The 56914-nt window shown below is 65.0% G+C and carries 56 protein-coding genes and 2 pseudogenes (2 of these 58 cut by a window edge); 38 read left to right on the forward strand and 20 right to left on the reverse strand.

The genetic code is table 11. The features are described from left to right. The 3 genes from prs to HUTA_RS07535 form a co-directional block, all read left to right on the forward strand. On the forward strand, nucleotides 1-163 hold the final stretch of the coding sequence (gene prs, locus HUTA_RS07525) for a ribose-phosphate diphosphokinase (protein ID WP_015789293.1). The gene continues 677 nt to the left of window position 1, outside the view; 163 of the gene's 840 nt are visible here — the last part of the coding sequence; the start codon falls outside the window, past its left edge; its stop codon occupies nucleotides 161-163. A gap of 83 nt (nucleotides 164-246) precedes the next feature. After that, nucleotides 247-849 (forward strand): hypothetical protein, encoded by a 603-nt coding sequence (locus HUTA_RS07530; RefSeq protein WP_015789294.1) that lies wholly within the window; start codon nucleotides 247-249, stop codon nucleotides 847-849. A 48-nt stretch (nucleotides 850-897) separates the two neighbouring features. Beyond that, on the forward strand, nucleotides 898-1548 hold the full coding sequence (locus tag HUTA_RS07535; RefSeq protein ID WP_015789295.1) for a CRISPR-associated protein Cas4: 651 nt from the start codon (nucleotides 898-900) through the stop codon (nucleotides 1546-1548). 16 nt (nucleotides 1549-1564) lie between these two features. Here HUTA_RS07535 and HUTA_RS07540 read toward each other — a convergent pair whose 3' ends face one another. After that, entirely contained in the window at nucleotides 1565-2161 is a 597-nt protein-coding gene (locus HUTA_RS07540) for an L-threonylcarbamoyladenylate synthase (RefSeq protein WP_015789296.1), read from the reverse strand. Nucleotides 2162-2340: 179 nt separating this feature from the next. On the opposite strand from HUTA_RS07540, the gene HUTA_RS07545 reads away from it, so the two are divergent. After that, nucleotides 2341-3747 (forward strand): hemolysin family protein, encoded by a 1407-nt coding sequence (locus HUTA_RS07545; protein WP_015789297.1) that lies wholly within the window; start codon nucleotides 2341-2343, stop codon nucleotides 3745-3747. Between the two features lies 1 nt (nucleotide 3748). Here HUTA_RS07545 and HUTA_RS07550 read toward each other — a convergent pair whose 3' ends face one another. Together HUTA_RS07550 and HUTA_RS07555 are read right to left on the reverse strand one after the other, a co-directional pair. Further along, nucleotides 3749-4933 (reverse strand): inorganic phosphate transporter, encoded by a 1185-nt coding sequence (locus HUTA_RS07550; protein ID WP_015789298.1) that lies wholly within the window; start codon nucleotides 4931-4933, stop codon nucleotides 3749-3751. Nucleotides 4934-5008: 75 nt separating this feature from the next. Next, entirely contained in the window at nucleotides 5009-5698 is a 690-nt protein-coding gene (locus HUTA_RS07555) for a DUF5828 family protein (protein WP_015789299.1), read from the reverse strand. Nucleotides 5699-5873: 175 nt separating this feature from the next. Here HUTA_RS07555 and upp point away from each other — a divergent pair, with 175 nt between their 5' ends. Further along, entirely contained in the window at nucleotides 5874-6548 is a 675-nt protein-coding gene (gene upp / locus HUTA_RS07560) for a uracil phosphoribosyltransferase (protein WP_015789300.1), read from the forward strand. A gap of 128 nt (nucleotides 6549-6676) precedes the next feature. Here the strand turns inward: upp and HUTA_RS07565 are convergent, their stop codons facing one another. The 5 genes and pseudogenes from HUTA_RS07565 to HUTA_RS16105 all read right to left on the reverse strand — a co-directional run. Next, nucleotides 6677-7132 (reverse strand): type II toxin-antitoxin system VapC family toxin, encoded by a 456-nt coding sequence (locus HUTA_RS07565; protein ID WP_015789301.1) that lies wholly within the window; start codon nucleotides 7130-7132, stop codon nucleotides 6677-6679. Further along, nucleotides 7129-7482, reverse strand: coding sequence for a helix-turn-helix domain-containing protein (locus HUTA_RS07570; protein WP_015789302.1), 354 nt, complete (start codon nucleotides 7480-7482; stop codon nucleotides 7129-7131). The genes HUTA_RS07565 and HUTA_RS07570 overlap by 4 nt, the downstream gene beginning before the upstream one ends. Before the next feature lie 103 nt (nucleotides 7483-7585). Continuing rightward, nucleotides 7586-8221, reverse strand: coding sequence for an IMPACT family protein (locus HUTA_RS07575; protein WP_015789303.1), 636 nt, complete (start codon nucleotides 8219-8221; stop codon nucleotides 7586-7588). After that, nucleotides 8218-8586, reverse strand: coding sequence for a DUF2127 domain-containing protein (locus HUTA_RS15855; RefSeq protein ID WP_245529149.1), 369 nt, complete (start codon nucleotides 8584-8586; stop codon nucleotides 8218-8220). Before HUTA_RS15855 ends, HUTA_RS07575 begins: the two co-directional genes overlap by 4 nt. 312 nt (nucleotides 8587-8898) lie before the next feature. Beyond that, nucleotides 8899-8967: pseudogene (locus tag HUTA_RS16105) on the reverse strand (zinc-ribbon domain-containing protein); the annotation flags it as partial. A gap of 188 nt (nucleotides 8968-9155) precedes the next feature. Here HUTA_RS16105 and HUTA_RS07585 point away from each other — a divergent pair. Then, on the forward strand, nucleotides 9156-9755 hold the full coding sequence (locus tag HUTA_RS07585; RefSeq protein ID WP_015789305.1) for a PH domain-containing protein: 600 nt from the start codon (nucleotides 9156-9158) through the stop codon (nucleotides 9753-9755). Between the two features lie 137 nt (nucleotides 9756-9892). Here the strand turns inward: HUTA_RS07585 and HUTA_RS07590 are convergent, their stop codons facing one another. Together HUTA_RS07590 and HUTA_RS07595 are read right to left on the reverse strand one after the other, a co-directional pair. After that, nucleotides 9893-10123 (reverse strand): hypothetical protein, encoded by a 231-nt coding sequence (locus HUTA_RS07590; RefSeq protein WP_015789306.1) that lies wholly within the window; start codon nucleotides 10121-10123, stop codon nucleotides 9893-9895. A gap of 163 nt (nucleotides 10124-10286) precedes the next feature. After that, the gene (locus HUTA_RS07595; RefSeq protein WP_015789307.1) at nucleotides 10287-10898 is read right to left on the reverse strand and encodes an IMPACT family protein; all 612 of its coding nucleotides are present in this window, start codon (nucleotides 10896-10898) and stop codon (nucleotides 10287-10289) included. Between the two features lie 183 nt (nucleotides 10899-11081). On the opposite strand from HUTA_RS07595, the gene HUTA_RS15575 reads away from it, so the two are divergent. The 4 genes from HUTA_RS15575 (at nucleotide 11082) to HUTA_RS07610 (ending at nucleotide 14930) form a co-directional block, all read left to right on the forward strand. Continuing rightward, a complete protein-coding gene (locus HUTA_RS15575) occupies nucleotides 11082-11252 on the forward strand; it encodes a DUF7837 family putative zinc-binding protein (protein ID WP_015789308.1) in 171 nt (56 codons plus the stop codon). Between the two features lie 89 nt (nucleotides 11253-11341). Continuing rightward, complete coding sequence (locus tag HUTA_RS07600; RefSeq protein ID WP_015789309.1) at nucleotides 11342-12412, forward strand: DUF7350 domain-containing protein; 1071 nt, start codon at nucleotides 11342-11344, stop codon at nucleotides 12410-12412. A 75-nt stretch (nucleotides 12413-12487) separates the two neighbouring features. Then, a complete protein-coding gene (locus tag HUTA_RS07605) occupies nucleotides 12488-13768 on the forward strand; it encodes a DUF7405 family protein (protein WP_015789310.1) in 1281 nt (426 codons plus the stop codon). A 97-nt stretch (nucleotides 13769-13865) separates the two neighbouring features. After that, nucleotides 13866-14930, forward strand: coding sequence for a hypothetical protein (locus HUTA_RS07610; protein ID WP_015789311.1), 1065 nt, complete (start codon nucleotides 13866-13868; stop codon nucleotides 14928-14930). A gap of 29 nt (nucleotides 14931-14959) precedes the next feature. On the opposite strand, the gene HUTA_RS07615 is transcribed toward HUTA_RS07610, so the two are convergent. Together HUTA_RS07615 and HUTA_RS07620 are read right to left on the reverse strand one after the other, a co-directional pair. Next, complete coding sequence (locus HUTA_RS07615; protein ID WP_015789312.1) at nucleotides 14960-15169, reverse strand: hypothetical protein; 210 nt, start codon at nucleotides 15167-15169, stop codon at nucleotides 14960-14962. A gap of 80 nt (nucleotides 15170-15249) precedes the next feature. Next, nucleotides 15250-15780 (reverse strand): DUF1349 domain-containing protein, encoded by a 531-nt coding sequence (locus tag HUTA_RS07620; RefSeq protein ID WP_015789313.1) that lies wholly within the window; start codon nucleotides 15778-15780, stop codon nucleotides 15250-15252. Between the two features lie 99 nt (nucleotides 15781-15879). Here HUTA_RS07620 and HUTA_RS07625 point away from each other — a divergent pair, with 99 nt between their 5' ends. Continuing rightward, nucleotides 15880-16509: a class I SAM-dependent methyltransferase gene (locus HUTA_RS07625; protein WP_015789314.1), complete on the forward strand. Its 630-nt coding sequence runs from the start codon at nucleotides 15880-15882 to the stop codon at nucleotides 16507-16509. Nucleotides 16510-16546: 37 nt separating this feature from the next. On the opposite strand, the gene HUTA_RS07630 is transcribed toward HUTA_RS07625, so the two are convergent. Next, on the reverse strand, nucleotides 16547-18709 hold the full coding sequence (locus HUTA_RS07630) for a hypothetical protein (RefSeq protein WP_049941237.1): 2163 nt from the start codon (nucleotides 18707-18709) through the stop codon (nucleotides 16547-16549). A gap of 100 nt (nucleotides 18710-18809) precedes the next feature. On the opposite strand from HUTA_RS07630, the gene HUTA_RS07635 reads away from it, so the two are divergent. From HUTA_RS07635 to HUTA_RS07675, 9 genes and pseudogenes are all read left to right on the forward strand, one after another. Continuing rightward, nucleotides 18810-19184, forward strand: a complete 375-nt coding sequence (locus HUTA_RS07635) for a response regulator transcription factor (protein ID WP_015789316.1) — start codon at nucleotides 18810-18812, stop codon at nucleotides 19182-19184. Between the two features lie 31 nt (nucleotides 19185-19215). Then, entirely contained in the window at nucleotides 19216-20340 is a 1125-nt protein-coding gene (locus HUTA_RS07640) for a HEAT repeat domain-containing protein (protein ID WP_015789317.1), read from the forward strand. A 1-nt stretch (nucleotide 20341) separates the two neighbouring features. Further along, nucleotides 20342-21766 (forward strand): annotated as a pseudogene (locus tag HUTA_RS07645) (glycosyltransferase family 2 protein); the annotation flags it as partial. A gap of 98 nt (nucleotides 21767-21864) precedes the next feature. Further along, entirely contained in the window at nucleotides 21865-23016 is a 1152-nt protein-coding gene (locus HUTA_RS07650; RefSeq protein WP_015789319.1) for a sensor histidine kinase, read from the forward strand. Between the two features lie 142 nt (nucleotides 23017-23158). After that, nucleotides 23159-25780 carry a PAS domain-containing protein gene (locus HUTA_RS07655; protein ID WP_015789320.1) on the forward strand — a complete coding sequence of 874 codons (2622 nt, stop codon included), beginning with the start codon at nucleotides 23159-23161 and terminating at the stop codon, nucleotides 25778-25780. Between the two features lie 794 nt (nucleotides 25781-26574). Next, the gene (locus tag HUTA_RS07660; protein ID WP_015789321.1) at nucleotides 26575-26757 is read left to right on the forward strand and encodes a hypothetical protein; all 183 of its coding nucleotides are present in this window, start codon (nucleotides 26575-26577) and stop codon (nucleotides 26755-26757) included. Then, complete coding sequence (locus HUTA_RS07665) at nucleotides 26754-27485, forward strand: FAD-binding protein (RefSeq protein ID WP_015789322.1); 732 nt, start codon at nucleotides 26754-26756, stop codon at nucleotides 27483-27485. Before HUTA_RS07660 ends, HUTA_RS07665 begins: the two co-directional genes overlap by 4 nt. 29 nt (nucleotides 27486-27514) lie before the next feature. Next, nucleotides 27515-28492, forward strand: coding sequence for a DUF7551 domain-containing protein (locus HUTA_RS07670; protein ID WP_015789323.1), 978 nt, complete (start codon nucleotides 27515-27517; stop codon nucleotides 28490-28492). Between the two features lies 1 nt (nucleotide 28493). Beyond that, complete coding sequence (locus HUTA_RS07675; protein WP_015789324.1) at nucleotides 28494-29279, forward strand: DUF7260 family protein; 786 nt, start codon at nucleotides 28494-28496, stop codon at nucleotides 29277-29279. 274 nt (nucleotides 29280-29553) lie between these two features. Here HUTA_RS07675 and HUTA_RS07685 read toward each other — a convergent pair whose 3' ends face one another. Continuing rightward, nucleotides 29554-30270 (reverse strand): universal stress protein, encoded by a 717-nt coding sequence (locus HUTA_RS07685; protein WP_015789325.1) that lies wholly within the window; start codon nucleotides 30268-30270, stop codon nucleotides 29554-29556. Between the two features lies 1 nt (nucleotide 30271). Further along, on the reverse strand, nucleotides 30272-31711 hold the full coding sequence (locus HUTA_RS07690; protein WP_015789326.1) for an APC family permease: 1440 nt from the start codon (nucleotides 31709-31711) through the stop codon (nucleotides 30272-30274). Nucleotides 31712-31937: 226 nt separating this feature from the next. Between HUTA_RS07690 and HUTA_RS07695 the strand changes: the two genes are divergently transcribed. From HUTA_RS07695 to nadC, 4 genes are all read left to right on the forward strand, one after another. After that, entirely contained in the window at nucleotides 31938-33071 is a 1134-nt protein-coding gene (locus HUTA_RS07695; RefSeq protein ID WP_049941239.1) for an inorganic phosphate transporter, read from the forward strand. Between the two features lie 154 nt (nucleotides 33072-33225). Then, nucleotides 33226-34344, forward strand: coding sequence for a quinolinate synthase NadA (gene nadA, locus HUTA_RS07700; RefSeq protein WP_015789328.1), 1119 nt, complete (start codon nucleotides 33226-33228; stop codon nucleotides 34342-34344). 345 nt (nucleotides 34345-34689) lie between these two features. Further along, a complete protein-coding gene (locus tag HUTA_RS07705) occupies nucleotides 34690-36219 on the forward strand; it encodes an L-aspartate oxidase (RefSeq protein WP_143920421.1) in 1530 nt (509 codons plus the stop codon). Beyond that, complete coding sequence (gene nadC, locus HUTA_RS07710) at nucleotides 36216-37043, forward strand: carboxylating nicotinate-nucleotide diphosphorylase (protein ID WP_015789330.1); 828 nt, start codon at nucleotides 36216-36218, stop codon at nucleotides 37041-37043. The genes HUTA_RS07705 and nadC overlap by 4 nt, the downstream gene beginning before the upstream one ends. Here nadC and HUTA_RS07715 read toward each other — a convergent pair. After that, nucleotides 37040-37243, reverse strand: coding sequence for a hypothetical protein (locus HUTA_RS07715; RefSeq protein WP_049941240.1), 204 nt, complete (start codon nucleotides 37241-37243; stop codon nucleotides 37040-37042). The two genes, nadC and HUTA_RS07715, sit on opposite strands and share 4 nt — an antisense overlap. 247 nt (nucleotides 37244-37490) lie before the next feature. Between HUTA_RS07715 and HUTA_RS07720 the strand changes: the two genes are divergently transcribed. From HUTA_RS07720 to HUTA_RS07730, 3 genes are all read left to right on the forward strand, one after another. Next, nucleotides 37491-38414 (forward strand): sulfite exporter TauE/SafE family protein, encoded by a 924-nt coding sequence (locus tag HUTA_RS07720; RefSeq protein WP_015789332.1) that lies wholly within the window; start codon nucleotides 37491-37493, stop codon nucleotides 38412-38414. A 78-nt stretch (nucleotides 38415-38492) separates the two neighbouring features. Further along, the gene (locus HUTA_RS07725; RefSeq protein ID WP_015789333.1) at nucleotides 38493-38807 is read left to right on the forward strand and encodes a YbjQ family protein; all 315 of its coding nucleotides are present in this window, start codon (nucleotides 38493-38495) and stop codon (nucleotides 38805-38807) included. Between the two features lie 28 nt (nucleotides 38808-38835). Then, nucleotides 38836-39315: a hypothetical protein gene (locus HUTA_RS07730; RefSeq protein ID WP_015789334.1), complete on the forward strand. Its 480-nt coding sequence runs from the start codon at nucleotides 38836-38838 to the stop codon at nucleotides 39313-39315. Here the strand turns inward: HUTA_RS07730 and HUTA_RS07735 are convergent. Then, nucleotides 39312-40118, reverse strand: coding sequence for a M48 family metallopeptidase (locus HUTA_RS07735; RefSeq protein WP_015789335.1), 807 nt, complete (start codon nucleotides 40116-40118; stop codon nucleotides 39312-39314). The genes HUTA_RS07730 and HUTA_RS07735 overlap by 4 nt on opposite strands. Before the next feature lie 140 nt (nucleotides 40119-40258). Beyond that, nucleotides 40259-41827 (reverse strand): 2,3-bisphosphoglycerate-independent phosphoglycerate mutase, encoded by a 1569-nt coding sequence (gene gpmI / locus HUTA_RS07740; RefSeq protein WP_015789336.1) that lies wholly within the window; start codon nucleotides 41825-41827, stop codon nucleotides 40259-40261. 310 nt (nucleotides 41828-42137) lie between these two features. Here gpmI and HUTA_RS07745 point away from each other — a divergent pair, with 310 nt between their 5' ends. The 11 genes from HUTA_RS07745 (at nucleotide 42138) to HUTA_RS07790 (ending at nucleotide 55525) form a co-directional block, all read left to right on the forward strand. After that, the gene (locus HUTA_RS07745) at nucleotides 42138-43337 is read left to right on the forward strand and encodes an MFS transporter (RefSeq protein WP_015789337.1); all 1200 of its coding nucleotides are present in this window, start codon (nucleotides 42138-42140) and stop codon (nucleotides 43335-43337) included. Between the two features lie 72 nt (nucleotides 43338-43409). Further along, nucleotides 43410-44669 (forward strand): DNA double-strand break repair nuclease NurA, encoded by a 1260-nt coding sequence (locus HUTA_RS07750; RefSeq protein WP_015789338.1) that lies wholly within the window; start codon nucleotides 43410-43412, stop codon nucleotides 44667-44669. 122 nt (nucleotides 44670-44791) lie between these two features. Next, nucleotides 44792-44956 carry a hypothetical protein gene (locus HUTA_RS15580; protein WP_015789339.1) on the forward strand — a complete coding sequence of 55 codons (165 nt, stop codon included), beginning with the start codon at nucleotides 44792-44794 and terminating at the stop codon, nucleotides 44954-44956. Between the two features lie 147 nt (nucleotides 44957-45103). Then, complete coding sequence (locus tag HUTA_RS07755) at nucleotides 45104-47104, forward strand: sensor histidine kinase (protein WP_015789340.1); 2001 nt, start codon at nucleotides 45104-45106, stop codon at nucleotides 47102-47104. Nucleotides 47105-47329: 225 nt separating this feature from the next. Next, nucleotides 47330-48451, forward strand: coding sequence for a PstS family phosphate ABC transporter substrate-binding protein (locus HUTA_RS07760; RefSeq protein WP_015789341.1), 1122 nt, complete (start codon nucleotides 47330-47332; stop codon nucleotides 48449-48451). 64 nt (nucleotides 48452-48515) lie between these two features. Next, nucleotides 48516-49634 carry a phosphate ABC transporter permease subunit PstC gene (gene pstC / locus HUTA_RS07765; protein ID WP_015789342.1) on the forward strand — a complete coding sequence of 373 codons (1119 nt, stop codon included), beginning with the start codon at nucleotides 48516-48518 and terminating at the stop codon, nucleotides 49632-49634. Continuing rightward, nucleotides 49631-51805, forward strand: a complete 2175-nt coding sequence (gene pstA, locus HUTA_RS07770; RefSeq protein ID WP_015789343.1) for a phosphate ABC transporter permease PstA — start codon at nucleotides 49631-49633, stop codon at nucleotides 51803-51805. The genes pstC and pstA overlap by 4 nt, the downstream gene beginning before the upstream one ends. Next, on the forward strand, nucleotides 51798-52703 hold the full coding sequence (gene pstB, locus HUTA_RS07775) for a phosphate ABC transporter ATP-binding protein PstB (RefSeq protein WP_015789344.1): 906 nt from the start codon (nucleotides 51798-51800) through the stop codon (nucleotides 52701-52703). Before pstA ends, pstB begins: the two co-directional genes overlap by 8 nt. A gap of 4 nt (nucleotides 52704-52707) precedes the next feature. Then, nucleotides 52708-53382 (forward strand): phosphate signaling complex protein PhoU, encoded by a 675-nt coding sequence (gene phoU, locus HUTA_RS07780; RefSeq protein ID WP_015789345.1) that lies wholly within the window; start codon nucleotides 52708-52710, stop codon nucleotides 53380-53382. An 86-nt stretch (nucleotides 53383-53468) separates the two neighbouring features. After that, a complete protein-coding gene (locus HUTA_RS07785) occupies nucleotides 53469-54452 on the forward strand; it encodes an AbrB/MazE/SpoVT family DNA-binding domain-containing protein (protein WP_015789346.1) in 984 nt (327 codons plus the stop codon). 113 nt (nucleotides 54453-54565) lie between these two features. Next, a complete protein-coding gene (locus HUTA_RS07790; RefSeq protein WP_079891725.1) occupies nucleotides 54566-55525 on the forward strand; it encodes a 2-phosphosulfolactate phosphatase in 960 nt (319 codons plus the stop codon). Here the strand turns inward: HUTA_RS07790 and HUTA_RS07795 are convergent. Next, entirely contained in the window at nucleotides 55451-56536 is a 1086-nt protein-coding gene (locus HUTA_RS07795; protein ID WP_015789347.1) for a hemolysin family protein, read from the reverse strand. The two genes, HUTA_RS07790 and HUTA_RS07795, sit on opposite strands and share 75 nt — an antisense overlap. Before the next feature lie 68 nt (nucleotides 56537-56604). Then, nucleotides 56605-56914 carry the 3' end of an anaerobic ribonucleoside-triphosphate reductase activating protein gene (locus HUTA_RS07800; protein ID WP_015789348.1) on the reverse strand. Its footprint extends 377 nt past the window's final position, so only the last 310 of its 687 coding nucleotides appear in the window; the start codon falls outside the window, past its right edge; the stop codon is at nucleotides 56605-56607.

The raw sequence follows: 56914 nt of genomic DNA on the forward strand, positions 1-56914 counted from the left end.
CGACGCCGAGCGAATCTTCGCGACCTGCGTCCATCCGGTGTTCGCGACGGGGGCACTCAGCAAGATCGCCCGCGTCGGTGCCGAGTCCATCTACGGCACGGACACGCTCGAACGCGTCATCAGCGACGTGAGTGTCGCCTCGACGATCGCCGACGCGCTGTGAGCCACCGGCCCGGGTTCGTCGACGGCTCGTCGTCACCCTGACCGACACCTACATTGGGCGGGACGCCCAATTTTCGGGTCCGAATGGACGAGAAGACCGACGAACTCCGCGAACTCTTCGAGGAGGTTGCCGGGACGGACACCGTCACCGAAAGCCAGCAAGAGGGACGGGGAACGCTCTCGGAGATCGACGAGGAGCGCGTCGATCGGCGGCTCCGGGAGATCGTCGAACAGATGCGCGAGGCGTTTCCCTTCGAGACGGAACTGTCAGATGACCAGCGGGTCAGGCTGGTGCGTGGCTTCTATGGGGGCGAGAGCGACGCCGACCTGGCCGCGGCCATCGACGTCGACGCGGAGATGGTCATCGCCGCCAGGCTGGAACTGCATCTCTTCCGCGAATCGGACACTGACACGCCGGTCCCGTGGGACGAGGTTCGCCGCCATCTGCGGGAGAGTGAGGACGACGAGGAAGTCGCGGCTGCACTCGATCTAGATCCCGAAACTGTCGAACAGTATCGGGCGGTCGCCGACGCCCGGGACGAAGCCAGAAACGTGAGCCACCGCTTCCGGAGCGCCTACCGGGATGCGATACCCGATGCCGACCTGGCCGAACCGCTGCTCGACGACGTTACCGAGGACGGCCTCGAAGAGGCTGCCGCGGACATCGAAACGGACGTCTCCTTTTGAGCGGGGCGGGTGTTGCGGGCACGTTTATATAACAGACCGCAGCCAGCGGTGGACGTGCCCACGTTCCGCGAACTCGCGACCGCAGCCTACTGCCCACGCAAGTACTACTACCGCCAGCGGGAGTCAACCGACCTCAAGGTTCCGGCCGAGGTCGAGACGAAGCGGGAACTCGCGTTCGAATATCCGAGACTACTGGACGGTGGCCTCTCGGGGGCACCCATCGCCGTCACACCGACCCAATTTCGCTCGCGGTTGAGCCGGGTGAAAGCCAGCCTCGATGCCTGGGACAGTCTCGTCGAGGACCCCGACCGGGACGTGCTTCTGGAGGGACGGGACTGTCGCGGGATCGCCCACAAAGTGCTGGCGGATCCGGTCGCGCCATCGCTGGTGTTCACCGGCGCGCCACCCGAAAACGGCGTCTGGGAGCCCCAATCCGTGCGACTGGTCGCCGCCGCGCTCGCGCTGGCCTACGAACGGGAGCGACAGGTGGCCGTCGCCTTCGCCGAGTACCCGACCCACGGAATCGTCCGGCGCGTTCCGCTGTCCGCCCATCGGCGGGCGACCTATCGCGCGGCGCTCCGAACTGTCGAATCCATCGACGGCCCGCCGCCACGAGCAGACAACCGGACCAAGTGCGAGCCCTGCGAGTATCGCGAGAAGTGTGGCGTCAAAACGCGGTCGCTCCGGTCACTCCTGTGAATGGTGCCCAAAGCTGTTACGCCGAATGGGTTTCGAGCCAGTCCTCGACGGCGTCTGCGTTCGCACCACGGCGGTGGATCGTCCCCCGGCTCACGTCGACGACGGTGCTCGCCGTCCCGGGCGTCTCCCCGCCGTCGAGGATCACGCCGGCAGCGGTCCGGATCTCGGCATCCAGGTCAGCGGGATCGGTGACGCTCGGCTGGCCACTGACGTTCGCGCTGGTCGCCGTCAGCGGGCCGCTGCGTTCAAGCAGTTCGCGAGCGAGGTCGTGGTCCGGGATGCGAACGCCGACACGGTCGCGGCCGCCGGTGAGTGCGTCCGGGACGGGGTCGCGCCCCTCGACGACGACCGTCACCGGGCCGGGCAGAAACTCCTGCATGAACCGCTGCTCGGTCACCGACGGGCTGACGTAGTCAAGTGCGGCCTCGACGGACGCGACGCCGAGCGAGAGCGGATTGTCCCGATCGCGTCGCTTGGTTTCGAAGACGGCTTCGATCGCAGCTGTGTCGAGCGCGTCCGCGCCGAGTCCGTAGACCGTTTCGGTCGGATAGACCACCAGCCCACCGGACTTGACGACCTCGGCCGCCGCCGTGAGGTCAGAGTCGCGCGTCATGTCAGGGCGACCTGCGCTTCCAAGCGCGCCCGGGAAAACGTGTTCTCGAGTGGTCGGTATCCGACATGCTCCGCCGTTAGGAGCGGATCCAGCTAAGTCTGTCGGGAGTGCCTTGATGTCCAGCCCATGACAGAGCGTCACCAAAGGGTTAATTTCCCGGCAGACACCAAGGTGTGTTGATGGGGATATCTGTGCTTACAGCAGTGGCAGAGGCCAGTGCGTACCTGTATACCGTACCGATCGTCGGCATCGAGCTTTCAAAAACAGGTGTCACGGCGATCGGCATCCTCATGATCCTGTTTCTCATCGTCGGATCGGGCTTTTTCTCCTCCTCCGAGATCGCGATGTTCTCGCTGGGGACCCACCGGATCGACCCGATGGTCGAACAGGGGCTCCGTGGGGCGAAAGCGATCAAGTCACTCAAGGAGGACCCCCACCGGTTGCTCGTGACGATCCTGGTCGGGAACAACATGGTCAACATCACGATGTCCTCGATCTCGACGACCATCGTGGGTTTCTACTTCGATCCGGGGACGGCAGTCCTCGTCTCGTCGTTCGGGATCACGTCACTGGTGTTGATATTCGGTGAGACGGCACCCAAATCCTACGCCGTCGACAACACCGAGTTACATGCACGCCGCGTGGCTCCAGTACTGCAGTTCGTCGAGAAACTGCTGTGGCCGCTGATCACCCTCTTTCACTACGTGACCCAGTTCGTCAACAAACTCACGGGCGGCGGGCCGGCCATCGAGTCGTCGTACCTCAGCCGGTCGGAGATCCGGGAGATGATCCAGACCGGCGAGCGCGAGGGAGTCCTCGACGAGGAAGAGCGACAGATGCTCCAGCGGACCCTCCGGTTCAACCGGACGATCGCCAAGGAGGTCATGACGCCGCGCCTGGACATGGACGCCATCTCGGCCGACTCGTCGGTCGAAGAGGCGATCGCGGAGTGTGTCCACAGCGGCCACACCCGGCTGCCGGTCTACGAGGGTGGTCTCGACAACGTCATCGGGGTCGTCAACATCCGTGATCTCGTCCGTGACGCCCAGTACGGCGGGACAGACGATGTCGAGCTTCAAGACCTCATCGAGCCGACGCTGCACGTCCCCGAAAGCAAGAACGTCGACGATCTCCTGACGGAGATGCGGAGCGAACGCCTCCACATGGTGATCGTCATCGACGAGTTCGGCACCACAGAGGGACTCGTCACCATGGAGGACCTCACCGAGGAGATCGTCGGCGAGATCCTCGAAGGCGAAGAGGAACACCCGATCGAATTCGTCAACGACGACACCGTGACGGTCAAAGGGGAAGTCAACATCGAGGAAGTCAACGAAGCGCTGTCGATCGACCTCCCGGAGGGCGAGGAGTTCGAGACCATCGCCGGGTTCATCTTCAACCGAGCGGGTCGGCTCGTCGAGGAAGGCGAATCCATCGAGTACGAGGGGATTCAGATCCGTGTCGAGCAAGTCGAGAACACCCGGATCATGAAAGCCCGGATCACACGACCGGAAGAGGGAGCGACACTCGAATCGGAAGCCGAAGGCGGGGACGACGACCACGAGAGTGACACGAACGACGCCTGAATCACACCATCGAAAGTATCGTGTACCCGGCGTAGCCGGCACCGAGCGCGATACCGAGTGAACCGACCCACGCCAGGACGGTATACCCCATTTTTGCGCGACCGATGCCGGCCTCGCCGGCGGCAAAGCCGCTGCCGACGATCGCACTCACCATGATCTCGTTGAACGAGACCGGAATCCCGAAGAAGACGGCCGTCTGGGCGATCGCAAACGCGGGGATCAGCGCCGCTATCGACCGCCGTGGGGACAGCGAGGAGTAATCCTGGCTGAGCGCCTTGATCATCCGCGGCGCGCCGGTCCAGGAACCCGCGAGCAGCCCGATCCCGCCGCCGAACAGGACGGCGAGCAGCGGGACATCGTAGGGGTCGACGACCGGCAGGACGGGGCCGACGGCGAGACCAACCTGACTCCCGCCCGCCGAGAAGGCGACGAGGCCGCCCAACACCAGCAGGAACTGCCGCTGGGCGGCCGCCCGGTCGATCCTGAGGGAGCGATAAAGGCTACCCGCAGCCAGGGCGGCCAGAGCGACCGTCACCAGCACGGGGCCCAACGGCGGGCCACCCAGCGCCCGCGAGACGGCGACCGCGATCGAGGCCCCCTCGCCGGCTCCGCCGAGGACACTGAACTCGATGTTTGCAAGAATGACGCCGATGAGGCCGGCGAGGGCGGCGACGATCCGATCCTCGCCGCCGATCCCGCTCTGAAGCCACCGCGCAGTCACGTAGGCGATCCCGCCGCCGAGAAACGGCGTGGCGACCCACAGCGCGACGATCTCCTGGTAGGTAGCCCAGGCCGGTTGACCGCCCAGCGCCAGCCCGACGCCGACGACTGCGCCGGTCACGGTAAAGGCCGTCGCGATGGGGTAACCGGTGAACACGCCGATAGCGACCAGCCCCCCCGCGATGAGGAGCAGCAGGATCGAGGCGGCCGGGGTCAGTCCGCCGCCGTCGGGGAACAACACGAGCCCGGAGCCGACCGTCTCGGAGACGTTTGCGCCCTGGAGTACGGCACCCGCCAGCCCGAGCAGCCCGACGACGAACGCCGCCTGCATCACCGAAATCGCGTTGGCACCGACCGCGGGCGCAAAGGGGGTCGATCCCGACGAGCCCGCACCGATCGCCCACGCCATAAACAGACTCGCCAGCGCGGCGACGACGAGGGTAGCGACCGTAACGAATAGTCCCATTAGTGGGAGTTGAGTCTCGGCGAGGTAATAGTCTGCGGAAACGCGGGCACGCAAGCGAGCGACTCCGGACGGCGTTCACGTCGTGTCCGAGTCGGTCCACTCGTGATCTTCCGGGGGGACGTCGACGCCTTCGGCGGCCGCGCTGGCATCAGTTTCCTTGGGCGCATCGATGTGCCACCTGTCGACTTGCTGCTCGAAGTCGGCAAGTTTGTTCGAGACACGGATCTTGAGGTCATCGTCGTTGACGTTGACCTCGAAAACGTACTCGGGATCCTCGTCTTCGACCCGCCGGAGGTTCGCACTGATCAGGTCGTTGTCGAAGTAGTATGGCGCGACCTGCGTCATGACGTTCCGGTAGACCTTGTCCTCGACCGCACGGATCGCCTTCCGGCCGGCCGAGTCCGCTGCGCGCGCGACGTAATCGATCGATTCGCCCCACGCGTCGACGGCCTCGTCGGGTTCGTCTAAATTTTCGTATGAATCAGCGAGTTTCTCGCCGGCCGTCCGGAGGTCGTCGTCGGGGTCTTTGCCCTTCTTTTCGCCCTTTCCCTCGTCAAGACGGGCCTGCTGGGCAGTCTTTTCGTTGACGTCCTCGTCGAGTCGCTCGTGGCTCTTGGGTCGCCACTCGTCGAACTCTTCGAGAGCGTCCGTATCGACGTCGTGATCCGCGGCAAGTTCTCGAAGGGCGCGGGTAATTCGCTCTCCGTGCTCGACCACGTCGACCCAACCGCCGTGAACTTTGAATCCGGAGACGCTTTCGTCCATGATATCTCGGGAGCGAAGGATGAGGAGTCGCTCCCAGTGATAGCATTCGTAGGTGTCGATATGTATAAGCCTTATCGGAGCGTGTGAGTCTCTCCCCTGCCAAATGCCGGCGCACAGCGGTCATCCCGCCGGTAAATATCAACGCCTTTGAGGCGGGCTGGCGACAGTATCAACGATGACTATCGAAGACCACGAACGCGCGAAGGTCGTCGGCCACGCGCTGGCCAGGGACACGCTGACCCGACTCCGGGACGTCGAGACCGAACAGGTCGCCTTCCGGAAGGGGCTCGTGAAACTCGGCCGGATCTGTGGCTACGAGATCGTCGACGGCCTGCTCGAAAGCGAGACGGTGACCGTCGAGACACCCCTCACGACGACCGAGGGCGAACGCGTCGGCGAGATGGACGACGTCGTGATCGTCAACGTTCTCCGGGCGGCGACGCCGTTCGTCGAGGGGCTGCTCAAGGCCTTCCCCCGCGCGAAACAGGGCGTCATCTCCGCCGGCCGCGACGAGGAGGGCGGCATGGACACCGAGGGCCGCTTCGACATCTCCATCGAGTACGTCAAGATGCCTGCGATCCACGAGGAAGACACCCTCATTCTCGCCGACCCGATGCTCGCGACCGGCTCGACGATGTGTGCCGTCCTCGAGGAAGTGCTCGACGGCGCGGACCCCGAGCGCGTGATCGTCCTCTCCGCGGTCAGCGCGCCTGAGGGGTTGGATCGACTCCGCGAGGAGTTCCCCGACGTCGAACTATTGACCGTCGCCGTCGACGATCATCTGGACGACAACGGCTACATCGTCCCTGGATTGGGCGACGCCGGCGACCGGGCGTTCCGGACGACGTGAGCGTCGTTTATCGACGGAATTCCGTTGTTCGGTCGTTCGCCATTTCGATCGAACGGCTCCGAAGCGACACGTTTTCCTCGCGCTTGCCGGCTGTTTTCCCGCCCGTGGTGTGAAGAGTGTGAATGGGACTACACGTCCGGCATATCGATGTCGGCAGGGACGAGCGACAACCCCAGCGTCCGGAAGTCAGTGTCGAACGCGAAGACGTATTCGACGTCGTGCTCACGCGCCAGCGTCGCCGTCGCGTGGTCGACGAAGGAGATCTGCTGGTCGTCGTACCGGTCGAACGCCGCACAGACGGCACCGAACGTCGTTGCATCCGGGTGCAGAATTGTCACCGCATCCGAGTCCCGAATCCACGACAGCGTCGCACTCGCCCGCTCGTGGCCGGCCTTTCGCAACACGAGCGTCGCGAGTTCGCTCAGGACGTAGTTCGTCGTGTACAGCGGTCGAAAGTGCAGTCTATCGTCCCCGATCGCATCCATGACTGCTCGTGCCTGATCGTGACGTGGCGCGTTCGAAACGAAGGACGCGAAAAACGCGCCCGTATCGACGAACAGCGGCGTCGCGCCGGCCCCGCTCATCGCTCGACTGACCCGTAAAGGACGTCGTCGATCTCGTCGTCAGCAACCGGATCGTCGACGGAAAACGCCGGCGCGTCGAACAGGGGATCGGCGTTGCCCTCGGTGTCCTCGCTGTCGTCCGTGTACCACCATACGACGGTTCGACTGCCGAGCGAGACCTTCTCCAGTCGACCCGCCTCCGCCAACGTACGGAGCCGCCGGTAAGCGGTCGATCGGTCGACGTCGAAGCGATCGGCGACCTCCCCAGCAGTGTGGAACGGCCGTCCCACAGCGAAGTACCGGATGATGTCCCGGTCGTCGAAATCGGTCTCGAATTGCCCGCGATCATCGCGGTCCGTATTTCCGGACATGGCTGTTCTCTATTACGGAGTGTCATTTCTGAACACTAATAGATGTGCCGGTTGTGAGGGATGAACACGATATAGTGCATGGCATTGTTGCCGCAGTCCCGGATCACTCGGATGTCTCGACCGTCGCCCGCCCACTTGTCGCGCTCCCGACCCGATCCCGGAGCGCCGCCAACTCGGCGGTCGGGACCCGCACGACGAACGCAACGCGCTCCTCGTAACAGGCCTCGAACTCCACGCCTTCGCTCTCTAAAATCGATCTGACCGTCCCGGAATCGTCGTACTCGACCTCGATCGCAACGCGTTCGTGTGGGCGCACCTCACGAACGCCGGCGTCGTCGACCGCTTCCTTGACAGCCCGAGAGTAGGCACTCACCAGCCCGCCGACGCCCAGCTCCGTCCCGCCGAAGTACCGCGTTACGACGACCGCGACATTCTCAAGTTCCTGGCCGTCGAGGACGTTCAACGCGGGTTTGCCTGCCGATCCCGATGGTTCGTCATCGTCACTCGCCCACGCCCGGAGCGGATCGGCACGCACCCGGTAGGCCGGGACGTTGTGGGTCGCATCGTCGTACTCCGCACGGATCGAACCGACGAACGCCTCGGCCGCGTCAACGGTCCCGGCCGGGCGCGCGTGACCGATGAACTCCGAACCCGAGATGGTGAACCGCCCCTCAGCGACGCCGGCACTCGTGTGTTCCGAACGGCTTGAGCGACGGAAACCTTCGGGGAGATCGCTCACTGCATCGCTGCCGGCAGATACGCATCGACATCGAAGAGCTCACGCTTCCTGTAGAGGTACCCCGCGATAGCGAGATGCAACACGATACTGATGAGAACGATACCCCCACCTGTGCCGGCGAGTTGGGCCACATTCACGAGCAGGCTGAGGGCGACGAGCGCGACCCCGAGCAGCCAGCCCCACCATTCCAGGTTCCATAGCCCGTAGACGGCCGCGAAGTCTCCGATGCCAATCACCACGAGAAGAAAGCCCAGTCCGCCGAGTGTCGATCCAGTCCCCCTCGCGCCCAGGGCCGTCGCGGCCTGGCTCGCGTCCCCAGCAATAGCCCCGGTGAACAGCGAGAACACACCGAGGATGCCGAACACTGCACAGAGCACCCTGATTCCCGTCGGTGCCCTCCCGATTGTGGCGTCCCGGTACCCCTGTGGGTGACCGTGCCCCGATGGTGAGTGGCCAGCCCCCGTTGTCGCCGACTGCTGGCCGCCGGGCCCACGCTGATCTCCATATCCATCTGATTCCCCCTGCCGTGGCTGCCCAGCGGTCCCCCGCTCCCGGCCGGGTCCAGCGTGTCCCTGCTGAGGTTGCTGTCCAGGGGTGGGATTGTCCCCATCCCAGTCCGGTCGCTGCTGCCCGCTGGATCGGGTACGCTCCCTCGCGACATCCTGGTCGGCCACTGGTTCACCACAGCTACTACAGTAATTGACGCCTCCCTGAAGTTCCGCTCCACAGTTCGGACAGACCGCCATGTTCCGTAATCGAAATTATAGATATTAAATTTTTCTGTCAATAATTGATATCTCTTCCGTAACATAATTAGATCTATTTCTGTCGCTATTTTCGGCTGTTCCCACTTATTTTACTATCATTCTGGATTATATGTTGTTTATAATTACAAATGTTTTACATAGGCCCTTCCGTATAAGCTATTTGTCGTATGTCCGATTCGCCACAGCAATCACAGCAACGACGAGATCAACAGCAACAGGGTGACGGGGCTGACCGCGCGCACGTACTGGACGATGAGACGATCATCGTCGAGACGCGGCCATCATGGACAGTCTGGTTCTGGCAGCTCGTGGGTGCCGTGCTGATTCTGTTGGCCGGTCTCCTCCTCGGCGGGGAGGCGGGAAGCGGGGTGGTGGTCGTGATTCCAGTGCTGCTCTCGCTGTTTATTTTTGGCTGGATCTGGTACCGACGAAAGCGGATCCGCTACGTCGTTACCGACCGCCGGGCAATGATCGTCACCGGCATCTCCTCGAAGAAGACGACCGAGATATGGCTCGAAGACGCTCGATCGATGCAGACTGGATCGTCATTTTTCGAACGGCTGCTTGGCCATGGCACGATCATTCTCTCGGATTCGACACTGACCCGCAATTCACTCAACGCATTGGGCGCCGTCCCGTTTCTCTCCGCGCTCCCGATCTTCAACGCTGGTCGGGGACTAACCTTCAGCGGTATTAGCGACCCCGTTCGCGTCGCCAACGTCATCCGGAAACGGCAATCTGCACTGAAATCAGCGAGTAGCGATTAATCGGGCCAACGGGTTCTCGGAAAGCGTCCGGTTCGCCGGGCAGGAACGTATCCGGCCCGCGGAGGCGAGTTCACAATCTGTTGTGTGGCTCTGGACGGGGTTGACACCCCGTCAGCGCCACGACAGTGGCTGCCCTGTCACGAACTCAGAATCCCAAGCCACAGCAGCGTCCCGAAGAATCCGGCAACGGCCTTACTCAGCAGCAGGTTTCCCATAACGAACGCCCTGAGGACGGGAATGATCTGGCCAGCTGTGATCGACTCGACGAGATACCCGAGTTCCTGGCCGAGGTATTCCAGATTCATGATCACGTCGAACAGCGAAATCGGACCAAGCACGAAGTCGATGAGGAGTTGAACGAGACCCATTGCGTGAGGGGGTGGTCGCCAGTTAAATGTAACTTCCGCCTAGTATTCGCATATGTTTATTTTCTTTCAGATTACATTAAATGACGGAGAATACTTTGATATCGTATTCCGTCTTCCGTGTGGCCGACGACTATCGGAACCGTGACTTGCCACTGGAGTTGCGTTACGCTTCGGGTGTTTCAACCATCGCCCGCCCGCTCGTTGCGCTCGCAATCCGGTCTCGAAGAGTGTCGCTTTCGGCGGTCGGCACCCGCACGATGAACTGCACACGTGCTTCGTAGCTGGCTTCAAAGTCGACCCCTTCGCTCTCCAAAATCGACCGGACTGTCCCTGAATCGTCGTACTCGACGGTGATCGCCAGGCGCTCGTGTGGCCGCTCTTCCCGGACGCCGGCGTCCTCGGTCGCCTCCTTGACGGCCCGGGAATAGGCGCTCACCAGGCCACCGACGCCGAGTTCAGTTCCACCGAAGTATCGCGTCACGACGACGACCACGTTCTCCAGTTCCTGGCCGGCGAGAACGTTCAACGCCGGCTTGCCGGCCGAACCAGAGGGTTCGCCGTCGTCGCTGGCCCACGCCCGAAGTGGATCGGCCCGCACCCGATAGGCGGGGACGTTGTGAGTCGCGTCGTCGTATTCGGCCCGGACCTCCTCGACGAACGCCTCAGCCGCCTCGACAGTCTCGGCTGGTCTGGCATGGCCGAGGAACTGAGAGCCCGATATCGTGAACTGTGACTCCCCGGGACCGGCAACCGTCCGGTAGCGTTCGTCCGTCACTGCCGGCGCTTCGCCGGCAATCGTGAAACCAGTTTCGCGACGAACCGCAGCGGATACCGTTTCAGTCAAGCAGTTTCACTTTCACTCCGGGGGGATCGCCTATTTACCCATTCACGATCCAGATAGAAGTGGAGCGTCGCTGGTCACACGCCGCACACGCTCCATCGTTCCCCTTTCAATACAATGCACGCAGACACCCGTCCAGTCGGTCGCTGTCCCCGATGCGGGACCGGAATCACGCCCGAGCGCGTCATCATCAGATACGAACGCACCGACGGCGAGGCGATGTACGCGACCTGTCCGGACTGTCGGGACGTTGTTCGACCCCATCCCGCCGTCGAATCGACGGCGTGAGCCGACACGATCCCGGCGGGCGTTCGAGCGACCCCAGTAGCGACCGCCGCGATCGCAACCCGTTTTGACGAGCGATCCCAAGCACAACTGTGTTCAGACGGGAGTTTCTCGCGACCGGATCGGCACTGGGAATCGCCGCGCTCGCCGGCTGTGGATCCCTGGAGTCGAGAGCAATCGACATCCCGCCGGTCCTGGACAACCGACCCGACGCGATCTACGTTCCGGGCCACGTCGAGGGGATGAACATGGTCGGCATCGAGACGACCGGGGAGTACGACGTCGCGCTTTCATATAGCTATCCCCACCGCTTCTGGACGGTCACCGGCACCGATGTCGAGCGCACGTCGACCGAGGAGGCGGACTCGGTTCACCTGATGGCGACAGTCTGGGACGCAGAGACGGGGATGATCCTCCCGGAGGTCGGCGTCGCCATCGAAATCACGCAGGATGGATCGCTCGTCTCGGAGGAGACCGTCTACGCGATGCTCTCGGGGCCGATGGGTGTCCACCACGGCGCGAACTTTGCGGGCCTCGATGAAGGCGACTACGAGGTGGCCGTCCGCGTCGGCGCGACAGCGAGTCGCCCGACGGGCGCGTTCGCGGGACGGTTCGAGGAGCCAGCGACGGCGACGTTCGAATTCACCTTCGACCAGGAAACGATGGGAGAGATTCGCTTCGATCGACTCGACCGTGGAGGCGAGCGTGGGGCCATCGAGCCGATGCCGATGGGCGCGGTCCCCACCGGCGTCGCACCTGCCACGGACGATCTACCAGGGAAAGCCGTGAAAGCCATGGCCGGAGACATCCGCTACGTGGCGACGGTGGTCGACCCACCTGCCGGGATCGAGGACGAGGGGCCGTACCTCGCACTCTCACCCCGGACGCGGTACAACGGCTACTATCTCTCGCGGATGGGGGTGTCCGTGAGCCTGGAGGGCAACGGCGAATCGTCGACCGAGGAGACACTGACCCGGGCGATCGACCCCGAGTTGGGATATCACTACGGGACGACGCTGCCACGCGAGGGCGAGCAAGGCGAGACCGCGAGCCGCGAGCGTGACGAGCTGTCGATCACGGTCGAGACGCCACCACAGGTCGCCAGACACGAGGGCTACGAGACGGCGTTTTTCGACGTGCCGACGACGACGCTGTCGCTGTGAGGGACCACACCTGGAAACAGCCACCGGCTCGCCGCGGCCGACGCGGTTTAGGCCCCGGATCACCAAGCGTCCCCGATGGAAGCGCGACCGGAGTACGACCGCCGGCAGTTGCTGAAGGCTGCGGTCGCCACCGGCGGCGTGGCCGCGTTGAGCGCGTGTCTCGACGTCACTGACGAGCCTGTGCCGACGGGCGTCGACGATCCCGAGACGCTACCAGAGCGCCAGCACGCCTGGAACGACCGCGTCCGGAGTGACGAGCACGGCAACGTGGCACTTCCGCGCCACCAGTCACTGCTGTACCTGACCCTCGATGGCGACGGGCCACCGACCGACGCCGACCGCGAGGTCGTCCGGAACGCCCTCCGGACGCTCGATCGGGCCTACGAACGCTCGAACGAGGGGCTGGTCTATTCGATCGCCTACTCGCCATCCTACTTCGAGCGCTTCGACGCGTCGCTTCCCGACGGGATCGACCTGCCGTCGCCGCGACGCCTCTCGCCCTTCGAGGAACCCGAATTCGACACCCAGGACGCCCTGCTTCACCTCGCCAGCGACCGCGCCGACGTGATTCTGGCGGCCGAGGCGGCGCTTCGGGGCGATCGAGATGAAGTCAACGGCGTCACCCTCGACGCGCCGCTCACGGACGCGATGCCCGTCGCGGACCGCCGGTCCGGGTTCGTCGGTCCCGGGATGCCGGCCGACCGGCAGGACGTCGCGGGGATCCCGGACGGCGATCCCGTCCCCGAGGCCGCGCCGCTGTTCATGGGCTTTGAGGCCGGCTTCCGGGGCAACCAGGCCACGGAGGACTACGTCACGATCGAGTCGGGGCGCTTCGCCGGCGGGACGACCAAACACGTCTCCCGACTCCGCCAGCGCCTCGAGGACTGGTACGGCGAGCAGGACTTCGAGCAGCGAGTCGCGGAGCTGTTCAGTCCCGCTCATGCCGAAGCGGGACTCGTCGAGGGCGTCGGCGAGAATCTCGGCAGCGATAGCGGACTGACACCGGAAATGATCGAGAAGGTCCGTGAGCACGCCAGCGAGTTCGGGCGGGTCGGCCATGCCCAGAAGGCCGCCCGGGCGAACCGCGACGAGGACGGCAACGTCCGACTCCTGCGACGCCACGTCGAGTCGACGGACGGCGACGTCGCCGCGCTGCACTTCCCGTCGCTCCAGCGGGGCATCTCGGCCTTCGAGGACGTCCGGAAGGCGATGAACGGGACCGATCTGACCGACGAGCCGGCGATCCGCCAGCGGGTCAACAACGGCATCCTGGAGTACATCTTCACGACGCACCGCGGGAACTTTCTGGTGCCGCCGCGCCGCCTTCGGGTGCTCCCTCGGCCACGGCCCGCGTAGCGACGGTACGGCAAATGCCGGCTGGCGCGTCCGCGGGAATCCACCCAATTGGCCGGGGCCAAAACGATTATTGGGCGGACACGCCGACAGAGAAGGTATGCAACGACGCGCTGCGGCGATCTATGCCGCGTTTTTCATTCTCGTCGGCGTCTCAGCGTACGCTTTCATCGGCATCGCCGAGCAGCCGACAGTGTCACTGGCTGGCGACGAGTACGCGGCCGGGGCAAACCTCGACGTCGGCGATCGGACGTATACGGTCGAAACCGTCGACGCTGACGCCGACTCCGGGGAACTCTCCTGGACGAACGAATCAGCGACGTTCACGGTGACGTTCGAGAACGACACGACAGTCTCACCGCTCGAAGTGCAGTGGGATGGCCAGCGAGCGCGATGGACCGAGACGCTCGCCAACGGCTCGACGTTCGCCTACGAGAACGGGACCTATCGGGTCGGCGTCAATGCCTCGGCCGACCCGCCAACCGCGACACTCCAGCACGTCGAGAACGCCTCGGTGAACGAGAGCGTCGAGCTCGGTGATACGCTCGCGTATCAAAACAACGAGACGACGATCACGGCCATCGACGCCGACGGGATGACACTCGCCTGGAGCGAACCCTACCTCGTCGCCGTCCCGAACGTCACCGATCCCTCGTCAGTCACGTTCCGCCAGCAATTCGACGTCGAAACCCGGCTCGCACGCGACGACTTGGTGTACAACGAGACGGTGACGGTCGGAAGCGGCGAGTCCGTGGTCCACCGGGCCGACAACGCGACGACGGCACTCGATACGTACCTGCCCGCGCCCGATACCGCGACGTTCGAGGAGGGCGAGACGATCCACTATGCGGGCAACGAGACGATCGTCGAGAACGTCACAGCCGGCGGCGTCACGCTCGCGTGGGACGGGGTGCGAACGGAGACCGTCCGCTTCGCCGAGGGAGCGAACATTACCCTCGCCGGCCAGCCCTACTTCACGCACTTCAGTGGCTCCTCCCAGGTCCAGATCCTGCCGCGTGAGGACGCCTACGAAACGTACCAGCAACAACTCGACGAGCAGGAGTACTTCACCGAGCGGAAGAACGGTCTCTGGGGCGTCACGCTGTTCAGCGGCCTCGTCGCCGCGATGTTGCTGGGGATGGCGTACCTGCCCAGAAAAGGGTAGTCGGTTCCGAAAACCCACGCCCGTGAACCTTAGTCGGTCCGAGCGAGCCAAACGAGTCCGACACCGATCGCCGCCGTTCCCAGGATACCGAGGAGCTGGAAGATCGTCACCGGAATGCTCCCGTTGGTCGCCCAGGGCATCCCGATGACGGTCAGGAGACTCATCACGACCAGAAACGCCCCTGTCGCGACACCCAGCGGTTCGAGTCGATCGGTGAACCGGTCCGTGAATCCGTTCATACCCGTTCCTGTGAGTTCTAGATAGTAAAACAACCGGTTACGGTTCGGAGAAGATTACCGGGGAGCGTCACCCCCGACGCTCACTCGATCGAAAAGTCCTCGAAGGTCACGTCGAACCCCTCACCAGTAGGCGCTGCGGCCATCATCCCGACAGAGAGCGTCTCGGCCTCGGTGAGGTATCCCTGACGGAGCATCTGGAAGGCCTCGCCGTCCCTGGAGAAGAACGTCTCGACGGTCTCGCCGGTACGTTCGACGCGGACGGACACGGACTCGGGGTCGTCATCCAGCGGCGAGACCGACCAGTCGGAGAACTCGCGAGTGATGACAGTGCTTGCCTGTTGTCCCCCGTCGACGTACTCGATGCCGGTCTTCAGCCAGGTCGACTCGTCCTCGCGGACCATCAGCCCGGCCTGATCGTACTGGTCGGCGTACGCGCCGGTGACGGTCACCCGAGCAGAAAAATCACCCGAGACCTCGCGATAATAGAATGGCGCGTCGTCCTGAACGAAGTCGTGGGCCGTCACGCGCCAGCAGTCGGTCCCGGGGTCGGTGCGAAGAGTGAGTCGATCGCCGTCTTCCTGCCACTCGGTAGGTTCGTTGCGCCACGCCATGGTTCCAGTGAGGGCCGACGGCTGAAATCGTTCGGGATCGAAGAGTCAAGAACGACCGGGAAGCCAAGACACACCCCGCCGGCGCGTCTATCGACGGTAATGAGCAACGACGGCGACCCCGCCCATCCGCTGTTCGCCGCTGTCTACGATCCCGCGATGGCTCACGCCGAACGTACGATCCTCGAATCCCACCGGGAGTACCTCGCCGAGGGCCTCACGGGGTCCGTCCTGGATCTCGGGGCGGGTACCGGCGCGATGTTCCCGTATTTCCAAAAACGCGCGTCGGTCCACGCCACCGAACCCGACCGGCACATGCGCCGCCGGGCGCGTGAACGGGCCGAGCGCGAGGGGAGCGACGTCAAGCTCCACGACGCCGGCGCGGCCGACCTCCCCTTCCCGGACGACCACTTCGACGCCGTCGTCTCCTCGATGGTGTTCTGCAGCGTACCCGACGTCGAGGGGTCACTGGCGGAGGTCCAACGAGTCCTGCACCCTGGCGGGGAGTTCCGGTTTCTCGAACACGTCGCCGACGACGGGTGGCGCGAGACGGTCCAGGTGGCCGTCGCGCCGGCCTGGAAACGACTCGCCGGTGGGTGTCACCTCACGCGCCGGACGGCCTCGCGATTCGCCAGTAGCGACGCCTTCGACGTGGTCGAGATGGATCGCTTCGAGCTCGGCGTGACGCCGGTCCGGCCGTTCGTGCGCGGGCGGCTCCGGAAGCGAAAGTGAGTCAACCGTTCCGGCTCGGCTCCGGAAGCGTCGGTGATCAGCCGCGCTCGCCCCAGTCCGTCCGATCGAGGACGTGATACGACTGTTTCAGCCGCTCCTCGTAGGGAGGTCGGTCCCAGGTCGACCACGAATAGGTCGTGGTTTCGAGTGTGCCGGCGGCGGTTCCGGGAACCGCATGGTCGATCAAGCCCGTCGAAGCTGAATCGGCCGTCCCGGCTCCACTGGGGTCGTAGGTCGCGGCACCGACCTGGATCGAGTCGAAATCGGTCACGTCCAGCCCGTCGTCCCACGCTGTCGCGATGCGCTGTTTCGAGGAGGGATCAGCGACGTTCAGCAGGATCCACGGCAGGCGGAGTTCGATGACGTCGCGCTCGGTGTCGACGTGGACGTCAGTCAGCGAGTCGTAAGATTCGGCCTCGGGGTTGCCGTTCCCGTACCGGAGTCGCCCAGTCTCGACAGCCTCGAAGGGGACCGATTCACCAGTCGGCGGCACAGTGTACCCGAGATTGATCGGTTCGCGGACGGGGACGAATCCGGCACGTCCATCGCGATAGGTGTCGAGATCGAGCCCGGCAATTTCGCCAAATTCACGCGCGAACGCATCGTAGGATGACTCGACCAGCAGCCTGGAGTCATCCGGGCCACCCAGGTCGGCGACGAAATCAGCCGTCGCCGTCAGCGCGCCGACCGGCAGCGACTGGGCACGGCCCGTCAGTCCGACCGTGACGAGCGCGCCCGTCCGGCCCCATTGCATCGGCTCCGGAAGGGTCGCAAACTCCAGACGGATCGCAAGCCCCGCGAGATCGTGGGAGATCTGCATCCCAGTCAGCGTCCGTTCGTCGGGAGCGTCGGTCGGTTCCGCGGGTCGAACTACCGTGGCGTCGTCCCAATCCCCGGGTGACCCATCGAGTGTGATCGCGTCAGGCGACTGGAACGCCAGGAGGCCAAAGCGCTGTTCCGGCGTCTCGACGTTCGACCAGTGGGGCCGTCGCCCGGGGACCGAGCGCGCGTCGAGGTTCCAGGTGCGTTTGAACCACTCGTCCTGCCAGGAAAACGCGATGCCCCCCGCCGTATCCGCGGCGAGGATGTCCTGATACATCGCCGCCACGATCTCGCCCTGTTCACGCTCGGTGTGGCGACCCTGGTCGCGCCCGTGGACATCGCGGTGGGCAATCCCGCGGGAACTTGGGACGCCGAACTCCGCGATCAACACGGGCTGGTCGGTCGAAGCGATCAGGTCGTGCAGATAGCCCGCGTAGCTGTTTGGCTCCCCGCGATGATCGACGTAATCGACGTACTCCGGCGTCTCGTTCAGCAGGTCGGGGTAGTACGGGTAGGCGTGATAGGACGCGAATGTGCCAGCATCGAAATCGTCGGTCGCCACGATGGCATCGGGGTCGACGCTGACCAGATCCTCGTCGTGATACGGTTCGTATGGATGGTCGAGCGGGTCGGTCGTCACCCAGTTGACGAACGACAGCGGGCGCTGGACGTCGTAACGGTCGCTCTCGTGGGTCGCGAGGGTGTCGAGTCGGCCCGCGAGCCACTGTTCGAACCGGGAGCCGCCTTGCGTCCGAACGAACGACCCCTCGAAGTCGCCGTCAGCATCGGCTTCGTTGGTCGCCTCGACTACCTCCGGTGGCCACTCGATGCCGAAGAGGTACCCCAGCGTGACGTCACTGACGTCGGCGTCGAAGGGGCCGCTCGCGTATCCGGGGCGTTCGGGGAGCGTCGTGTCGCCGTGGACGACCTCGACGGTCCGTCGGAGTTCCCGATCGACCGTCGATGAGAGGGCGGTGGCGTCCCCGGCGTCGATCAACTCGGCAGTCGGAACCCAGGTACCCTGGAGCAACAACAGCGGCTCCTCGGCATCGTCGTTGTACGCCCGGAGGGCGCGATAGAAGGCAGGCGGGTGGATCGTGTAGGTCCGGACGACATTGGCGATCTCGCCGATGTGCTCCAGCCAGCGGTCGTATTCGGCGCGTTCGATGGCGGCCGAGCCCGGGAAGTACCCCGGTTTCGCCATTCCGAGGTTCACTCCCCTGACCGTGAGTTCCGTGACGGTGCCCTCTGATCGGCGTTCGAATCCGTCAGCGCCGATCCGGTACGCCGGTGGCGATGACCGGTCCGTCGATTGACATCCGGAGAGACCGGCGAGGCCGGCGGCACCGACGGTAGCGACGAATCGACGACGATTCACAGATGAGTCAGGGACCACAACGTCATGAGATTGTCGGCGACGTCAATTGGCTTCGCCTCATGAGGTGATTATTTGTGGATGCCACCGCATTGTCTGACAAATGGCGGAATCGATCCTCGTCGTCGACGACGACACCACGATCCGGCAGTTACTTCGCCACCGCTTCGAAGCGGCCGGGTTCGAGGTTCGTGTCTGTGAGGACGGCCAGGAAGCTGCCGACCTCTTGTCGACGGGGTTCGAGCCCGACGCCCTCGTCGTCGACGTCATGATGCCCCGTCTCAACGGGACGCGGCTGGTTCGGATGCTCAGAAACGGGGAGCTGGCGGTCCGAACTGACCTGCCGGTCGTGATGCTCACCTCCCGCGGCCGGGAGGAACACGTTCTCGAAGGCTTCGACGCCGGCGTCGACGACTACGTCTCGAAGCCGTTCCGGAGCGCGGAGCTACTGGCCCGCGTCCGGCGACACCTCCCATGACGCGAGTCGTCCCCTTCGAGGTGAGGGTGTGATGGCGGGGGCCGTCGGCGCGTTCGGGTACGAAGTCCCGCTGATCGTGATCCTGGCCGTGGTCGCGCTCGTGATCGGACTGCTACTGACCGTCTCGTTTTACATCACCATCGGCTGGTCAGTGTACCGCTCGGTCGTCGACGAGCGGCGTGATCGCGTCAGGGACGACCTTCGGGAAGCGCTGCTCGAGCGCCTCTTTGCCGACGATCCCGGCTGGGAGGAGTGGGTCGAGACGCTCTCCGGAACCGAGCGGCGAGTTACCGAGTCGCTGCTCGACGAGTTTCTCCGTGAGCTCGATGGCGGGGACAAGGCACAGCTGCAGGGGCTCGGCGTCGCCCTTGGGATTCCCGACCGCGCGCGCAACCAACTCGACGGCCGCGGCGAGTTCGAGCACCTCGATGCACTGACCTGGCTGACGTTGCTCGACGATCCCGACCCGTATCTGGAGTCTGCGTTCGAGCCGAAGACGCCGCGGGAGCGGGCGGCGACGGTGACGCTGCTGTCCGAGACCGACAGCCTCGCGGACGCCCGACAGGGTGTTTCGATACTGCTCGACGACATTGACGGCCAGTTCACAGTCTTCGGCCAGGACACGCTGCATCGCGTCTCACGATCGAACCCGACACCGCTGTTGGAGACCGCACGCAGGGAGTATCGAAGCTGGAACGAACCCCTGCTCGCGCAAGTGCTTGCGGTCTGTGCCAACCTGGAGACCAGCGTCGGCGACCAGGACCTCTCGTGGCTGACCGCGGCCCTGGAGACCGAAAACGAAGCGATCCGGGCCGCCGCGGCGCGGGCGCTCGGGAGTTTTGGCTGGCGGGAAACCGTCCGTGACCGGGCGTTTCTGGAACGGGCGGTCGGCGATCCGTCACCACGGGTTCGGGGTGCCGTCTACGAGATGCTCGGCGCGTGGGGGGACCAGCCAGCACTGAGTGTCCTCCTGTACGCCCTGGTGAGCGAAACCCATCCGCGAGCCGTAGAACGGGGGACAGCGGCGCTCGTCGACCGCCGCGACCGCATCGATCCCGACACGCCGGCGGTGTTGGGCCCGGCCTGGGACTGGAGTGTCGAACACGCCGAGTACGACGAGATGGCCCGACACGGCTCCAAGCGGGTGTATAGTTGAGATGCACACGATCACACACGCCGTCCTGATGGGACTGGCCGGGTTCGGCGTTTTTGTCGTGGGGTATTACGCATTGATCAGCGTCGGCTACCTGTTTTTGCACGTCCTGGCGCTGTTTGAACTCCGCGAAGACGTCAAGGAGTCGCGATGGGACCCGCCGTTCCGGAAGTTCAGCTCCCCGTTCTATCCCGGCATCGGGATCGTCGTGCCGGCGTACAACGAGGAGGCCACCATCGTCGAGAGCGTCCGCTCGATGCTCTCGTTGAACTACCCGGAGACCGAGGTCGTCGTCGTCAACGACGGCTCGACCGACGCGACGCTGGATCGACTCCGCGAGCAGTTCGATCTCGAAGCCATCGACGCGGAGATTCCGTTCGACGTCCCCGCCGAAGAGATCCACGGCGTCTACCGGTCGACGACCGACGAGAAGTTGCTCGTCGTCGACAAGGACAACGGTGGCAAAAGCGACGCCCTCAATGCGGGGATCTGGCTGACCGACATGCCGCTGTTCTGTGCCGTCGACGCGGATACGATCATCGACCGCGATGCGCTCCTCCAGATCGTGACGCCCTTCCTCAAGGAGCCAACGACCGCCGTCGCCTCAGGGGGCGTCATCCGTGTCGCCAACGACTGTACAGTCGAGGACGGCATCGTCACTGACGTCTCCCTGCCGAAGACGGGACTGCCCGGACTCCAGGTGATGGAGTACCTCCGTGCCTTCTACTCGGGTCGACTCGGTCTCAACCGGATCAACGGACTCATCCTCATCTCGGGAGCCTTCGGGCTCTTCCAGACGGAAACCGTCCGCGAGATCGGTGGCTACAGACACGACACGATCACGGAGGACTTCGACATCGTCGTGCGCCTCCACAAACACCTGACCGAGCAGGACCGGGAGTACACGGTCGATTTCGTCCCGGAACCGGTCGCCTGGACGGAGGTTCCGAGCAGCCGCCGGGTACTCAGCCGGCAGCGAAGACGCTGGTACCGGGGGATGATGGAGACCGTCGTGACCAACCGCAAAATGTTGTTCAATCGCGCGTATGGTCGCGTCGGGACCGTGGTGATGCCGTTTTTCGTCGCGGCGGAAACACTCGGCCCGCTCATCGAAGGGCTTGGATACGTCGTGCTCCCGGTGGCGTGGTACTTCGGAGCGCTGGACGTGACGTTCGTGCTCATGTTCTTCCTCCTGACGACCGGCTACGGCGTCTTCCTGTCGTGGTTCGGCGTCTTCAGCGAGGTCTGGAGTTTCAACCGCTACGACAGCCCCTGGCAGGTGTTGCGCCTGCTGTGGTACGGCGTTCTGGAGAACTTCGGGTACAGACAGTGGAAGACGATCGTCGCCTGGCGCGGCCTCATCGAGTATCTCCGTGGCGTCGAGACCTGGGGCGTGATGGAACGCAGCGGCTTCGCCGGTGAGGAGGAGTGATAGGTGCTATCAGCGGTCGGCCGACTGACTGATCCCCCACCGCGAGCGCGTCGAGACGAGCAAACCTTTTCCCACGGTCAACGGTACCAATCAACATGGACACTCCGGAGCGCAGGAACTACTTTCGCGATCTGTTCGAAGTCGGTACCGATCGGTCCGCCCCGCTCGAGCAGAAAATCGAGCGAGCAATCACGCTCGGACGGGATCGACTGGGCGTCGACTACGGCGTCCTGTCGTATACGGGTGCCGGCGAGTACGAAATCGTCGACTCGACGATCGAAAGCGGGGCCTACGAGGCGGGGACGATCCACGAACTCGGGGAAACGTGGTGTCGCCACGTCGTGTCCGACCGCGAGATGCTCGTCGTCGCCGACGCGGCAAACTCGCCTTATCGCGACGACGTCGCCCGTGAGGCGACCGGACTTCAGTGTTATATCGGTGCCGCTGTCCTCGTCGACGGCGAGGTCTACGGCACGCTCTGTTACTCGGGGGAGGACCCACTGGAGCGGGAATTCACCGAGGACGACGAGCGGTTCGTCCAGTTGCTCACCCAGTGGATCAGCTACGAGATCGAGCGCGAACAACACTACCGGGCCTTAGACGCACAGAACGAACGCCTGACGGAGTTCGCCGGCGTCCTCGCCCACGACCTGCGGAACCCGTTGACCGGGGCCCGTGGCTATACGGAACTCGTCGAAGAATCTGTCTCCGATCCCGAGGCGAGCCATCTTCAAACCGTCCTCGAGTCCTTAGACCGCATGGAGCAACTCATCACAGACACCCTCTCGCTGGCCAGGGAGGGGGCCGATGTCGGCGAGCGCGAACCGGTTTCGCTGGCCGCGGTCGCTGAGCGGGCCTGGAACACCGTGCAACCGGACACCGCAGTGCTCGCCGTCGAGAGCGATCGAACGATCCGTGCCGACGCCTCCAGACTCCGGCAGTTGTTCGAGAACCTCTTTCGGAACGTGATGGAACACTGCCCGCCAGGGACCCGAGTGACCGTCGAGGGGACCGATACGGGGTTCGCCGTCAGCGACGACGGTCCCGGCCTCCCGCCGGCGATCGCCGATTCGCTGTTCGGCGGGTCCTTCGGTAGCAACCGCCGCGGCCTTGGCCTGCTCGTCGTCGAACGGGTCGTCTCCGGCCACGGCTGGGACGGGACGGTCGAAACGGACGAAGACGGCACACGCTTTGAATTCACTGGCGTCGGGATGGTCACTGAACCACCATCGGCCTCGATTCAGTGACGGTGGTGGGCGGTCGAAAGGCCGATGTCGAGTGACAGTGCGATTGTGCTGTGGCGTCTCACCAGGAGTCGACGGCGCACTCTCTCAAAATCGAGAACGGCCCCCGACCGTTCATATAGCCAGACTGTCTAATCAAACCAAGATGACTCGTTTTGACGACGGGAAGACCGGACCGATAACGGTCCTGTACGTGAACGACGACCGTTCGTTCGGGGATCTGGTCCGGACGAAGCTGTCACGGTGTGGCGAGATCGATGTAGAGACGGCGACTGCTGCGGAGACGGCGATGGAGAAACTTGCGACGACCGAATTCGACTGCGTGGTGACCTCCTACGCGCTGCCCGACGGAACGGGGATCGACCTCCTCGAACAGATCCAGGCGGAACACGACGACCTCCCGACCGTCCTGTTCACCGGTCGCGGGAGCGAAGAAGTGGCGAGTCGCGCAACCCGGGCCGACGTCTCCGATTACATTCCGATCCGACCGAACCAGGAGAGCTTCGAGCTGCTGGCCCGGCGGATCGAAACGCTGGTCGACGCCGCGCGCAAGCGAGCGGCCGCCGACCGGATGACCGATCGGTTCCGACGGACGCTCGAACGGGCGACCGACGCGATCTACGCCGTCGACACCGACTGGCGGATCGAATACATGAACGAGAAGATGGGCGACCGAGTCGACCGGGACCCGGAGGAAGTCGTCGGCAACGTGCTCTGGGAGGAGTTCCCGGCGGTCGTTGACACGGAACTCGAAGACCGCTACCGGACGGCGATGGAAACCGGCGAGTCGGTCTCCTTCGAGCAATACGTCGGCGAGCCCTTCGAGTACTGGGTCGACGTTCGTGTGTTCCCGGACGAGGACGGCCTGACCGTCTTCTCCCAGGAGATCACCGACCGAAAGCAACAGCAACGCGAATATCAGGAACTCGCCGAGGAGTACGACGCGCTGCTGGATACGTCCGGTGACGCGATCTTCGTCCTCGACGTCGACATGTCAGGACAGGATCCGGAGTTCACGTTTGCACAGCTGAGTCCTGGGTACGAGACCCAGACCGGGCTTTCGACGGACGAGGTCAAGGACAGGACACCGCGGGACGTCTTCGGCGAGGAACGCGGTGCAGAGCTTGCGGCGAACTACGCCGAATGCGTCGAGCAGCGCGAGCCGATCTCCTATCGCGAGGAGTTGTCGGTCGCCCCGGACGCCCGCTTCTGGGAGACATCGCTCGCACCGGTCATCGTCGACGACGAGATCGTCCGGATCGTCGGTATCGCTCGGAACGTCACCGAACAAGTACAGCGCGAGCGCAAACTCGAACAGGCGAACCAGCGACTGGAGGGACTCATCGAGGCGACGCCGCTGACGATCATGGAAATCGACGCCGACGGTGAGGTCATCCGCTGGAACGAGGGTGCAGAGGAGATGTTCGGATGGTCGCGCGAGGAGGTCCTGGGCGAATTTAACCCGATAATCCCTGAGGACCAGCAGACACAATTCGATGCCCATCGCCGGGCAGCACTCAACGGGAAACCGATCCGTGGCAAGGAGATTCAACGAGAGACCAAGGAGGGGCGACGACTAGATCTCCTGCTGTCGGTCGCCCCGATCGAGGACTCGAACGGCGAGGTGACCAGCATTCTCGCCGTCCTCGAAGACATAACCGAACAGAAACACCTGGAGAACCGCCTTCGATCGCTACAGCGAACCGCACAGCAACTCAGCGCCGCACAGTCCACCGAAGAGATCGCCAATATCGCCGTCGGCGCTGCCGTCGAAATCCTCGGGTTCGAGATCACCGGGATCTGGGAGTACGACGAGCGGGAACACGCCCTCATCCCGATCACTGAGACAGCCGAGGCGCGCGAGCTCGTCGGCGAGTCACCGCGATTCGATCCGGGTGACAGTCTCGCCTGGAAGGCCTTCGACACCGGCGAACTCCAGGTGTTCGACGACGTCAGAGAGGATGACGAGCGGTATAACGAGGACACGAGGATCAGAAGTGAGATCCAGGTGCCCCTGGGCGACTATGGCCTTATCTCGACTGGCTCGCCGACGACCCGAGAGTTCTCCGAGACGGACGTCGACCTGTTCAGAATCCTCGGCGCGACCGTCGAGGCAGCGCTGGCACGGGCCAGCCGGGAAGCTGAGCTAAAGCGACAGAACGAACGTCTCGATCAGTTCGCGAGCGTCGTGGCCCACGATCTTCGGAACCCGCTCACCGTCGCGATGGGCTTTCTCGAAGTGGCCGCCGAGACGGGCGACCCGGACCACTTCGAGAAGGTCGAAGCCGCTCACGACCGGATCGAACGTCTCATCGAAGACCTCCTGACGCTCGCCCGTGGGGAGACGACGATCGAGGACAGAGAACAGATCGACCTCGGCGCAGTTGCACGGGAAGCGTGGGGCTACGTCGACACGAGCGAGGCGACGATGGAGGTCGCCGAGGGCGTGCCAGTCGTCGCCGGTGACGCCGGGCGGTTGAGTCAACTGTTCGAGAACCTCTTCCGAAACGCGGTCGAACACGGCGGCAAGGACGTGACGATCACGGTCGGCAAGCGAGCGGACGGTGGGTTCTACGTCGCGGACGATGGCGAAGGGATTCCGCTGGAAAATCGGGAGTCAGTGTTCGACCACGGCGTCACCACGAACGAGGGCGGAACGGGCTTTGGCCTCTCGATCGTCGAGGACATCGCGAAGGCACACGGCTGGACCGTCTCCGTCAGCGAATCGGACGAAGGCGGTGCGCGATTCGATTTTGACATCGACTGATAGAACCGCGAGAAACCGACGACAGCGCACTCCTGAGGAAAACTCCAACCCGGAAGGTGTGCGGAAACCGCCTCAGAGCGTCCCGTGTGCCGGTGTCAACAGTTGCGTGGCTCCCGATGACCCCTCGGGATGACGGCCCACCCCCTTCGAACCTCGGCCAGCCGACTTCAGTATAGTCGTATTTAGTTTATCGAGTGCCGTGACAGGGCATCGCTTTACGGCACGACCTTCCGAATTGAGAGGAGGCAATCTCGAGAGGAGACAGGCCGAACAGCGCGAATACAGTGGCAGTCTTCAGCCTGACAGCGGTTCGAAGTGTCGATCGGCGGTGTGAACCTCCCCGACGAGGACACCACGTCGGCTCGACCGCCAACGCTGTGATCGTCGGCTCCGCCTGCTGGGAAACGCTAGTCCAGTGTCGGGCCACGAGACAACCTGTGGGCAACCCCTGCTATCTCAGGGATGGGTTGCCGCCTGGGAGACCCATACGGGTGGTTCATATCTCCCGGCATGATGACAGCCGAGCCCCGCACAGTGCTGGGTGCTTGCCGCCCGACTGCGGCTGGCCGTCAAACTCCACGGCTACGATAAACCATATACCGATATACCTAATTGAGTTCCGGCCGAATGCACTGTTTGGGAGGATGCGGTCAGGCCGGAAGGCCGAGAAAGTGCTGAACGAGCCAGGCGCTTCGACCGCATGGAGCGAAGTACGTCACAGCCGGATGACTGTCGGAGTGTCTGGCCAGGTAGAATTTCGGAACATCTTTATGTTGTTTAGGCTAGCCTAAAAAATGACAACCGAGACAAACGACGAGAATGGACAGACCCGACGTGACGGCGGAACGGACGGCGGTGCAGTCGACGGCGGACCGTTCACGGGTTGTGTCGGCGATGGCGGACAGTCGAGGCGTGAGGGGATACCCGCCGACGTGGCGACGGACACCTCGACGGCCACGGAGACTGCCGAGTCATGACTGCGCCGATGGACGTGGTCGTCGTCGGCGGCGGTGTCGCGGGCCGCTCGGCGGCCGTGTTCACCGCTCGCCACGGACTGGACACACGTGTGATCGACTCGGGTGAGTCGATCCTGCGCCGAAACGCCCACCTGGAGAACTTCCCGGGCTTCCCGGCCGGCGTCAACGGCCGGCAGTTACTGGATCTGCTCGAAGAACAGGCGGCAGAAGCCGGTTGCGAGCAGGTGACCGGAACCGTCACGCGGGTCGAGCCGACCGACGAGGGGTTCGCCGTCGAGACCGAGGACAGCAACCGCTCCCAGGCGACGTACGTCGTCGCGGCGACCAAGAACGCGGTGGGCTACCTCGACGGGGTCGATGGCGTCGGAATCATCGACCGGGGGAAGTCGTTCGTCGACACCGACGAGCGGGGTCGCACCGGCGTCGAGGGGCTGTACGCCGCCGGCAGACTCGCCGAGAAGCCCCACCAGGCGATCGTCTGTGCCGGCCACGGCGCGGAAGTCGGCGTGACGATCCTCGAAGACGACGGCCGGCCGTTCTACCACGACTGGGTCGCGCCCGACGGGTACTTCACCGACCGCGGTCGCGAGTTGCCCCCAGGTTGTGAGGAGATCGACGACGAACAGCGCCGGGAGCGCGAACGGCGCTCGCTCGGCGTGACCCGCGAGCGTTTCGCCGAACCGCATCCGGACGAACAGGTCACCCACCCGAGTCTGCGAGGCGAGTGACGGGACGAAATATCGACGGAGAACCACACATGCTCGGAACGACGCTCGAAGAGATCCGGTCACACATCGAATCACTGGCGAGCGAGGACGGGCCGTACTACCTCGTCTGTGCTCGCTACGGCGACCGGCCGGTCCCCACGACTGGCCTCCGGTTCCGGACCCGAGCCGAAGCACGGACCGCTGCACGCGCGACCGAGCAGTATCGGGCGGCGCTGCGGCGCTACGACCCGCGATTGCCCCGCTACGACGTCATCGTGTGCCAGAGATCCCTTCGGGTAACGCCCGGATCAACCGGCAGAGGTTCTGAACCTGGCGGATCGACCAGTCGAACCGATCAGGCACGGCCGCCCGAAGACGACCAGGGGGCCGACGGCGAACCGCGCTCGGAGCCGAGTGACGTCGATCCCTGGAGCGGGTCGAATCACGGTCCCGGGAGTCGCGTGGAGTTCTGCCATCGGGTTGCCGGGGCCGTCTTCGAGGCGCTGTCGGACTGTGGTCACGACGCGGTTGAATCGGCCGTGATGGACGCGTACTTCGAACTGGCCGAGCGCGTGGGGGACCTCGACGACCTCTGTGTCTGTCTGCTCGAGAGTATGGCGGGCGAGATCGACCGGGGACTTTCGGCCGACGAGCAGGCGACGGTCATCGACACGGCAGTCTCACGGTTGCCGGGGCCGGCTTCGACGGACCACCCGGTCGAGGCGACGCTGGCGTCACTCGAAAGCCGGGAGCTACTCAAGGAGTTCACGTGGTCGCCAGCGACCGAGGGTCACGATCCGAGGGCCGTCGATGTGGTCGTTGGTCTCTCCGGGTACGCGCTGTCACCCCGGGACGGGCGGCTGCCCGTCCTCCCCGTGGTCGTCGAACTGGTCCGTCACGAGCCGTCGAAGCGGGTCGCGTCGCTTCGCGTGGCCGATCTCGAGGACGGCTGGCGGATCCGCCTCCGACTGGCTCGTAGCGCGACGTCGGACGAACTCGTCACGGCACATATCCGTTCGGAGGGTTGAGATGGGGGCCCAGACCCGAATCCACGACGCACGGGACCGCGTTGAGGACGAACGGGAGGCCATCGAGGCGAAACTCGACGCGGTCGACCGGTTCGTCGATCGCGTCGAGAACTGTCAACCGGGACCGACGCCGGCGGCTGGAAGCGTCACCGCGACCGCCGGCACGCTCTCCCGAGACAGTCCGAGCGGGGGCGACACCTGCGAGGTCGTTCGAGAAGCGTTCGCCGAGACGATCCGCCCACACAGCCTCGACGACGTCGAAGAGCGCGAGTCTCTACCGGAAACGATCCAGACGGAACTCTCCGGGTCGGTCGCCGTCGCGCTCGCACCCACGATGAACACCAGTTTCACACCCGAACTCAAGCAAGCAGTGCTTTCGGAAGCACGTACTCGCCGAGCCGAGACCGAGACGCTGGGGAAAGCCCTCCAACGCGAAGCCACGCAGTTGGCCGACGCTGCCGCGGTCGTCGACGAGATTACCGGGTGGATCGTCACGGCCGACGAGACTCCGCTGAGCGACCTCGGGTTCGAGGCACTGCGAGCGCGTCACGAGCGTCTCGACACGTACCGCGAGCGGTGTGAAACCGTCGCAATGTGGCGCCAATCGTTTCTCGACGGCGCGACGAACAACGGTCCGGAAGTCGGGGTCACTCACCGGAGCCTCGGTCCGTACTTATACCAGGACTTTCCCACGGATCACCCGGTGTTGACGACGGTGGCTCGACTCGCGGATACCTGTGGGGACTGTCAGCGAGCGGTTCGGGATCATCTGGTCCGGAGGGCCTGACCGTGTACGACGGATCCCGACACACGCGGGCCCGGCTCTGGGCGTGGGTGTACGCCGCGGTCTTCGAACCCGACGAGGGACATGATTCGAGTGACGGCGACGGGCGGGACGGCCGTCCGAGAGACGGCAACACCGCACGGGAGCCGAGTGACGTCGATAGACCCGGACGAACGTCGTGGACGAGAAAGTAGAGGGATCGCGGGCGACGGCCACCCGACTGCCGCCGGTTCGACGGAAGCGGGGGTGCCGACGGTGAACACGCGAGCGACGACCGTCACTCCCTCGGTTCCCGCTGGACGACCAGGACGGGGCCGAGGAACCGCTCGGCGATCTGGTCGGCGGGCATCCCGAAAACGAACGTCGACAGCGTCGGGTCGGACTCGCCCATGATCACGCAGTCATAGTCCTCGGCGAGTTCGGCGATGGCATCGACCGGTTTCACGTCCCGGTCGACCCGCGTCTTGATCCGGGCGGGATCGACGTCCTCGTCGGCCAGGCGGTCGGTGAGTCCATCCAGCAGGACGTCGACGTCTTCGTCGGTTTCGTCCTCGCCCGTCACGTGATAGAGCGTGACGTCGATGTCCCGGTCGGCGAACAGCCCCGCGACCACGCGTGCCAGTCGGTCGATGCCGACGGTGCCCCGAACGGCGACGAGCACGTCTTCGAGGTCCGCAAGGGCGCGGGGCACGAGCGCGGCCAGGCAGTCGTTCTCGGCGATCTGGCGGTCGAGCGTCTGCTGGGCGTCGTGGGTGAACACCAGTCGGTGTTCGACAGTGGCCCCCGCGTCGGACAGTGCCTGCTCGAACTCTTCGAGGCGGTCGAGGGCGCGGTCCTCGAACTGCATCCGGGCCTGGCCGGGGGCCGTCTGGCCGGGGATGACGTGATACCCCAGCAGGACGACGTGGGCGTTCGAGAGGAGGTCGGGCACCCCCTCCGGGAGCGATTCACCTTCGAGCACGCGGATCGGGACGAGTACTGATGGTCGGGTCATGTCAGATGTCTCCTTTGAGTCGCACGTCGTCGGCGTAGTAGCGGTACCACCCGTAGGACAGCACCATGATCACGACGCCGATGGCGATCGATGCGCCGTTCATGAACGCGATCAGCGCGACGCTCGCGACGCCGCCGATCGCCGGCAGGACTGGCGCGCCCGGCATCCGGAAGTCCGGGTCGTACCAGTCCGGATCGCGTCGCCGCAACACCAGAAGAGCCACGCAGATCAGCGCGTACATCACCAGATGGAGGAAGGAGGCCACCTCCGCGAGGATCTCGACGCTGTCGGTCGCCACGAGCACCAGGATCGGGCCGCCGGCCATCGCCAGCGCGACGTGTGGCGTGCCGTATTTGAGGTTGATCTCGCTGGCCTTCTTCGGGAGCAAGGCGTCGCGGCTCAGCGCGTAGATCGATCGGGACGCGCTCAGGATCGAGGCGTTGGCGCTGGAGAAGGTCGCCAGCAAGCCGGCGACGAGGATCAACACTGCGCCGGGCAGCCCGAGTAAGTCCCGCCCCACGTTGACCATCGCCGTCTCGCCGAAGGTGCCCAGTCGCTCCGCGCCAAAGGTGCTCGTCGCGACGAAAATCGTCACCGCGTAGAAGACGGTGACGATGATCACCGAGCCGACCATCGCCAGGGGCAGGTTTCGACTCGGGCGCTTGATCTCGCCGGCAACCGTCGCGACCTGGGCGAAGCCCAGATACGAGGTGAACACGAGCGCGGCGGTCCTGAGTACCGGGGAGTACCCCTTCGAGAAGAACGCATCGGGGACGCTCTGGCGTCCGAAGACGCCCATCGCGTCAAGGATGCCGAACGTGAGCACGCCCGTCAGAATGACCAGCAACACGACGACGATGATGTTCTGGAGAGCCGCCGTCCGCTCGGTGCCGGCGACGCTGAGTGCGGTGAGGGCGGCCCCGAAGAGCAGCCCCAGGACGACGTGTGGCGCCAGTGGCCCGAGCGAGAGGGAGATACCGACCTCCGCGAAGACGGCGACGACGTAGTGCCCCAGGCCGACGAGGTAGAACGCGGCGGCGAAGACCAGCCCCAGCCACAGGCCGAGGCCGACGATTGCGCCGCCGGCCGTCCCCAGCGAGCGGGAGATGAAGTAATACCCACCGCCACTGCGTGGCATGGCGGTCGCGAGTTCCGAGGCCGGGAGCGCGACCAGCAAGGCGATCACGCCGCCGATCCCAAAGGAGAGTGCGGCTGCCGGGCCGGCCTCGTGGGCGGCGAGGCCGGGGAAGACGAAGATCCCCGCGCCGATCATCGTCCCGATACCGATCGCCAGCCCGCCGACCAGCCCGATCGTCCGCTCCAGCTCGACGCCCTCGTCGTGGGTCGTCGTCTCGTCAGTGACCGACTCGGGTTCCGGCTCAGGCTGTTGGCCCTCGATGTTCTCGCCGGCTGTCGAAACGTCGACCTCGCGGTCGTCCATGGGTGAAGGATTGTTCGGTAACCTGAAAAGAATACCGGCGATCGACCACAGCCGTACCCCAAAGTGCCCGGACCGACACAACGCTTACACGTGAGTGAGTCGAAAAATTTCCAAGAATGGTTGGATGGAATCGTGAGGAGCAGGGCCGGGTCGATCCGGAGGTGAGCCCACGGTGGCACTGAGTTTCTGGCTACTTCCGGTTCTGGCAACGGTGACGTGTGTGGGAATGGCGTGGGCGCTGGGTGCAAACTCGAACTCGCCGCCGTTCGCCCCTGCGATCGGAGCCAACGCCATTTCGACGATGCGGGCGGCCTTTCTGGTCGGCATCCTCGCGGCGCTCGGGGCACTCTTACAGGGCGGCTCCATCTCCGAGACCGTCGGCAGAGATCTCATTCTCGGCGTTCAGATCACGCCGCTTGCGGCGACGGCGGGACTACTCACGGCGGCGGGGTTCATGGCCTTCGGTGTGTACTCGGGCTATCCCGTCCCAGCAGCCTTCGCCACCACCGGGGCGATGGTCGGCGTGGGGATCTCGTTAGGTGGCGACCCCGCCATCGCGAAGTACCAGGAACTCGCGCTGTTCTGGGCACTTGTCCCGCCTGTTTCGGGTGGGCTCGCCTACGGGACCGCGACGATCCTCCGCCGGGACGACATCCCCGAAACGGTCGGCGTGCCGCTGCTCGCGGGCGTCGTCTCCGGCATCGTCGCGAACATCGAACTGGGGATCATCCCGGGCGACGCAGCCCAGAACTCGCTTGCGGGATTCGCCTCGTCGCTCGTCGGACTGCCCGACCCGCTCGTCAGGGGGGTCGTCACTCTCGCGTTCGGCGCACTCGGGTTCCTCGCGATCCGACGGCGGACCCAAGCGTCCGCCGAACGGGGGATTCGGACCTTCCTGGTGGCGCTCGGTAGCGTGGTCGCCTTCTCCTCCGGCGGGAGCCAGGTCGGCCTCGCGACCGGGCCCCTGGAGACGCTGTTCGTCACCAGGCTTGAACTGCCCACGCTCGTTCTCCTGGGAATCGGTGCCGTTGGGATCCTGGCCGGTGCGTGGATGGGTGCCCCGCGACTCCTGCAGGCCACCTCCAGAGAGTACGCCCAGCTCGGCGCGCGCCGGTCGATCGCCGCTCTGGTTCCGGGGTTCATCATCGCCCAGGTGGCGATCGCGCTGGGAATCCCGATCTCGTTCAACAACATCGTCATCTCGGGGGTGATCGGCGGCGGGCTCGCGGCCGGGTCCGCCGGCGTCTCCCGCCGGAAGATCGGCGTCACCGTCGGCTTCTGGCTGCTGACGCTCGCGAGTTCGGTCGGCGTCGGCTACGGCCTCTACTGGGTGTTCGCGACAGTCCTGGGCATGGAGTGACGACGCGACAACCGTCGCTCCGTCTAATAGATTGTTCGCTCCTGTTCCGGCAATTACTGCATAATATGTCGATGCTATCCGATCTTTGAATACAAATATTTTTCAATATGGAGTACTGAATAGACGAAACACACGGTGACCCACTGTGCCCGACATGCAAACGGCTGATCTGGACACGGATCTCAGCCTGTTCAAATACGACAATCTGTCACAGTTGCCCCCGGCCTACCGGGATCTCGACGCCGATCAACGGGAGCGCCGGATCGACACGGCGCTGGCGGAACTCGGCGACGACGTCGTCATCCTTGGCCACAACTACCAGCGCCGGGAGATCGTCGAACACGCCGACTTCATCGGCGACTCCTACCAGCTGAGCACGGAGGCCGCCAACTCCGACGCCGAGTACGTCATCTTCGGCGGTGTGACCTTCATGGCCGAATCGGCCGATATCATCACCGACGACGACCAGCAGGTCATCCTCCCGAGCATGGAGGCTTCGTGTCCGATGGCCGGCATGGCCGAGGCGCTCCAGGTCGATTCGGCGTGGGCAAAGCTCACGGCGGCGACCGACGACGACGTCATCCCGATCTGCTATATGAACTCGTATGCGGACCTCAAAGCCTTCTGTGCCGAACACGGCGGGCTGGTCTGTACCTCCTCGAACGCCGCCGACGCCTTCGAGTGGGCCCTTGAGCGCGGCGAGAAGATCCTCTTTTTGCCCGATAAGCACCTCGGAACGAACACCGCCTACGACCTCGGTCTCGAAGACGACACGCTCGTCTGGGACCCCTGGGCCGACGACACCGAGCCCGAGGCGATCCGGGCGAACGACATCATCCTCTGGGAAGGCTATTGCCAGGTCCACGAGCGATTCCGGGCCGAACACGTCGAGGAGTTGCGCGAGGACCACCCCGACGCGAAGGTGATCGTCCACCCCGAGTGTCGGAGGGAAGTCGTCGAAGCCGCGGATCGCGTCGGGTCGACGGCCGACATCACACAAGCAGTCGAGAACGCGGATCCCGGTGAGACCTGGGCAATCGGGACCGAGATCCACCTCGCCAACCACCTCGATCGCTGGCACCCCGAGGTCGAGGTCGTTCCGCTGTGTGGCGACGCCTGTATGGACTGCAACGCGATGCGCCAGATCGACCCCAACTACCTGCTGTGGGTGCTCGAAGAGCTCGTCGAGGGTCGCGAGCAGAACGTCATCAACGTGGACCCGGCGACGGCGGATCGCGCGGCAACCGCACTCGATCGCATGCTCGAACTCTGAACTATGACTGAAGCAGAATCAACCGAGGTGCTGATCGTCGGCGGCGGCATTGCCGGCTGTGCGGCCGCACTTGCCGCGGCCCGCGAGGTCGAGCAAGGCGAGAGCTCGAACCGGGCGAGCGGTGAAACCGTGAGCCGCGAGGTCGACCAGCGGGAGACCTCGGAACGAGCGAGCGGTGAAACCGTGAGCCGCGAGGTCGACCAGCGGGAGACCTCGGAACGAGCGAGCGGTGAAACCGTGAGCCGCGAGGTCGACCAGCGGGAGACCTCGGAACGAGCGAGCGGTGAAACCGTGAGCCGCGAGGTCGACCAGCGGGAGACCTCGGAACGAGCGAGCGGTGAAACCGTGAGCCGCGAGGTCGACCAGCGGGAGACCTCGGAACGAGCGAGCGGTGAAACCGCGAGAAGTGATGCGGAAGTGATCCTCGCGACGAAAGCCCGCCGGCCCGAGGACGCCTCGACGTGGTGGGCCCAGGGCGGCATCGCCATTTCGCGTGACGACCCTAAGCAGTTCAAACAGGACATCATCGACGCATCCGCCGGTACGGCCGATCCCGAGGCAGCGGACGTCCTGGTCGAGAACGCGAACGAAGCCGTCCGGGACGTTCTCGTCGAGACGCTGTCGGTCCCCTTCGATACCGCGGACGGAAGCGATGACGCGGTGGCCGAACGTGGCGGCGAGGACTTCGACTTCGGGAAGGAGGCCGCCCACGACGCGGACCGCATCCTCCACGTCGACGCCTCGACGGGTTCGTACGTCCTCGAACGCTTCCTCGCATTCGTCGACGACCACCCGGACATTCGCGTGCTCGACGACACCGCCGCGCTGGATCTCATCACCCACGAGGGCGAGGTCCGCGGTGCGTACCTCGAATCAAGCGGCGAGGTCCGGCCGGTCTTCGCCGGCGCGACCGTGCTGGCGACCGGCGGCGTCGGCGACCTCTATCCCGACTCGACCAATCCCGCGGGTTCGACCGGCGACGGCATCGCCATGGCAGCGCTGGCCGGTGCGGACGTCGCCGACATGGAGTTCGTCCAGTTCCACCCGACGGCCCACGTCGACGAGAGCGGGACGCTGCTCATCAGCGAGGCCGTCCGCGGCGAGGGCGCGACCCTCCGGAACGCCTACGGCGAGCGGTTCATGCCCGCCTACGACGAGGACGCCGAACTCGCGCCGCGGGACGTGGTCGCGCGGGCGGTCAAAAACGAACGCGAAGTCAGCGGCGAAGTGTTCCTCGACGTTTCGGATATCGACTTCGAAGAGCGGTTCCCGGACCTCGTCGAGCAGTGCGAACGGCGCGGGATCGACTGGGAGACGGGGATCCCCGTCAGGCCCGCCCAGCACTTCCTCTGTGGCGGAGTCGCTGTCGACGAGTGGGGTCGGACCTCGCTCGATGGTCTCTACGCCGTCGGCGAGTGCGCCCACACGGGAGTCCACGGCGCCAACCGCCTGGCGAGCACCAGCCTGCTCGAGGGGTTGGTCTGGGGACTCCGGGCCGGCGCGGACGCCACCGGTCGCGACCCTGCGCCGATGGACGTCCCCGACCTGGACGACCGCGATCCGGCGCTACCCGACTCCTTCGCCCGCGAGAAGTTCACCCGACTCCGGCGGGTGATGGGCGAGTACGTCGGCATCGAGCGCGATCCCGACGAATTGGAGCGAGCACTCGGGGTCCTCCGGCGACTCAAGGGCGAGGTCGACGCCTACGTCCGGACGCGGACCTCCCGGTCGCTGTACGAACTCCGGAACGCCAGCGTCGTCGCCCTCCTGATCGCTCGCGCCGCGGCCGCAAACGACGAAAGCGTCGGCACGCACAATCTCGTCTCCGACGATGGGACGAGCACCGACGACGAGGCGACCGTCGAAACGCCATGATCACCGACGGACAGGTCGAGCAGTGGCTTCGCGAGGACGTCGGCCACCACGACGTGACCAACCACCTGCCCGGCGAGACCGGGGGCCGACTCGTCGCGAAAGAAAGGGGTATCGCGGCCGGGATCGACGCCGCGACCGCCGTCTTCGAGTACCTGGACTGTGCGGTCGAATCGGCCGTCGACGACGGCACGCCGATAGAATCGGGTGACGTGCTGCTTTCCGTCGCCGGGCCGACCCGGGATGTCCTCCGCGGCGAGCGACCGGCGGTCAACGTCGCCGCCCACGCATCGGGGATCGCGACGAAGACCCGCAAGGCAGTCGACGTTACCCGAGAAGTGAGCGACGACGTGGCCATCGCCGGGACCCGGAAGACGACGCCCGGCCTGCGGGGGGTCGAGAAGCGCGCAGTCGTGGCGGGCGGCGGTGACACTCACCGGCTGGACCTCTCGCACATGGCGATGGTTAAGGACAACCACGTCGCCGAGATGGGGCTGGAAGGCGCAGTCGAACACGTCGCGGAACGGACCTCCTTCGCGACGCAGGTGGAAGTCGAGGTGGAGGAACCCGAAGACGCCCCGCGGGCCGCCGACGCCGGGGCCGACATCGTCCTGCTGGACAATATGTCGCCCGGTGACTGCGAGCAGGCTGTCGAGGCGCTCGCCGCGAACGGTCACGACGACGTGCTCACGGAAGCCAGCGGCGGGATCACAATCGAGACGGTGCCCGCATACGCGAAGACTGGTGTCGACGTGATCTCGATGGGATCGCTGACGCACTCCGCCGACGCACTGGATCTGTCGTTTCGGACGGCAACGACTGACTAGCCCTCAAGCAGGCCGAGTTCGTCGGCGATCAGGTCCGCGAGCTGGTCGGCCACGTCGGGATCGACTTCGGCGACCGACTCGCCGTCGTGCATCCGTTCGTTGTGTGCGTCGAGTTGGTCGGCGAGATCCGACAGCGGGATCTCGGCGGTGGTCTCACACTCGTCACAGACGATCGGGACAGCAGGCTCGTCGTCGGACATACCGGGGACTTCGACGGCCACCACCAAAACGCCCCCGCATCCGGCTGGCTGGACCGTCCACCCCCGGCCGTTTCGGCAGATTTCTCCTGTTTCTATGAGCGGAGTTGATCGAGCAATTAGTTGTATACGGGCCGGAGAGAGGCAATTACCCCGGATTCGAGCAAATCCGGGTGACCGGTCTTTGGTGTCACCCTTTCCGTCGTCTCAAGCCACATCCGGCCGCGGGCAGTAATCGAAGTACTGACCGATGGGGACGAACGAGTCGCACGTCGATCCGGTAGCGTTTCTCGAACACCTCCGGGCCTTCCGGTACCGGGAGGTGACGATGGCATTGGCGACGCTGTCGGTGATCGCCGGGTCGATCGTCTTCTTCCCCGGCGTCGAGGGGATGACCAGCGGGCTGCAGTCGGACGTCTCGGCGGAGATCCTGGCCCTCTTCGTCGGCGTCGCGGTCCTCGCCGGCGCGATCAAGGGCATGATCGGGTTCGGCTACGCGCTGATCGCGACGCCCATCTTCGCGTCGGTGATCGACCCGACGCTCGCGGTCGTCGTGCTGGCGATCCCGCCGTGGATGCTCAACATGTTCCAGGTCGGCGAGACTGACACTGGCATGACCTTCATCCGCGAGGAGTGGGTCCTGCTCGTGCTGGCAATCATCGGTGCAGTCGTCGGCGTGGCCGTCCTCGACGCGGTCGAGACCGGCCCGCTCGTGCCGTTCCTGATCGGGGTGGTCGTCTTCGGGTACGTGCTCTTCCAGCTCGGTCAGGGCTTCGTGACCGTCGAGAAGGCTCATCACCCTGTTGCGATGAGCGTCGCCGGCGCGCTGGAGGGGTTCCTGCTGGCGGTGGCGAACCTCGGGCCGCTGCTGCCCGCCTACTTCCACACCTTCGAGCGCGACACGGAGCGCTACATCGGCGGGCTCTCGATGGTGCTGGGTGCGATATTTACAGTCCGGATCCTCCAGATGGCGCTGTTCACCGATCTCATGACGCCCTACCGGCTGTGGCTGGGCTCGGTCATCGCCGTCGTGACGCTCGTCGGGTTGTTCGTCGGAACCTACCTCCGGCGGCTGGAGATCGACGAGCGGCGGTTCAACTGGTTCGTGATCGCGCTGCTGTTTGTGATCTCGCTGAACATCTTCCGGCAGACGATCCCGGCGCTGTTTTTGTAGTGGTTCGGCGGGAGACGGGCGCTTCTCGACGTGAAGTCCGGCTCCAGGTTTTAGTAGGCATCCAACAGATGTCCGGATATGGAGTTCGTCACAACCGAGACAGTCCCAGGCGAAGAGATCAACGACTCGCTCGGCATCGCCCGCGGCAACACCGTCAAGGCCCGCAACGTCGGGCGGGATATCACCCAGAGCATCCGCAACATCACCGGCGGCGAGTTGAAAGCCTACTCCGAGTTGCTGACCGACGCCCGCGACGAGGCTTTAGAACGAATGGCAGAGGACGCCCGTTCGATGGGGGCCGACGCCGTCGTGAACGTCCGCCTGGAGAGTTCCGAGATCGCCAACGGCGGTTCGGAGGTCATCGCCTACGGGACGGCGGTCACGTTCGAGTAGCGGGGGCGTCAAGTCCGACCCAGCAGCGATGGTCAATCGAACTGATCCGGGCAGCGTTGGCGTCGTTGCCGGCCGCGTCGTCGGCGCGCTGACAGTTGTCCTCACCGCCGTTGTCATGCTGACCCACGGCGAGGCGTTCTACCGGTCGGTGCGACTCCTGCTTGCCGGCCTGGAGAGTGACTTCGACGTGCCGGTCGAGTTGCTGTTCTGGGCGAACGTCGCCCTCGTTGCGGCCGGTCGTTATGCGTTCTGTTACGTGCTCGGGTCGCTGATCGGCGTCGGCTACGACTGGCTCGACCGACCGGGGGTCGCGTTTCTCGCCATCGTCGTGGTCCTGATCGGGACGGTCGACGGGATCTACGGCGGCATGGGCGCAGGAAACGTCCTCGTCGGAGCGGGCTACCTCCTGGCCTGGCTCGCGTACGTGCCCGTGTTCGCGTGGCTCCTCGAGGAAGACGACGGACGACGCCAGGAAGCGGTGCGGCTCGACGAACTCGGCGAGGACTAGGCCCGGAGCTTCTGAATCCGCTTTTCGGTCGGCGGGTGCGTCGAGAAGATCTTCGAGAGCAGGCTGCGTTCCTCGCCCTTGATACAGAGCGCGCTGGCCTGTTCGTCGATCCGGCTCCGGCTGTGATCGGCCGAGTTGATCTTTTCGAGCGCGCGTGCAAGGGGTTCGCCGCCCGTGATTTCGGCGGCGTCACTGTCGGCGACGTACTCCCGGTAGCGTGAGATCGCCATCACGAAGATCATCACGATGAACTGGACGATGTTCCCGACGACCATCGCCATGATGAAGTCGCCGAAGTCGTTGTCGCCCGCAAAGAGGACGGCGAACTGTGCGACCAGCGCGACGATCGAGGCGATCCCCTGGCCGATGACCATCATGATCACGTCGCGATTCCGGATGTGGGCGAGTTCGTGGGCGAGGACGCCCTCGAGTTCCTCGTGGTCGAGCATGTGGATGAGCTCTGCGGAGACGACCACGACACCGGCCTTCTTCCGCCCGACGGCGAAGGCGTTGGGGACGCCCATCTCGGCGACCATCACGCGGGGCTTGTCGATGCCCATTTCGTCGCTCATCCGCTCGATCGAACGGTGGATCTCCCGGAATCGGGGGTCGTCCTCGGGCATGTCTTCGGCCCCGACACTCCTGAGGGCGGCCCACTTGCCGATCTTGTACTGGACGCCGACGAAGCCGACGCTGCCAAGCAGGATCACCGCGAGGATGGTGGTCCCACCGCCGAAGGCGGCATACAGGGCGAGCGCCACCACGGCGTAGAAGCCGAACAGGATCGACCCGACGACGGCCATCCTGAACTTCAGGCCTGGATGTCTCATAGTAGCCGAAAGTGGGTTCTGAACGCCTATAAACTTCCTGGCATCGGGAGACGGGATCCGGAAGACAACTCTCGTCGGGCAACTGAGAACGTAACGCGGAGTTCCGGTCCGAACTATTCGAGTAGCGACTCGCCAGTCATCTCGGCGGGCTTTTCGACGTCGAGCAGTTCCAGCAGCGTCGGCGCGATGTCACACAGCGAGCCACCGGAGCGCACGGAGCGCCCGCCCTCGTCGCCCTCGCTCGTGAGGTAGACGATCGGGACATCGTTGAGCGTGTGGGCCGTATGGGGATCCTCGACTGTCCCGAGGTCGTCGGCGTTACCGTGGTCGGCGGTGATGAGGACGTCCGCACCGGCTGTCTGGACCGCGTCGATCAACCGCCCCAGCTGTTCGTCGACGGCCTCGACGGCCGCGACTGTGGCGTCGAAGTCGCCGGTGTGGCCGACCATGTCGGGGTTGGCGTAGTTGAGCACCAGCAGGTCGGGATCGTCGCTGTCTCGCGGCTGGTCGCCGCTCGACTGTTCCGGGTCGCTCTGCGACTCGCTCTCGATGAACTGGATGGCAGTGTCAGTGACGCCTGCAGCACTCATCTCGGGCTGTTCGTCGTAGGTCGGCACGTCCGGGCTCTCGACGATCTCCCGGAGTTCGCCGTCGAACTTGACCTCGCGGCCGCCGTTGAGGAAGTACGTGACGTGGGGGTACTTCTCCGATTCCGCGAGGCGCAACTGGGTGCCGCCGGCCGCCGAGACGACTTCACCCAGTGTGTTCGCAGGCTGGTTGGGCGGGTAGGCCACGGGGAGGTCGAACGTCTCGTCGTACTGCGTCATCGTCACGTAGTGGGTCTCCGGCGGCGAGGTGTCGAAGTCCCAGTCCGGGTCGATGGAGTTGAGCAGCCGGGTGAGCTGGCGGGCCCGATCCGACCGGAAATTGAAGAAGATGACCGCGTCGCCGTCTTCGAGTGCCGCGCCGCCCTCGATCAGCGTCGGCTCGATGAACTCGTCGGTGGTGTCCCGGTCGTAGGACTCCTCGGTGGCCGTCACCGGGTCTGGCGCTTCGAACTCGGCCTCGCGGTGGACGATCGCGTCGTAGGCCTTCTTCGTGCGCTCCCAGTTCTGGTCGCGGTCCATCGCGTGATACCGACCCGTCACGGTCGCGACGTCGCCGGTACCTTCCTCGTCGATGACGCCCTGGAGTTCCCGGAGGTAGTCCGCGCCGCCGGTCGGCGAGGTGTCCCGACCGTCCATGAAGGCGTGGGTGACCGCCTCGACGTCGTTGTCGGCGGCCATCTCGATCAGCGCGTGGAGGTGGGTCTGTCGGGAGTGGACCCCGCCGTCGCTGACCAGGCCCATGAAGTGGACCTGGCCGTCGTTGTCTTTGGCGTAGTCCATCGCGGCGAGGAGGTTCTCGTTCTCGAAGAACGTGCCGTCCTCGATATCGTCGGTGATGCGCGTCGTGTCCTGCTTGACCACGCGGCCGGCCCCGATGTTGAGGTGGCCGACCTCGCTGTTGCCCATCTGTCCCTCCGGCAGGCCGACGCGTCGGCCCGAGGCGTCCAGTCGGTTGTGTGCGCCCGCGTCCCAGTACGCGTCGAAGTTCGGCGTGTCCGCGGCTTTGACCGCGTCACGGGCGTCCTCGTCGTCGTTGAGTCCCCAGCCGTCGAGGATGATGAGTCCTGCCTGCATACCCGGACCTTTCAGTCCGAGGGTAATACCTTTTGATATTTGCCGGTAAATCCGCCCGCCTTCATACGCCCGTCTACCGATTCCCGATTATAATTGGAGGAATACATTTGGACGGCGGTCTGTCCTGGCGGAGACCACATCTCGGAGCGGGCCCCAGGGCCCCGACCGGGTGATACCCACGGACCTCCCGGGGCCGATGGGCCGTGGACACCCGATCGGGAAAAATCACTTTATTGTCACAAATGGCGGCAAACAAGAACGGATAAACGCGTGGTAGTCGTACCGAGAGAGCCGAGAGGGCTTCATCAGCGTGACAGATAGACGACTACTATCGGTTGTCCAGAAGTTGCTCGACAGTGCAGGCACCGAGTACCGATATCACGTCATTTACTTCTCGTATTACTTCGCGTTGAACGGGATGGTGACGTTCAGAAACGCCTACTTCGACGAGATCGGCCTCACGGGGTCACAGATGGGGCTGATCGGGGCGCTGCTGGTCGCCGGCGGGCTGGTCGCCCAGCCGGCGTGGGGTGTGCTCGCCGACAAAACGGGCGCGACGCGGGGGATCATGCTGACTGGGGCGATCGTCTCGGGGATCAGCATCCTGCTGTTTCCGCTTGCGGCCCACACCCCCTGGGAGTTCAGTCTCATGATCGTCGCGACGTTGTTCGTCTCGAGTTTCCGCGCGCCGATCCTGCCGATTGCGAACTCGATGGTGCTCTCGAAGGGGCTGAGCTACGGCCAGATCCGGGCGGCCGGGAGCCTCGCGTTCGGCCTCGGCAGTCTCTTCATCGGGTGGGTCGCGACGTTCTTCGGGCTCTCGGTGATCTTCTACCTCTATGCGGCCGGCATGGCGTTTCTCGCCGTACTCGTCAAGGGTCTTGAGAAGCCTCGGGCGGACATCTCACCGGACTTGAAACGGGACGCAATCAGGCTTTTGGGCAACCAGCGGTTCATCCTGCTGCTGTTCATCGCGGTGGTGATCCCCGGTGCCTTCGCCGGAGCCGACGCCTTCCTGTCGGTGTACCTCCGGGAACTCACCGGTGGAGATAGCATTACGGGCGTCGCGTGGCTGGTCAAGACGTTCACCGAGGCCGTCGTCTTCGTGTGGTTATCCCGGCACAGCTTCGACAACCGGACGTTGTTGACAGTCGGCGGCGTGGTGACAATGGCCGCGTATCTCGTGTTGGGGCTCACCCAGGCGGCACCGATCGCCGTCGGGGTCATGATCGTCTCCGGATCGGGCGTGGCCTTCTTCATCTACGCCGCGGTCAACATGGCCCACAAGTACGCGCCGGTCGCGCTGGCGGCGACCGCCCAGACCCTGTTGTCCTCGATCGGGATGGGCGTCGGACGGGCATCGAGCCAACTCGGCTCGGGGTGGCTGGTGGACACGGTCGGCGTCCAGTCGCTGTACCTGTTTCTGGCGGCCGCGGCCGCGATCGCGACGGTCGTCAGCCTCCGGTTTCACGTCACCCGGCTCCGGAGTGCGATCGGACGCCGGACGTGAGCGGAGGGGGGCCGTGATCGTCCGTCAAGCGTGACCCCGACCGTTTTTAGCACGTCCCGCGAAAGGCGGGGCATGACACTCGATCCGGTGCACGTCGACGGCATCGCCCGGCTGGCCGGTCGCCTCGGCGGGCGAGTTGAGGACACCGACCACGACGACCTCGCCGCGACAGCCTGGGACGAGTTTCTCGATCCCCTGTATTACGAGGACGAGGTGATCCTCGAACCGCTCGGCGAGCAACGGCGACGAGCGGCCCCGCTGCCCGACATCGCCCTGGAGGAGCGCCCCTTCGACACCCAGCACGGGCTTGACTCGGGGACGATCAACCCGACGACGTTCAAGAACGGGCTGGTGCTCGACGTCGCCCAGGCGGCGATGGCCGGCGTGCCCTCGGATCTGGACCTCCACCGTTCGCGGACGGTCGTCGTCAGCGCCCACACCAACGACATGACGGTCGACCTCGGCGACGACGAGTGGGGGCGCTCCGACGAGGGGTACACCCACGAACGACTGCTGGAAGTCCCGCGGGTCGATCGATACGCCCAGACGGTCGTCCACGCGCTCGCGTTGTACCTCGCCGAAAGCCATCACGCTCGGGCCAACATCGGGGACGTCTCGGATCTCCTCATACTGGACGGGCCGATCTACCCGACCGGCTTGCTCAACTGGGCCGATAGACATCCCGAACTCGCGGACCTGTTGGAATCCGACGAACAGCCCCGTGACGTCGTCGAGAACTACGTCAGGCTGGTCGAGACCTGCCTCGAAGCAGAGATTCCGATCGTCGGCTTCGTCAAGAACAGCGCCGCAAACGGCCTGACACGGGCACTCCGGACGAAGACGGGTGCGCCGTGGGCCAATGACAACGCCTTTTTCGAACACGTCCTCTCGCGGTACGACGGCGGTGAGCTTCGCACTGACGCGCTCACGTTCACGAACTGGTTCCGGTCACGGATCGGGACCGACCGCGTCCTCTCGTCGGCCGGGAACGCACTCGGTGTCGAGCGTGAACTCGACCCTGAAGCCTACGAAGTTACCTTCTTCGCGCTGTACGATCCTCGCGACGAGTTGGTCTATCGGATCGAGGCCCCGTACGCCTTGACGCGGGACGCCGACCGCCGCGAGCGACTCACCATGCAACTCGTCGCCGACGTCGCCGCCGAACGCGGGCCGCCGGTCGCTGTCGCGAAGGCCGACGAACTCGCACGCATCGACGCCACAGCCAAGGATCAGCTCCGCGAACGGATCGGCCGGGAGTTCGACAGCGATCGCCAGCAATCGTACAACGAACAACGCTGGGGATCGAAATACGCGAATGGCGACGGAGAATGACGCACGAGAGTGACGATACCCGATCCTGCTGACGAAATCACTGCCTGATCAGTCACTCAGACCCGGAATTATGAAATAAATGTGAAATAAGACTAATGGTACTGGATAATCAATGATGAGGTATGACGAAAGAATGGAAGTGTACCCAGTGTGGCAGCGTCCAGACGCGATCGATCGTCAACCACCTGCGGCGGGGGCCGCCCGAGGAGTGTGAAGTCTGTGGAAACACGGAGTTCAAGGAGACGGTACTCGGGTCAACACACTCGATGCTCGACTCGCTCACCTGAGAGCCCCGAAACGGTGGGCTACCCGTCGATGACGAGCAGGTATCCGGACGCAAACCCGTCGATAGCGTGCGAAGCGCGCCAGCAGGGGGCGGAGGTGTCGCCAAACGGGGAAAGTAATTTACAATCCGGCAAATAACTCGTATTACGGTGCTTTACTGGACACTCTATCTCGCGGCCCTGCTCGGTGCGAGCGGGTTCGCCGTCGCCATCGTCGCCTGGCTGTGGCGACGGGAACGCGATCTCTCGACGAATCTGTTTCTCGTGATCGCCGCTGTCCAGGCTGTCAGTGGTGTGCTGGTCACCGCGGAGTTGATGACAGCCAGTCGGTCACTCTCTATCGTGGTCTTCGGGTTGCAGAATGCCGTGCTGGCCGGAGTGACGCCCGCCTTTTTCCTGTTCGTGCTGGCGTCGCTGGGATACCGGCGTCACTTGACGCGGCCAGTGATCGGCCTCGTGTTCGGGATCTTCGCCGTGTCGGGGCTCATCCAGCTGACCGACCCAGTCCACGGACTGTACTGGGCTGAATACACGGTCACCGACTCGACATTCCACTACGTCGCCGGCGAACCGACCAATCTGTCGTTTCTGCTCGTCCTCCCACAGATGTTGTTTTACTATGTGGCCATGGGATTGCTCGGCGCGAACGTCCTGTTCGGGTCCGGGAAGCGACGACGACAATCGGCAGCCCTGTTCGTCGGGTTCCTCCCGGCGTTCGTCATCACGACGATTTGGTCGATGGGCGTCCTTCTCGGCCCGATCAACGGCGCGCTCGTGATCGGCGGCACGTGGTCGCTCGCAGTCATTGCGTGGGCCGTCTTTCGTCAGCAGCTGTTCGACGTCGTCCCGATGGCCAGAGAAACCGTCTTCGAGGCCCTCGAAGAGGTAGTCATCGTCGTCGACAGACGACAACGGATCCTGGATTACAACGCTGGCGCGGCCGAGACGTTCCCCGAGCTCGCGACCGCGGACGGGGGAGCTCTGGGCGCAGTCGTGCCGAGTATCGTCGATGCGAACGGTTCGGACACCGGCGGGACGAACAGCGAACAGGGACAGAAAGCAACCTCGGTGGACGAGAACGGCGTGGGTGACGCCGACCACCCGTTTGTCGATTCGTTCACGCGCCACGTCGACGGCGAACCGCGGGAGTACGAGGTGAGTGTGACGCCGATCTCGGTCAGCGACACGACGGGCGGATACGCCGTCGTCGTCAGGGACGTCACCGAGCGCCGAAAGCGGGTGCGCCACCTCAGACAGCAGACGGCACAGCTCGAACGCTTCGCCGAAACCCTCTCACACGATCTTCGCAACCCCCTGAGCGTCGCCCGGGGACGGATCGACCTCGCCCAGGAGACCGGCGAGGAGGCACATCTCGAGACGGCCGCCGAGGCGCTCGAACGGATCGAACAACTCATCGAGGACACGCTGACGCTCGCCCGCGAGGGCCAGGCGATCGAAGACCGCGAGCCGGTCGAACTCGGCGAACTGGCTCGCAACGCCTGGGCGACGACCGACACCGGCGAGGCATCCTTCGAGGTCATGCCCGACGCCGAGATGACGGTCTACGCCGACCACTCGCGGCTGCGAACCGTCTTCGAGAACCTCTTCCGGAATGCTGTCGAACACAGCTCCACGAATCCTGACTCGCAAACCCGTCAAGACGGCGTCGAACACAGCTCCACGAACGGGGATTCGAACGCGCCACAGGAGCCCGCCGAACGCCGACCGATGGCGGATGAGCAGCCCGAACAGCCAGCTGATCGCGGCAGTATCGAGGCGACGCCGGACACCGCCACGCCGCTGATGCGGGGAAACGCCGAGCGCGAGGGCCACGAGCCGACGAGCGAGCGCGTGACCGAGAGTGGGCGAACGAACGGTTCCGGAACGCCGATGACAGTCAGGCTCGGCCGGGCCGAAGACGGCTTTTACGTCGAAGACGACGGGCCCGGCATCCCGCCGGCGGATCGCGAAGACGTCTTCGAATACGGCTACACGACCGACGAGGACGGCACCGGCCTCGGATTGGCGATCGTCGAAGCTATCGCAAACGCTCACGGCTGGGACGTCACGGCGACCGAGGGAAGGGAGGGCGGTGCCCGTCTCGTCTTCGAGGATGTCGACGTCGTCGAGCCCGCGGCGCAGGGCGATTGATCTCCCCCCGGAGTTCCGGCGGTTGTCCACGGAACGAGCCAGCCCGACTACCGACACGGCGGCGACTGATCCAATGCGGTGTCTACCCCTACAAGGAATATTATGTCTATGTATGCCATGATAGTCTTCGGTAGCACTCTAGGCGGCTCATGTCGATCAGGATCGCTCCGTACCGGGCCGTACACCTATTATAAACCCCTTTAGTCAAATCCCCCACCTCTCTTGATGATGACGCGAGATTCGACGCGTCCAGACGGGGCATCACGACGGAAATTCATCCTCTCGGCCGGCGCACTCGGGGCCACGGCACTGGCCGGGTGTAGCGGTGGCAACGACACGACGGAGGACCAACCGGCCGGAAGCGGCGGAAACGGCGACGTTTCGACGCCGACGGAATCGAACTCACAGGACACCTCGACGCTGAAGGCCGACGGGTCCTCGACGGTGTACCCGATCGCGAACGACGCGAGCCGGCTGTGGAACGGCAATCCGCCGGCCGACGACCAGGAGTACTGGGGGCCCGGCCAGTACGACATCGACACGGACATGCACCTCGCCGATTACTGGGCCGAGAAGTACGGCTTCGAGCCGACCGAAACGCGGAGCGTTCCGCCGTTCGGTACGCAGATCGCGCTGAGTCACTCCGGGACCGGCGTCGAAGCGGTCATCAACGAACGCGTCGACATCGGGGACGCGAGTTCGACCGCCGAGTCGATCCTCGGTGCGGACAACGACGAACTCGACAACATCGTCGACCACGTCGTCGGCGTCGACGGCCAGCCGATCGTCGTCAGCCGGGAGATCTACGATGCGGGCGTGACCCAGATCACCGGTGATCAGCTCCGGGACATCTACATGAAGGAGATCACCAACTGGAGCGAACTCGGCGGCCCGGACAAGGAGATCTACGCGGTCGGCCGCGCGGAGGACTCCGGGACCGACACCGCGTTCAGAGCGAACCTCTATGGCGACCCCGACGCGCCGATCGAGCCCGACACCCGGAAGGGCCAAAACCAGCAGGTCAAGACGCTCATCGAGCAAAACGACAACGCCATCGCCTACATCGCACTGGCGTTCGTCGAGCCCGACGGCGTGACACCGCCGATCGCCCTCGAACTCGAGGGGACCGTCTACGAGTACGGCAAGAACCTCGGCGCGAAGGAGTACCCGCTCAACCGCGACCTCCACATGTACACCTACGACGGGACGTCGATGAAGGAGGCCGCGTTCCTCAACATGATCCTCTCGGAGTTCGGCCAGACAAACTTCGTCGAACCACAGAACTACTTCAAGCTCCCGGAGGCTCGCCGCGAGGAGGAACGCGCGAAACTCCCCGACCAGGTCTAAGACGACCGTTCTCCGGGATCATGCAGGATTCGAAGTCTGAACGACGCACGTCGAGGACACACCCATGACAGCCGAATTTCAGTCACCGGCGAGGGGTTCCGCCGTCGTCCGATGGGGGCGCGAGCGTGGCCGCTCGCTTCGCCGGTCGGTCGAGCGGCTGGGCTGGGTCGGTCGCCTGCTGGCCGTCGGCCAGCTGTCGCTGGTCGTCGCCGCCTTCGTCGGGTTTCTCGTCCAGTCGGTCTGGACGCCGCTTTTCGTGGTCTCGTTTCTGGTTGTGTTCGGACTGGGATGGGGCCTCCGAGAGGCGCTGACTGCCAAGATCATGACGTTCCTGATGACGGTCTCCGCGCTGGTCACGCTGGGATTGATCGCCGTCTTCCTCGTCCTCGAGGCGATCCCCGCGTTCCAGACGGCCGGCTTGGACCTCATCAACCCCTTCGGCGAGAACGCGTGGGCCGCGAGCCAGGGCCAGTATTCGCTCGTCCCGATGATCTGGGGGACCGTGCTCACGACGATCGTCGCGGTCGCGGTCGCCGGACCGCTCGGGATTGCGGGCGCGCTGTTCATCAGCGAGATCGCCCCCGGCTGGGTCCGCGATATCGTCAAACCCGCCGTCGAGATCCTCGCGGGGATCCCGTCGATCGTCTACGGGTTCATCGGGTTCACGATCATCAACCCCTACGTCACGGGTCGCCTCTCGGTCAATCCCGGCGCGCTGTTCGCGATCGGCGTCGTCATCGGGTTCATGGCGCTGCCGACGGTCATCTCGGTTGCGGAGGACGCCCTGGCGGCCGTGCCGTCGCCGATGAAAGACGGGTCGCTCGCCGTCGGTGCGACCGACTGGCAGACGATGCAGAGCGTGACCGTCCCGGCGGCGTTCTCCGGGATATCCGCGGCCGTCCTGCTCGGGATCGGCCGCGCGATGGGCGAGACGATGGCCGCGACGGTGATGATCTCACACAGCCGTCGGCTCCCCGAACCGACAGGGTACAACGTCTTCGACAGCACGGAGACGCTGACGACGTTCATCGCCAGCAGCTACGGCCACGTCACGCCCGGCGAGACGTTCTGGAGCGCGCTGTTCGCCGCCGGCGTCGTCCTCCTGGTCATCGTCACCGGACTCGGGATCGCCTCGCAACTGGTCGAGATGCGAATGGAACGGAAACTGCAGGGCAACCAATGAGTGACGCATATTCGAGACGACTCGTCGATACAGGCTCGACGGGATACGACCGTATCGCCGCCGGAACCGTCGGGATCGCTTTTCTCCTCTTTGCCGCCGCCGTCGGCACGTTCTTCGGCTGGGTGCCGACCGGCGAGACGGGAGGCCCCGTTCCGGGACTGACGTACTTCGGCGTCGCCCTGCTCGGCCTCGGCAGCCTCGTCGTCGGGTTGGGAGTCGCCTCCCGACGTTTCGACGTCGCGACGACGCCGAGCGAGTCGCCCGGATTGATCGCCAGCACCGTCCTCGGCGTGCTCTGGCTGGCGACGGTGGGCTCGGTGGCCACCTGGGCGCTCGGGCCGCTCGGCTGGCCGCTCGGGGTGGTGGTCGGCGGCGCGGTCGGATACGCCACCCTCGCCGCGCCCGAGGACATCGGCTCGACGCTGCCCGTCGGTGCGTTCCTCCTGCTTTCGGGCGCGCTCGTCACCGCGGGCGTGCTCGGCCCGGGGTGGGCCTGGGAGTCGTCGGCGTTCGGGGCGACCTTCCCCGCCGACGTCGTCGTGCCGCTGGTGGCGCTGTCGAGTAGCCTCCTCGCGGGCTGGACCGCCGGGAAAGCCTACGGCGGTTTCGGCGCACGCGGGCGACAACACGGCGCGTTCCTGCTCGTCTCGCTGGTCGTCTTCCTCGTTGTTGGCGTGCTTGCGTTCCTGCTTGTCTACGTCGCCGAGCGCGGGATCGGGACGACGGTCGAGAACCTCACCGTCAGCGCCGGGACGCTGCTGGTCGCGCTCGCGCTCCCACTTTTCGTCGCAGTCCGGCGCGGACGCCGCGGTCTCGGCTCCGCGTCCGGGGTCACCCTCATCGCGGTGTACCTGTGGCTCGCGCTCGCAGGGACGCTCGCACTGGTCGGTTCGGGGCTCGGGTACGCGATCGTGAGCGGCAACGGGCTCACGACGGCCACCACGACGATCCAGCCGACGGCGGCCGTCGGCGCGCTGCCGGCCGCCTTCGTCAGCGGCCTCGCGGTGCTGGCCGCCAGGCAAGCAACGCCGTGGCGGCCATCCGATCGGCGGGCACGAAGACTCAAGCGCGCCGGGGTTGGCCTCGCAATCGCGCTCGCAGCGGGCGTCATCATCGAACTCCTCGTCGGCCCGCTAGTGGTCGGCGTCTCGCTGGTCGGCACGTTTGCCGTGGTCGTCTGCGCACTGAGTAGCGCGTCCATCGCCGCGGGTCTGCCAGGACGGTTCCGGGACGGCCCCGCTCGCACCCCGGTCCCGCCGCTCACCGCGAGCGCCCAGCTGTTGCTCCTGGGAGTGCTGGCTGCGTCGCTGCACGTGCTCCTCACCGGCAACTCGATCGGAACAGAGACCGTGGGACTGGTCGCGAGCGGGACCGTCGACTGGCCGTTCGTGATGAACCCGACCCAGGGGCTCGGGATCCAGCGCGGGGTCATGCCGGCGCTGATCGGGACCGTCTGGATCGTCGTCGGTGCGGTCGCCTTCGCCGTGCCGATCGCCGTCGGCGCGGCCGTCTTCCTCACGGAATACGCCGAGGACAGTCTCTTCACCAAGGGCGTCGACGTGGCCACGAACGGCCTCTGGAGCACCCCGAGCATCGTCTTCGGGCTGTTCGGCCTGGCGTTCATCGTCCCGCGATTCGGCAACAGCGGGTCGATCTTCGCCTCCCAGCTCGTTCTCGGGTTCATGTTGCTCCCGCTCGTGCTGGTCACGAGCCGGGAGGCGATGCAGAGCGTCCCCGACGAGTACCGGGACGCCAGCGCCGCGCTGGGCGTCAGCAAGTGGGACACGATCAAGGAGGTCGTCATCCCCGCCTCGATGCCGGGGATCATCACCGGCGTCATCCTCGGGGTCGGGCGTATCGCCGGCGAGACCGCCCCGCTGTTGCTCGTGTTGAACGGCCCGGTCGCCCCGACGGACGCCCCGGCTGTCCTGTCGAGTTTCGAGGTCGGCCTGACGGCCCAGCCGCCGTTCGTGTCGGTGACCAATCCGGCGCTGCTCGAATCGGCGAGCGCGCTCCCCTACCAGCTGTACGCGATCATCACCGCGGGCGTGTTGGACGACATGGCGTTCGGCTGGGCGACGGCGTTCGTGTTGCTCGGCGTCGTCCTGTCGTTTTTCGCCGTGGCCGTCGCCTCGCGGCGGTACTTCCGGAGGAAACTACACCATGACTGAGACGACGATGGCGTCAGAAGGCAGCACAGGCACGGAAATCGAGACGACGTCCGGCGAGAGCACGGAGCGGACGCGCGAGGCGTGGACCGACTACGAGTTCGGGAGCGAGGCGGTCCTGTCAGTCGAGGACCTGAACGTCTACTACGGCGACGAGCGGGCGATCAAGGACGTCTCGATGGACATCCCCGAAAAGAGCGTCACGGCGCTGATCGGCCCCTCAGGGTGTGGGAAGTCGACGTTCCTCCGCTCGCTCAACCGGATGAACGACCGGATAAAGAGCGCCCGGGTCGAAGGGACCGTCGAGTTCGACGGCAGTGACATCTATCAGGAGGGCGTCGATCTGGTTGAGCTCCGCAAGCGGATCGGGATGGTGTTTCAGTCCCCGAACCCGTTCCCCAAGTCGATCCGGGAGAACGTCGCGTACGGCCCCCGAAAGCACGGGGACATCAACCGCGGACTTGCGGCCCGGCTGCTCGGGCGCGACGAGAAGGACGCCGAAGACGAACTCGTCGAGCGGACACTGCGGCAGGCAGCCCTGTGGGACGAGGTGAAAGACCGGCTGGCGGACAACGCCCTCGGGCTGTCCGGTGGCCAACAACAGCGCCTCTGTATCGCACGGTGTCTCGCGGTCGATCCGGAGGTCATCCTGATGGACGAGCCCGCGAGCGCCCTGGACCCCATCGCCACCGCCAAGATCGAGGACCTCATCGAGGAGTTGGCCGAGGACTACACGGTCGTCGTGGTCACCCACAACATGCAGCAGGCGGCGCGCATCTCCGACCAGACGGCCGTCTTCCTCACCGGTGGCGAACTCGTCGAATACGACGACACCGAGAAGATCTTCGAGAACCCCGAGAGTCAGCGCGTCGAAGACTACGTCACCGGCAAGTTCGGGTGATCCGATGGCACGAGAGGAGTTCCGTCACGCACTGGCCGACCTCCGGACGGCCGTCGTCGAGATGGGCGAACTCGTCCTCGAACGCCTGAAAGCCGCCCGCTCGGCACTAGCCGAGGGTGACGACGACCGTGCCGAGGCGGTCATCGAGGGGGACGAAGAGATCAACCGCCGGTACCTCGACATCGAGGCCGACTGTATCGACCTCTTCGCGCTGGAACAGCCGGTCGCTGGCGACCTCCGGCTGGTCGCGGCCAGCTTCAAGATCTCGACCGACCTCGAACGCGTCGGCGATCTGGCGACCAACCTCGCCCGGTACGCGCTGTCGAGTCGCCCGGACCCGTTCCCGGAACTCGACATCTCCGGGATCGGTCGGGCGGCGGCCGCCATGCTCGAAGACGCGCTGGCGGCCTACGAGACCGAGGACGCGGCGGCCTGCCGAACGGTCGCCGGGCGAGACGACGACCTGGATGCGATGTGTCAACGTGCGAGCGAACGGGTAGCCCGGGACTTGCTGGAACGCGATCCGGAGCTCGACGCCTGGGCACTCGAAGCAGTCCTCGACGACGTCGCGAGCGTGCTGTTGACGATCCGCGACATCGAACGGGTCGGCGATCACGCCGTCAATATCGCCGCCAGGACGCTGTACGCCCTCGAGGGCGATCCGGAGTTGATCTACTGATGAAACGCGATCCGGAGGTGAACTACTGATGAAACTCGCTCTGGAGTTGATCTACTGATGAACTCCGCTCTGGAGGTGAGCGACTGATGGAGACCCGCAAGATCCAGAAGGTCGGCGGCTCGACGTTCACGGTCTCGGTCCCCAAGGAGTGGGCCAGACGCCAGGGCCTGGAGACGGGCGAGGTCGTTCGGCTGTACACCCACCGCGACGGGTCGCTGATCGTTCGTGGCAGACAGACCGACGGCGAGAGTCTGACGTCGGTCTCACTGTCCGTCACAGAGTCAAGTGCCGACGCCGTCGAGCGGTCGATACAGGGGGCCTACGAGGCCGGGTTCGAGCGGATCTCGCTGCATGCCGATGACGGTTTCACCGACGAGCAACGCAGAGTCGCCCGCACGGTCGGCCGACGCCTCGTCGGGACGGAAGTCCTCGACGCCGATGCGGACCGGATCGACGTCCGGGCGATGCTCGACGCCTCGGCGGTCTCGATCCGCCAGTCGATCGACCAGGCCGTCTCGGTCGTCTCGACGATGCAGGAAACGGTGCGTGAGAAGCTGACCGGCGACGTTGAGCCCACCGGGCAGGTCAGTGATCGCCTGACGGACGTCACGCGGCTGGTCGCGCTGATCCGTCGTCACTACAACCGGTCGTTGGTGACGTTCGGGGAACTCGATGCGCTCGGCATCGATCGTGTGCCGCTGTCCCAGTACGACCGGACGGCGAACCGAATCGAGGAGATCGCCACGGCAACCGTCCGACTGGATAGTGCCATCGGCGGCGTCGCACTCGAGGCGGCGGACAGGCAGGCGATCGCAACCCGACTGACTGGCCTCCGCTCAGCCCTCGAAGAGGCGACGAAACTCGTCGTCGAAGGCGGAAACGCCCCGGCGATGAGCGTCGAACCGTCGCCGTTGGAAGCACAGAGACAATCGGCTGGTGAACCTCAGGACGACAGCGTCGATCCGGTCCGAGCCCGGATATTCGATCACCTGACGCGGATCGACGACGCCGTCCGAGCGATCGAACGCGTCGGGCTCCAGTCAGCCGTCCGGTCCGGCCAGTCCTGGTAGCGGTCCCAGGTTCCCGTCAGGAACGCTACTGAGGGCTATGTAGAGCTCTTATATACGCCTTTTACCGTCGGTCACGAAAATCAGAATAGACCGAATACATGCTACGTGACGACATGGCGCACAATCGACTCGACGAGCGACTCATCGAACGGTGTGAAGACATCCCCGCGAACCCGGAACCGGGCGCGTACGTCGTCATCGACACGATGCACTTCTCGAACACCGTGATCGAACTGCTGGCACGGGGGGCAGCACACGTCCACGTCCCCGAGGAGCGCGGCGAGGAGTTCGACTACCGGGCCGCCCACCCCGACGCGCTCATCGGCGGCGGCCGCACGGCCGAGTACGACCCCGAAGACGGCTATGACTTCTTCAACTCGCCGAGTTACGTCGAGGACATCGACGTCGAGGGTCGGCCGGTGAGCATGACCTCGACCAACGGCGGCCGGACCGTCATGACCCTCCGCGAGCGTGGGGGCGAGGACGTCGACGTGTTCGTGGGCGCGCCGCTGAACGCGCGAGCGATCGGCCGGTTCCTCCGCCGAACGGACCACCCCGTCCATCTCGTGTGCGCGGGCTATCAGGGCGAGATCGCGATCGAGGATCACGTCGGCGCGGCCCTCATCAGTCGGTACCTCGATGGCATGCCGCCCGCCGAAACCGAGATCGAACTCTTCAGAGACCAGCTCGAAACGGCGAAAGGCCCCGACTACGTCAGGAAGAACGCGATCCGCCGCCGGGACGTTCGGGCGTACGCGATGAACGTCAACGGCCGGGAAGTGATCCCAGAGCTGTCGGGCGATTCGCTGGTCCGGGCACGTGCACCCCTCGATCGCCTTCCGGGGAGCGAGGACTGGCAGACTGAGCAAAGTGCGACCCGAGAGACTCACCGCTCGCCGGTCGAAGACGTCCACGAAAACCCCGTCTATATCTCCACCTTGTTACCAGAAGTACTTAAACGAACCCGCAGACGAGTCGTGATACCAGGACGGTCGGAGTTAGGTCTCCCCGGCCTCGAAGCGCTGGCGGATATCGATCGGGTCGTCGATGTCGCCCATCACGGATTCCAGTAAGTCCGTCACCGTGACCATCCCCACCACTTCGCCGTCCTCGATGACCAGGGCGAGTTCCTGGTTCTCGGCCTGGAACTGGTCGACAGCGTCGCTAACGTCGACATCAGGCGAAAGCGTCATGGGCGGGGCGGCGAGTTCGGCAAAATCAACCTCGCCCGTGGCGAGTTCCTCGCGGTAGCGCGACAGCGCGGGGAGGTAAATGATCCCCTCGAAGTCCGCGAGGTCGTCGCCGATGAGGGGGTATCGGGTGTGTGGGTGCTCCTCCATCAGCCGGAAGTTCTCCTGAGGATCGACTGCCGTCGAGAGCGCGACGATCTCCTCGGCGTCGACCATCACCTCCTGGACCGGTTGCTCGCCGATCGCGAGAGCGTTCATCACTTCGTCGCGGCGTTCCTGGTTGAGACCACCTTCTTCGAGCGCCGAGCCGACGCGATTCCGGAGGTCGGCCCGCGTCTCGATGACCTCCTCCTCAGTTTCGAGCCACGCGCCGGTCATCTCGACGCCAAAGAGCTTCAGCGTGAGTTTGGCGATGCCGTCGCCCAGCGAGATGATCGGCGAGATGAGCCAGTGGAACCAGTACAGCGGGACGGCACCGTATTTCGAGACCCAGCGGGAGCGCTCGACGCCGAGGTACGTCGGCGTCTGCTCGCCGTGCGTCAGGTGGACGAGGTTGATGATGAGGAAGGCGATGATCCCACCGGAGCCGATCGACGCCAGGACGGTGTTGTGGAAGATCGGTTCGAAGATCGCCGCCAGCGCCGGTTCGGCGACGATCCCGACCGCGATGCTGGAGGCGGTGATCCCGACCTGGCAGGTCGTCAGGTACAGTTCGAGGTCCTGGGTCATCTCCCAGGCGCGCCGGAGGCCGGCGTTCGATCCATCACCGACGAACTCCTCCTCGGTATACTGTCGGGCACGGGTCAGCGCGAACTCGATCGCGACGAAAAAGCCGTTGGTCAGGATGAGGAAGACACCTGCCAGTAGTCGGATGGTGAGTTCGAGTGAGTTCATCGGGGCATCCTTCTGTCACCGGACAGTTATGTGTGGCGGTCCCAGAAACGGCTCGCTCAAGGTGGCTGTCACTCGCGGTGTTCGATCTCCGGGAGCGGTTCACCCACGGCGTCGCCAATGGCCGCGAGCGGATCGACCGGCGTCTCCCGGACGCGGTCCGGGCATAGCACGTCCTCGGTGCCGACAGACTGGACGACGAGCAGGCTGTCCCCGACCAACTCATCCAGCGTCTCGAAGTCACGCGGGGCGACGACGCCGGGATCGAAGGTCGTCCGGAACTCGTGGTCGATCCCGCTGGCACGGATCAGTTCGACGCTCCGTTCGACGGCGTCCCCCGCCTCGGCCCCGAGTTCGTCGTATCGGTCGGGCGTCGTCTTG

It is taken from the genome of Halorhabdus utahensis DSM 12940 (assembly GCF_000023945.1).
Taxonomy (GTDB): Archaea; Halobacteriota; Halobacteria; order Halobacteriales; family Haloarculaceae; genus Halorhabdus; species Halorhabdus utahensis.

Coding starts and splice junctions, on each gene's coding strand:
- HUTA_RS07555 (WP_015789299.1), bottom strand. CDS start 5,698: ATGGACGAAAGCGTCTCCGGATTCAAAGTTCACGGCGGTTGGGTCGAC.
- HUTA_RS07685 (WP_015789325.1), bottom strand. CDS start 30,270: ATGACCCGACCATCAGTACTCGTCCCGATCCGCGTGCTCGAAGGTGAA.
- HUTA_RS07675 (WP_015789324.1), top strand. CDS start 28,494: ATGGGGGCCCAGACCCGAATCCACGACGCACGGGACCGCGTTGAGGAC.
- HUTA_RS07665 (WP_015789322.1), top strand. CDS start 26,754: ATGACTGCGCCGATGGACGTGGTCGTCGTCGGCGGCGGTGTCGCGGGC.
- HUTA_RS07620 (WP_015789313.1), bottom strand. CDS start 15,780: ATGGCGTGGCGCAACGAACCTACCGAGTGGCAGGAAGACGGCGATCGA.
- HUTA_RS07735 (WP_015789335.1), bottom strand. CDS start 40,118: ATGGCCGTCGTCGGGTCGATCCTGTTCGGCTTCTACGCCGTGGTGGCG.
- pstA (WP_015789343.1), top strand. CDS start 49,631: ATGAGTGACGCATATTCGAGACGACTCGTCGATACAGGCTCGACGGGA.
- HUTA_RS07550 (WP_015789298.1), bottom strand. CDS start 4,933: ATGGGACTATTCGTTACGGTCGCTACCCTCGTCGTCGCCGCGCTGGCG.
- nadC (WP_015789330.1), top strand. CDS start 36,216: ATGATCACCGACGGACAGGTCGAGCAGTGGCTTCGCGAGGACGTCGGC.
- HUTA_RS07625 (WP_015789314.1), top strand. CDS start 15,880: ATGAGCAACGACGGCGACCCCGCCCATCCGCTGTTCGCCGCTGTCTAC.
- HUTA_RS07640 (WP_015789317.1), top strand. CDS start 19,216: ATGGCGGGGGCCGTCGGCGCGTTCGGGTACGAAGTCCCGCTGATCGTG.
- upp (WP_015789300.1), top strand. CDS start 5,874: ATGACTATCGAAGACCACGAACGCGCGAAGGTCGTCGGCCACGCGCTG.
- HUTA_RS15580 (WP_015789339.1), top strand. CDS start 44,792: ATGACGAAAGAATGGAAGTGTACCCAGTGTGGCAGCGTCCAGACGCGA.
- phoU (WP_015789345.1), top strand. CDS start 52,708: ATGGCACGAGAGGAGTTCCGTCACGCACTGGCCGACCTCCGGACGGCC.
- HUTA_RS07790 (WP_079891725.1), top strand. CDS start 54,566: ATGGCGCACAATCGACTCGACGAGCGACTCATCGAACGGTGTGAAGAC.
- HUTA_RS07565 (WP_015789301.1), bottom strand. CDS start 7,132: ATGAGCGGGGCCGGCGCGACGCCGCTGTTCGTCGATACGGGCGCGTTT.
- HUTA_RS07750 (WP_015789338.1), top strand. CDS start 43,410: ATGACACTCGATCCGGTGCACGTCGACGGCATCGCCCGGCTGGCCGGT.
- HUTA_RS07570 (WP_015789302.1), bottom strand. CDS start 7,482: ATGTCCGGAAATACGGACCGCGATGATCGCGGGCAATTCGAGACCGAT.
- HUTA_RS07695 (WP_049941239.1), top strand. CDS start 31,938: ATGGCGTGGGCGCTGGGTGCAAACTCGAACTCGCCGCCGTTCGCCCCT.
- HUTA_RS07545 (WP_015789297.1), top strand. CDS start 2,341: ATGGGGATATCTGTGCTTACAGCAGTGGCAGAGGCCAGTGCGTACCTG.
- HUTA_RS07785 (WP_015789346.1), top strand. CDS start 53,469: ATGGAGACCCGCAAGATCCAGAAGGTCGGCGGCTCGACGTTCACGGTC.
- HUTA_RS07650 (WP_015789319.1), top strand. CDS start 21,865: ATGGACACTCCGGAGCGCAGGAACTACTTTCGCGATCTGTTCGAAGTC.
- HUTA_RS07635 (WP_015789316.1), top strand. CDS start 18,810: ATGGCGGAATCGATCCTCGTCGTCGACGACGACACCACGATCCGGCAG.
- HUTA_RS07540 (WP_015789296.1), bottom strand. CDS start 2,161: ATGACGCGCGACTCTGACCTCACGGCGGCGGCCGAGGTCGTCAAGTCC.
- nadA (WP_015789328.1), top strand. CDS start 33,226: ATGCAAACGGCTGATCTGGACACGGATCTCAGCCTGTTCAAATACGAC.
- HUTA_RS07670 (WP_015789323.1), top strand. CDS start 27,515: ATGCTCGGAACGACGCTCGAAGAGATCCGGTCACACATCGAATCACTG.
- HUTA_RS07660 (WP_015789321.1), top strand. CDS start 26,575: ATGACAACCGAGACAAACGACGAGAATGGACAGACCCGACGTGACGGC.
- HUTA_RS07615 (WP_015789312.1), bottom strand. CDS start 15,169: ATGAACGGATTCACGGACCGGTTCACCGATCGACTCGAACCGCTGGGT.
- HUTA_RS07720 (WP_015789332.1), top strand. CDS start 37,491: ATGGGGACGAACGAGTCGCACGTCGATCCGGTAGCGTTTCTCGAACAC.
- HUTA_RS07655 (WP_015789320.1), top strand. CDS start 23,159: ATGACTCGTTTTGACGACGGGAAGACCGGACCGATAACGGTCCTGTAC.
- HUTA_RS07585 (WP_015789305.1), top strand. CDS start 9,156: ATGTCCGATTCGCCACAGCAATCACAGCAACGACGAGATCAACAGCAA.
- gpmI (WP_015789336.1), bottom strand. CDS start 41,827: ATGCAGGCAGGACTCATCATCCTCGACGGCTGGGGACTCAACGACGAC.
- HUTA_RS07760 (WP_015789341.1), top strand. CDS start 47,330: ATGATGACGCGAGATTCGACGCGTCCAGACGGGGCATCACGACGGAAA.
- HUTA_RS07610 (WP_015789311.1), top strand. CDS start 13,866: ATGCAACGACGCGCTGCGGCGATCTATGCCGCGTTTTTCATTCTCGTC.
- HUTA_RS15575 (WP_015789308.1), top strand. CDS start 11,082: ATGCACGCAGACACCCGTCCAGTCGGTCGCTGTCCCCGATGCGGGACC.
- pstB (WP_015789344.1), top strand. CDS start 51,798: ATGACTGAGACGACGATGGCGTCAGAAGGCAGCACAGGCACGGAAATC.
- HUTA_RS07730 (WP_015789334.1), top strand. CDS start 38,836: ATGGTCAATCGAACTGATCCGGGCAGCGTTGGCGTCGTTGCCGGCCGC.
- HUTA_RS07690 (WP_015789326.1), bottom strand. CDS start 31,711: ATGGACGACCGCGAGGTCGACGTTTCGACAGCCGGCGAGAACATCGAG.
- pstC (WP_015789342.1), top strand. CDS start 48,516: ATGACAGCCGAATTTCAGTCACCGGCGAGGGGTTCCGCCGTCGTCCGA.
- HUTA_RS07715 (WP_049941240.1), bottom strand. CDS start 37,243: ATGTCCGACGACGAGCCTGCTGTCCCGATCGTCTGTGACGAGTGTGAG.
- HUTA_RS07725 (WP_015789333.1), top strand. CDS start 38,493: ATGGAGTTCGTCACAACCGAGACAGTCCCAGGCGAAGAGATCAACGAC.
- HUTA_RS07605 (WP_015789310.1), top strand. CDS start 12,488: ATGGAAGCGCGACCGGAGTACGACCGCCGGCAGTTGCTGAAGGCTGCG.
- HUTA_RS07590 (WP_015789306.1), bottom strand. CDS start 10,123: ATGGGTCTCGTTCAACTCCTCATCGACTTCGTGCTTGGTCCGATTTCG.
- HUTA_RS07530 (WP_015789294.1), top strand. CDS start 247: ATGGACGAGAAGACCGACGAACTCCGCGAACTCTTCGAGGAGGTTGCC.
- HUTA_RS07795 (WP_015789347.1), bottom strand. CDS start 56,536: ATGAACTCACTCGAACTCACCATCCGACTACTGGCAGGTGTCTTCCTC.